General features: G+C 73.4%; 54 protein-coding genes, 1 tRNA gene and 1 pseudogene (1 of these 56 only partly in view). 20 read left to right on the top strand and 36 right to left on the bottom strand.

Features of this window, described 5'->3' with window-relative positions; translation table 11 throughout:
• From ugpB to hemN, 7 genes are all read left to right on the top strand, one after another.
• Positions 1-815, top strand: the 3' portion of a protein-coding gene (gene ugpB, locus ACK8OX_RS11875) for a sn-glycerol-3-phosphate ABC transporter substrate-binding protein UgpB (RefSeq protein ID WP_430664300.1). Its footprint begins 538 nt before the window's first position; only the last 815 of its 1,353 coding nucleotides appear in the window; its start codon lies beyond the left edge, outside the window; the stop codon is at positions 813-815.
• Between the two features lie 85 nt (positions 816-900).
• A complete protein-coding gene (gene ugpA / locus ACK8OX_RS11870; protein WP_430664299.1) occupies positions 901-1,782 on the top strand; it encodes a sn-glycerol-3-phosphate ABC transporter permease UgpA in 882 nt (293 codons plus the stop codon).
• A gap of 49 nt (positions 1,783-1,831) precedes the next feature.
• Entirely contained in the window at positions 1,832-2,737 is a 906-nt protein-coding gene (gene ugpE / locus ACK8OX_RS11865; protein ID WP_430664298.1) for a sn-glycerol-3-phosphate ABC transporter permease UgpE, read from the top strand.
• Complete coding sequence (gene ugpC / locus ACK8OX_RS11860; RefSeq protein ID WP_430664297.1) at positions 2,737-3,819, top strand: sn-glycerol-3-phosphate ABC transporter ATP-binding protein UgpC; 1,083 nt, start codon at positions 2,737-2,739, stop codon at positions 3,817-3,819. Before ugpE ends, ugpC begins: the two co-directional genes overlap by 1 nt.
• Positions 3,820-3,900: 81 nt before the next feature.
• Entirely contained in the window at positions 3,901-6,054 is a 2,154-nt protein-coding gene (locus ACK8OX_RS11855) for a glycosyltransferase (RefSeq protein WP_430664296.1), read from the top strand.
• A gap of 311 nt (positions 6,055-6,365) precedes the next feature.
• The gene (locus ACK8OX_RS11850; RefSeq protein WP_430664295.1) at positions 6,366-8,369 is read left to right on the top strand and encodes an ATP-binding protein; all 2,004 of its coding nucleotides are present in this window, start codon (positions 6,366-6,368) and stop codon (positions 8,367-8,369) included.
• A gap of 103 nt (positions 8,370-8,472) precedes the next feature.
• Entirely contained in the window at positions 8,473-9,819 is a 1,347-nt protein-coding gene (hemN, locus tag ACK8OX_RS11845; RefSeq protein WP_430664294.1) for an oxygen-independent coproporphyrinogen III oxidase, read from the top strand.
• 110 nt (positions 9,820-9,929) lie between these two features.
• Here the strand turns inward: hemN and ACK8OX_RS11840 are convergent, their stop codons facing one another.
• The 7 genes from ACK8OX_RS11840 to ACK8OX_RS11810 all read right to left on the bottom strand — a co-directional run bounded on the left by ACK8OX_RS11840 (position 9,930) and on the right by ACK8OX_RS11810 (position 16,879).
• Positions 9,930-10,283, bottom strand: coding sequence for a response regulator (locus tag ACK8OX_RS11840; RefSeq protein WP_430664292.1), 354 nt, complete (start codon positions 10,281-10,283; stop codon positions 9,930-9,932).
• Positions 10,284-10,407: 124 nt separating this feature from the next.
• The gene (locus tag ACK8OX_RS11835) at positions 10,408-10,767 is read right to left on the bottom strand and encodes a gamma-glutamylcyclotransferase family protein (RefSeq protein WP_430664291.1); all 360 of its coding nucleotides are present in this window, start codon (positions 10,765-10,767) and stop codon (positions 10,408-10,410) included.
• A complete protein-coding gene (gene pgmG, locus ACK8OX_RS11830) occupies positions 10,764-12,176 on the bottom strand; it encodes a phosphoglucomutase/phosphomannomutase PgmG (RefSeq protein WP_430664290.1) in 1,413 nt (470 codons plus the stop codon). Before pgmG ends, ACK8OX_RS11835 begins: the two co-directional genes overlap by 4 nt.
• 23 nt (positions 12,177-12,199) lie before the next feature.
• Entirely contained in the window at positions 12,200-13,069 is an 870-nt protein-coding gene (locus ACK8OX_RS11825; protein ID WP_430664289.1) for a UTP--glucose-1-phosphate uridylyltransferase, read from the bottom strand.
• 70 nt (positions 13,070-13,139) lie between these two features.
• Entirely contained in the window at positions 13,140-13,844 is a 705-nt protein-coding gene (locus tag ACK8OX_RS11820) for a hypothetical protein (protein ID WP_430664288.1), read from the bottom strand.
• Between the two features lie 3 nt (positions 13,845-13,847).
• Complete coding sequence (locus ACK8OX_RS11815; protein ID WP_430664287.1) at positions 13,848-14,552, bottom strand: VWA domain-containing protein; 705 nt, start codon at positions 14,550-14,552, stop codon at positions 13,848-13,850.
• A gap of 53 nt (positions 14,553-14,605) precedes the next feature.
• Complete coding sequence (locus ACK8OX_RS11810) at positions 14,606-16,879, bottom strand: NADP-dependent malic enzyme (RefSeq protein ID WP_430664286.1); 2,274 nt, start codon at positions 16,877-16,879, stop codon at positions 14,606-14,608.
• A 57-nt stretch (positions 16,880-16,936) separates the two neighbouring features.
• Here ACK8OX_RS11810 and ACK8OX_RS11805 point away from each other — a divergent pair, with 57 nt between their 5' ends.
• Entirely contained in the window at positions 16,937-17,488 is a 552-nt protein-coding gene (locus tag ACK8OX_RS11805) for an NUMOD4 motif-containing HNH endonuclease (RefSeq protein ID WP_430664285.1), read from the top strand.
• Between the two features lie 40 nt (positions 17,489-17,528).
• Here the strand turns inward: ACK8OX_RS11805 and ACK8OX_RS11800 are convergent.
• Positions 17,529-17,611: transfer RNA gene (locus ACK8OX_RS11800), tRNA-Leu, on the bottom strand.
• A gap of 29 nt (positions 17,612-17,640) precedes the next feature.
• On the opposite strand from ACK8OX_RS11800, the gene lipB reads away from it, so the two are divergent.
• Positions 17,641-18,303 carry a lipoyl(octanoyl) transferase LipB gene (gene lipB / locus ACK8OX_RS11795; RefSeq protein ID WP_430664284.1) on the top strand — a complete coding sequence of 221 codons (663 nt, stop codon included), beginning with the start codon at positions 17,641-17,643 and terminating at the stop codon, positions 18,301-18,303.
• Positions 18,304-18,393: 90 nt separating this feature from the next.
• Positions 18,394-19,695: a CAP domain-containing protein gene (locus tag ACK8OX_RS11790; RefSeq protein WP_430664283.1), complete on the top strand. Its 1,302-nt coding sequence runs from the start codon at positions 18,394-18,396 to the stop codon at positions 19,693-19,695.
• Between the two features lie 50 nt (positions 19,696-19,745).
• On the opposite strand, the gene ACK8OX_RS11785 is transcribed toward ACK8OX_RS11790, so the two are convergent.
• The 8 genes from ACK8OX_RS11785 to def form a co-directional block, all read right to left on the bottom strand.
• Positions 19,746-20,714 carry a Bug family tripartite tricarboxylate transporter substrate binding protein gene (locus ACK8OX_RS11785; protein ID WP_430664282.1) on the bottom strand — a complete coding sequence of 323 codons (969 nt, stop codon included), beginning with the start codon at positions 20,712-20,714 and terminating at the stop codon, positions 19,746-19,748.
• 208 nt (positions 20,715-20,922) lie between these two features.
• On the bottom strand, positions 20,923-21,105 hold the full coding sequence (locus ACK8OX_RS11780) for a hypothetical protein (protein ID WP_430664281.1): 183 nt from the start codon (positions 21,103-21,105) through the stop codon (positions 20,923-20,925).
• 59 nt (positions 21,106-21,164) lie between these two features.
• Entirely contained in the window at positions 21,165-22,616 is a 1,452-nt protein-coding gene (locus ACK8OX_RS11775; protein WP_430664280.1) for a DEAD/DEAH box helicase, read from the bottom strand.
• Between the two features lie 261 nt (positions 22,617-22,877).
• On the bottom strand, positions 22,878-23,153 hold the full coding sequence (locus ACK8OX_RS11770; RefSeq protein ID WP_430664279.1) for an acylphosphatase: 276 nt from the start codon (positions 23,151-23,153) through the stop codon (positions 22,878-22,880).
• A complete protein-coding gene (locus tag ACK8OX_RS11765) occupies positions 23,150-23,857 on the bottom strand; it encodes an ATP12 family chaperone protein (RefSeq protein WP_430664278.1) in 708 nt (235 codons plus the stop codon). The genes ACK8OX_RS11770 and ACK8OX_RS11765 overlap by 4 nt, the downstream gene beginning before the upstream one ends.
• Before the next feature lie 7 nt (positions 23,858-23,864).
• The gene (locus ACK8OX_RS11760; protein ID WP_430664277.1) at positions 23,865-24,410 is read right to left on the bottom strand and encodes a hypothetical protein; all 546 of its coding nucleotides are present in this window, start codon (positions 24,408-24,410) and stop codon (positions 23,865-23,867) included.
• Between the two features lie 240 nt (positions 24,411-24,650).
• Complete coding sequence (locus ACK8OX_RS11755) at positions 24,651-25,247, bottom strand: COQ9 family protein (RefSeq protein WP_430664276.1); 597 nt, start codon at positions 25,245-25,247, stop codon at positions 24,651-24,653.
• A complete protein-coding gene (gene def / locus ACK8OX_RS11750; protein ID WP_430664275.1) occupies positions 25,244-25,777 on the bottom strand; it encodes a peptide deformylase in 534 nt (177 codons plus the stop codon). The genes ACK8OX_RS11755 and def overlap by 4 nt, the downstream gene beginning before the upstream one ends.
• Positions 25,778-25,967: 190 nt before the next feature.
• Between def and rpsU the strand changes: the two genes are divergently transcribed.
• Entirely contained in the window at positions 25,968-26,171 is a 204-nt protein-coding gene (gene rpsU / locus ACK8OX_RS11745; RefSeq protein ID WP_007006360.1) for a 30S ribosomal protein S21, read from the top strand.
• Positions 26,172-26,476: 305 nt separating this feature from the next.
• Complete coding sequence (locus ACK8OX_RS11740; RefSeq protein ID WP_430664274.1) at positions 26,477-26,902, top strand: BLUF domain-containing protein; 426 nt, start codon at positions 26,477-26,479, stop codon at positions 26,900-26,902.
• Positions 26,903-27,190: 288 nt separating this feature from the next.
• Here ACK8OX_RS11740 and ACK8OX_RS11735 read toward each other — a convergent pair whose 3' ends face one another.
• Genes ACK8OX_RS11735 through ACK8OX_RS11725 form a run of 3 tightly spaced genes read right to left on the bottom strand, consistent with a single transcriptional unit; the run spans position 27,191 to position 30,141 of the window.
• Entirely contained in the window at positions 27,191-28,597 is a 1,407-nt protein-coding gene (locus ACK8OX_RS11735; RefSeq protein ID WP_430664273.1) for an NAD(P)(+) transhydrogenase (Re/Si-specific) subunit beta, read from the bottom strand.
• Between the two features lie 4 nt (positions 28,598-28,601).
• Complete coding sequence (locus ACK8OX_RS11730; protein WP_430664272.1) at positions 28,602-28,997, bottom strand: NAD(P) transhydrogenase subunit alpha; 396 nt, start codon at positions 28,995-28,997, stop codon at positions 28,602-28,604.
• Between the two features lie 13 nt (positions 28,998-29,010).
• On the bottom strand, positions 29,011-30,141 hold the full coding sequence (locus ACK8OX_RS11725) for a Re/Si-specific NAD(P)(+) transhydrogenase subunit alpha (RefSeq protein ID WP_430664271.1): 1,131 nt from the start codon (positions 30,139-30,141) through the stop codon (positions 29,011-29,013).
• A gap of 137 nt (positions 30,142-30,278) precedes the next feature.
• Between ACK8OX_RS11725 and ACK8OX_RS11720 the strand changes: the two genes are divergently transcribed.
• Positions 30,279-31,049, top strand: a complete 771-nt coding sequence (locus ACK8OX_RS11720; RefSeq protein ID WP_430664270.1) for a DUF3891 family protein — start codon at positions 30,279-30,281, stop codon at positions 31,047-31,049.
• Between the two features lie 7 nt (positions 31,050-31,056).
• On the opposite strand, the gene ACK8OX_RS11715 is transcribed toward ACK8OX_RS11720, so the two are convergent.
• Both ACK8OX_RS11715 and ACK8OX_RS11710 read right to left on the bottom strand, forming a co-directional pair.
• Positions 31,057-32,430 (bottom strand): ABC1 kinase family protein, encoded by a 1,374-nt coding sequence (locus ACK8OX_RS11715; RefSeq protein ID WP_430664269.1) that lies wholly within the window; start codon positions 32,428-32,430, stop codon positions 31,057-31,059.
• Between the two features lie 5 nt (positions 32,431-32,435).
• Positions 32,436-34,247 (bottom strand): M3 family oligoendopeptidase, encoded by a 1,812-nt coding sequence (locus tag ACK8OX_RS11710; protein WP_430664268.1) that lies wholly within the window; start codon positions 34,245-34,247, stop codon positions 32,436-32,438.
• A gap of 91 nt (positions 34,248-34,338) precedes the next feature.
• On the opposite strand from ACK8OX_RS11710, the gene ACK8OX_RS11705 reads away from it, so the two are divergent.
• Both ACK8OX_RS11705 and ACK8OX_RS11700 read left to right on the top strand, forming a co-directional pair.
• Positions 34,339-36,057: an AMP-dependent synthetase/ligase gene (locus ACK8OX_RS11705; protein ID WP_430664267.1), complete on the top strand. Its 1,719-nt coding sequence runs from the start codon at positions 34,339-34,341 to the stop codon at positions 36,055-36,057.
• Between the two features lie 106 nt (positions 36,058-36,163).
• Entirely contained in the window at positions 36,164-37,102 is a 939-nt protein-coding gene (locus tag ACK8OX_RS11700; protein WP_430664266.1) for a cation transporter, read from the top strand.
• Between the two features lie 15 nt (positions 37,103-37,117).
• Here ACK8OX_RS11700 and ACK8OX_RS11695 read toward each other — a convergent pair whose 3' ends face one another.
• The 4 genes from ACK8OX_RS11695 to ACK8OX_RS11680 form a co-directional block, all read right to left on the bottom strand.
• Positions 37,118-37,750, bottom strand: coding sequence for a flavin reductase family protein (locus tag ACK8OX_RS11695; RefSeq protein ID WP_430664265.1), 633 nt, complete (start codon positions 37,748-37,750; stop codon positions 37,118-37,120).
• A gap of 36 nt (positions 37,751-37,786) precedes the next feature.
• Complete coding sequence (locus ACK8OX_RS11690; RefSeq protein WP_430664264.1) at positions 37,787-38,257, bottom strand: DUF427 domain-containing protein; 471 nt, start codon at positions 38,255-38,257, stop codon at positions 37,787-37,789.
• Positions 38,254-38,541, bottom strand: a complete 288-nt coding sequence (locus tag ACK8OX_RS11685; RefSeq protein WP_430664372.1) for a DUF2312 domain-containing protein — start codon at positions 38,539-38,541, stop codon at positions 38,254-38,256. The genes ACK8OX_RS11690 and ACK8OX_RS11685 overlap by 4 nt, the downstream gene beginning before the upstream one ends.
• 68 nt (positions 38,542-38,609) lie before the next feature.
• A complete protein-coding gene (locus tag ACK8OX_RS11680) occupies positions 38,610-38,921 on the bottom strand; it encodes a DUF1244 domain-containing protein (RefSeq protein ID WP_430664263.1) in 312 nt (103 codons plus the stop codon).
• Positions 38,922-39,001: 80 nt separating this feature from the next.
• Here ACK8OX_RS11680 and ACK8OX_RS11675 point away from each other — a divergent pair, with 80 nt between their 5' ends.
• The 3 genes from ACK8OX_RS11675 to ACK8OX_RS11665 all read left to right on the top strand — a co-directional run bounded on the left by ACK8OX_RS11675 (position 39,002) and on the right by ACK8OX_RS11665 (position 42,488).
• Positions 39,002-40,285, top strand: a complete 1,284-nt coding sequence (locus tag ACK8OX_RS11675; protein WP_430664262.1) for a glycerate kinase type-2 family protein — start codon at positions 39,002-39,004, stop codon at positions 40,283-40,285.
• 284 nt (positions 40,286-40,569) lie between these two features.
• A complete protein-coding gene (pyk, locus tag ACK8OX_RS11670) occupies positions 40,570-42,006 on the top strand; it encodes a pyruvate kinase (RefSeq protein ID WP_430664371.1) in 1,437 nt (478 codons plus the stop codon).
• A 68-nt stretch (positions 42,007-42,074) separates the two neighbouring features.
• On the top strand, positions 42,075-42,488 hold the full coding sequence (locus ACK8OX_RS11665) for a hypothetical protein (RefSeq protein ID WP_430664261.1): 414 nt from the start codon (positions 42,075-42,077) through the stop codon (positions 42,486-42,488).
• On the opposite strand, the gene ada is transcribed toward ACK8OX_RS11665, so the two are convergent.
• The 3 genes from ada to ACK8OX_RS11650 form a co-directional block, all read right to left on the bottom strand.
• A complete protein-coding gene (ada, locus tag ACK8OX_RS11660; RefSeq protein ID WP_430664260.1) occupies positions 42,475-43,542 on the bottom strand; it encodes a bifunctional DNA-binding transcriptional regulator/O6-methylguanine-DNA methyltransferase Ada in 1,068 nt (355 codons plus the stop codon). The two genes, ACK8OX_RS11665 and ada, sit on opposite strands and share 14 nt — an antisense overlap.
• A gap of 85 nt (positions 43,543-43,627) precedes the next feature.
• Entirely contained in the window at positions 43,628-44,212 is a 585-nt protein-coding gene (locus tag ACK8OX_RS11655; RefSeq protein WP_430664259.1) for a hypothetical protein, read from the bottom strand.
• 87 nt (positions 44,213-44,299) lie between these two features.
• Positions 44,300-45,280 (bottom strand): Bug family tripartite tricarboxylate transporter substrate binding protein, encoded by a 981-nt coding sequence (locus ACK8OX_RS11650; RefSeq protein ID WP_430664258.1) that lies wholly within the window; start codon positions 45,278-45,280, stop codon positions 44,300-44,302.
• A 121-nt stretch (positions 45,281-45,401) separates the two neighbouring features.
• On the opposite strand from ACK8OX_RS11650, the gene ACK8OX_RS11645 reads away from it, so the two are divergent.
• Complete coding sequence (locus ACK8OX_RS11645; RefSeq protein WP_430664257.1) at positions 45,402-46,295, top strand: LOG family protein; 894 nt, start codon at positions 45,402-45,404, stop codon at positions 46,293-46,295.
• Between the two features lie 27 nt (positions 46,296-46,322).
• Here the strand turns inward: ACK8OX_RS11645 and glcF are convergent, their stop codons facing one another.
• Positions 46,323-47,651, bottom strand: coding sequence for a glycolate oxidase subunit GlcF (gene glcF, locus ACK8OX_RS11640; protein ID WP_430664256.1), 1,329 nt, complete (start codon positions 47,649-47,651; stop codon positions 46,323-46,325).
• Positions 47,652-47,848: 197 nt separating this feature from the next.
• Between glcF and ACK8OX_RS11635 the strand changes: the two genes are divergently transcribed.
• Positions 47,849-48,031: a hypothetical protein gene (locus ACK8OX_RS11635; protein ID WP_430664255.1), complete on the top strand. Its 183-nt coding sequence runs from the start codon at positions 47,849-47,851 to the stop codon at positions 48,029-48,031.
• A gap of 81 nt (positions 48,032-48,112) precedes the next feature.
• Here the strand turns inward: ACK8OX_RS11635 and glcE are convergent, their stop codons facing one another.
• The 7 genes and pseudogenes from glcE to ACK8OX_RS11600 form a co-directional block, all read right to left on the bottom strand.
• On the bottom strand, positions 48,113-49,297 hold the full coding sequence (glcE, locus tag ACK8OX_RS11630) for a glycolate oxidase subunit GlcE (RefSeq protein WP_430664254.1): 1,185 nt from the start codon (positions 49,295-49,297) through the stop codon (positions 48,113-48,115).
• Positions 49,297-50,727, bottom strand: coding sequence for an FAD-linked oxidase C-terminal domain-containing protein (locus tag ACK8OX_RS11625; protein WP_430664253.1), 1,431 nt, complete (start codon positions 50,725-50,727; stop codon positions 49,297-49,299). The genes glcE and ACK8OX_RS11625 overlap by 1 nt, the downstream gene beginning before the upstream one ends.
• A gap of 172 nt (positions 50,728-50,899) precedes the next feature.
• Entirely contained in the window at positions 50,900-51,025 is a 126-nt protein-coding gene (gene ykgO / locus ACK8OX_RS11620; RefSeq protein ID WP_109872693.1) for a type B 50S ribosomal protein L36, read from the bottom strand.
• Between the two features lie 49 nt (positions 51,026-51,074).
• Positions 51,075-52,160 (bottom strand): branched-chain amino acid aminotransferase, encoded by a 1,086-nt coding sequence (locus tag ACK8OX_RS11615; protein ID WP_430664251.1) that lies wholly within the window; start codon positions 52,158-52,160, stop codon positions 51,075-51,077.
• Between the two features lie 95 nt (positions 52,161-52,255).
• The gene (gene acdA, locus ACK8OX_RS11610; protein ID WP_430664250.1) at positions 52,256-53,491 is read right to left on the bottom strand and encodes a 3-sulfinopropanoyl-CoA desulfinase; all 1,236 of its coding nucleotides are present in this window, start codon (positions 53,489-53,491) and stop codon (positions 52,256-52,258) included.
• Positions 53,488-54,192: a DUF533 domain-containing protein gene (locus ACK8OX_RS11605; protein ID WP_430664249.1), complete on the bottom strand. Its 705-nt coding sequence runs from the start codon at positions 54,190-54,192 to the stop codon at positions 53,488-53,490. Before ACK8OX_RS11605 ends, acdA begins: the two co-directional genes overlap by 4 nt.
• 79 nt (positions 54,193-54,271) lie before the next feature.
• Positions 54,272-54,942 (bottom strand): annotated as a pseudogene (locus tag ACK8OX_RS11600) (hypothetical protein); the annotation flags it as partial.

Below are 54,942 nucleotides of genomic sequence, written 5' to 3'. Positions count from 1 at the left end.
CGCTGAAGGCCGCCGGCCACCAGTGCCCGATGACGACCGCCTGGCCGACCTGGCTGATGGTCGAGCAGTTCAGCGCCATCCACAACATCCCGCTTGCCACGCAGGACAACGGCTTCGGCGGGATGAACGCCGAGCTGGCGATCAACAACCCGGTCATGCTGCGCCACCTCACCAACCTGGTGAACTGGCAGCGCGAGGGGATCTTCCGCTACGGCGGGCGCGACACCGCCGGCGAATCGCTGTTCCCGAACGGCGAATGCGCCATCATCTTCACCTCGTCGGGCTACCGCGGCCGGGTCCAGCGGGAAGCGCAGTTCCAGTGGGGCGTCGGCATGCTGCCCTACTACGACAACGTCCAGGGCGCGCCGTTCAACTCCATCATCGGCGGCGCCAGCTTCTGGACCATGAACCGCGGCCCTAACGCCACCCGCCCGGCCGAGGAGCTGCGCGGCGTGGCGGAGTTCTTCCGCTTCATCGCCCAGCCGCAGGTGGCTGCGAAGTGGCATACCGACACCGGCTTCCTGCCGGTGACCCGCACCGCCTTCGAACAGGTGCGCGCCACGGGCTTCTACGCCCAGCCGAACAACGCCGGCGCCGACCTGCCGATCCAGCAGCTGCTGCGCGGCGGCGGGCAGATGACCGGCAACACCATGGGCATCCGCCTCGGCGGCTTCGTGGAGATCCGCAACATCATCCAGGAGGAGATGGAGCGGGCCTTCCAGGGCCAGCAGACCCCCGAACAGGCGCTGGCCAACGCGACCACCCGCGGCAACCAGGTGCTCCGCAACTTCGAGCGCCAGAACCGCGGCGGCTGACCGCCCCCTCGCCCCCCTTCCCCGCACTTGCGGGGAAGGCCCGGGGTGGGGGATACCGCCTCGCACCACGACGGAGGCCACGCCCTTGCGCAAGAAGGTCATCTTCAAGGGCATCGCGCTCCCCTGGCTGCTGCTGCTGCCGCAGCTCGTCATCACGGGGGTGTTCTTCTTCTGGCCCGCGGGCCAGGCGATCTACGGCTCCTTCCTGCGGGAGGACGCCTTCGGGCTGAACCGCGACTTCGTCGGCTTCGAGAACTTCGCCGACATCCTGGCCGACCCGAACTACCTGAACGCGGCCTGGAACACGGTGCTGTTCTCCTCCTCGGTCGCCTTCTCCGCGCTCGCCGTCGCGCTGTTCCTGGCGGTGCAGGCGGACAAGGCGCTGCGCGGCGCGGATGTCTACAAGACGCTGCTGATCTGGCCCTATGCGGTGGCGCCCGCGGTGGCGGCGGTGCTGTGGCTGTTCATGTTCCACCCGCAGATCGGCGTCTTCGGCCGGGCGCTGAACGGCGCGGGGGTCGCGTGGGACTACAAGCTGAACGGCGGGCAGGCGATGCTGCTGGTCATCGTGGCGGCCGCCTGGAAGCAGGTCAGCTACAACTTCATCTTCTTCCTCGCGGGGCTGCAATCCATCCCGCGCAGCGTGCTGGAGGCGGCCGCGATCGACGGCGCCCGCCCGGTGCGGCGCTTCTGGACCGTGATCTTCCCGCTGCTGGCGCCGACCAGCTTCTTCCTGCTGGTGGTGAACCTGGTCTACGCCTTCTTCGACACCTTCGGCATCATCCACGCGCTGACCAAGGGCGGCCCGGGCCAGTCCACCACGACGCTGATCTACAAGGTCTACGTGGACGGGGTGGAGAACCTGAACTTCGGCGCCTCCGCCGCGCAGAGCGTGGTGCTGATGGCGATCGTCATCGCGCTGACCGCGATCCAGTTCAGGTTCATCGAGCGGAAGGTGCATTACTGATGTGCCATCGGACGCCGGGCGGCGCGGCTTCGGGGCGGGACGGCCGCCCATGCTGATGCGCGACACCACGATGGAGGACATCGCGCTGGCCCGCGCCACGGCGCGGCGGCAGGCGCGGTCGCGGCTGTTCGGCCACCTGCTGCTCTCGCTCGGCGTGCTGGTCTTCGCCTTCCCGATCTGGCTCACCCTCGTCGGCTCCACGCATGACGTGAACACCATCGGCCGCGGCGACGTGCCGCTGTGGTTCGGGGGCGAGGCGGTGGTGAACTACGTCAGCGCCTGGCTGCGCGGCGGGTCGTCGCTGCGCACCACCGGGGCGGTGCCGGTCTGGCTGATGCTGTGGAACAGCCTCAACATGGCGGTGCTGATCGCGGTGGGGAAGATCGCGATCAGCCTGCTGTCGGCCTATGCGGTGGTGTTCTTCAGCTTCCCCGGCCGCATGGTCGCCTTCTGGCTGATCTTCATCACGCTCATGCTGCCGGTCGAGGTCCGCATCATCCCCACCTTCGAGGTGATGGTGAATCTCGGCCTCATCAACACCATGCCGGGGCTGGTCGTGCCGCTGATCGCCTCGGCCACCGCCACGCTGCTGTTCCGCCAGTTCTTCCTGACCATCCCCGACGAATACGTGGAGGCCGCGAAGATCGACGGCGCCGGCCCGCTGCGCTTCTTCAGGGACGTGGTGATGCCGCTGAGCGTGACGAACATCGCCGCGCTGTTCGTCATCCTCTTCATCTACGGCTGGAACCAGTATCTCTGGCCGCTGCTCATCGTCTCCGACAAGGACCTGGAGACGGTGGTGGTCGGCATGACCAAGATGATCGGCACCGGCGACCAGCAGAACGAGTGGAACATCATCATGGCGACCGCCGTGCTGGCCATGGTGCCGCCGGTGCTGGTGGTGATCCTGATGCAGCGCTGGTTCGTCAAGGGCCTGACGGAGACCGAGAAGTAATGGCCACCCTCACCCTCACCTCCGTCCGCAAGCAGTTCGGCGCCGTCCAGGTCCTGCACGGCATCGACCTCGACGTCGCCGATGGCGAGATGATCGTCGTCGTCGGCGCATCGGGCTGCGGCAAGTCCACCCTGCTGCGCATCGTCGCCGGCCTCGAATCCCCCACCTCCGGCAGCGTGCGGATCGACGGGCGGGACGTTACGCAGCTGGAGCCCGCCGACCGCGACATCGCGATGGTCTTCCAGAACTACGCGCTCTACCCCCACATGACCGTGTTCGAGAACATGGCCTACGGCCTGCGCATCCGCGGCATGAAGATGCCCGAGATCAGGAAGCGCGTGGCGGATGCGGCCGAGATGCTGGAGATCGGCCCCCTGCTGGACCGCAAGCCGCGCCAGCTTTCCGGCGGCCAGCGCCAGCGCGTCGCCATGGGCCGCGCGGTGGTGCGGGAGCCGAAGCTGTTCCTGTTCGACGAGCCGCTGTCGAACCTCGACGCCAAGCTGCGCGTGCAGATGCGCGCCGAGATCCGGCGCCTGCAGAAGCGGCTCGGCGTCACCAGCCTGTTCGTCACGCATGACCAGGTGGAGGCGATGACGCTGGGCGACCGCCTGGTCGTGATGCACCAGGGCCGCGCCGCGCAGGTGGCCTCCCCGATGGAGGTCTGGGGCGTGCCGGCGGACACCTATGTCGCGGGGTTCATCGGCTCCCCCGCCATGAACTTCCTCTCCGCCACGCTCGCGGGCGGGGGCGGCGCGGCGGCGCTGAAGGCGGGGCCCACCCTGCCCTTCGCCGACGGCCCGCGCGCGGGGGCGGATGGCACGCCTCTCACCATCGGCATCCGGCCGGAACATGTAACGCTCGGCGATGGCGGCGTGCCGCTGACGGTGGACCTGGTCGAGCCGCTGGGCAGCGAGACGGTGATCCATGGCCGACTGCCGGGCGGGGAGACGCTGGTGGTGCGCCTGCCGATCGCGGCCGGCGACATCGGCGCGGCGCTGCCGGTCAACCTGCCGCCGGCCGCCTGGCACGTCTTCGCCGCCGGCGGCGCCCGCCTGCCCGCGGCGCAGCGCGTGGCGGCATAGCCCTGCCGCCGCCCCTCCCTTCCCCGCTGTCGCGGGTGGGGCGGGGGTGGCAGCATCGCCCGCGCAACCCCGGGCCTCCCGATGCTCTCTTTCCCGCCCGCCACCGCCGAGTCCCCCGACACTCTCCTCGCCTCCGGCGATGCCGCGCGGGAAGCCCGCCGCTGGGCGGAGGCGGAGCGCGCCTATCGCGACTACCTCGCCCATCGGCCGCTGCACTGGCAGATCCATGTCCAGCTCGGCCACGCCGTGAAGGAAGGGGGCGATGTCGAGGCGGCGCTGGTGCATTACCGCCACGCCGCCCAGCTCGCCCCTGACGCGGCCGACCCGCAGCTGCAGCTCGGCCATGCGCTGCGCCTCGCCGGGCGCGGCGGGGAAGCCGCGGCCTGCATGGCCCGCGCCCTCGCCCTCGCGCCCGCCGACCCGCTGCTGCGGCGGGAAGCCGCGCTGTTCCGCCACCGGCTGGACCCCGTTCCGGACGGCCCCGCCCTGCCGCTGCCCGCCGCGCCGGACGGGCCGCCCACCGCACTCGCCTTCGACGTCACCGACCTGCTCGACTACGTGAAGGACGCCCGCACGCCCACCGGCATCCAGCGCGTCCAGATGGGGCTGCTCGGCGCCATCCTCGAAGCGCCCGGGCGGCCGGGTGTCACCCTCGTCGCCTACGATCCCTCCGTCTGGCGCTGGTGGCAGGTGGAGGAGGCGGCCTTCCGCCGCACCCTCGCCCTGGTCCGCGCCGGTGCGGCGGAGGACGACCCGCAATGGCGCGCCGCCGTCGCCGCGCTGGTCGCCGCCGATCTCCGCCCCGATGCGCCGCTCGCCCCGGGCACGACGCTCGCCTCGCTCGGCAATGCCTGGGGGGTGGAAGACTATTTCCGCGGCCTGCGCCTGCTGCGGCGGCAGGTGGCGCTGCGCTATGTCGCCTTCCTGCATGACTGCGTGCCGCTGGTGATGCCGGAACACTGCCTGGAGCTGACCTCCCGGCTCTATTCGCGCTGGTTCGCCGCGCTGTCGCTGGCAGCGGACGGGCTGCTGGCGAATTCGCGGGCGACCGCCGCCGATGTCGCCCGCTTCGCCGCGCCGCTCGGCCTTGGCCTGCCGGCCCGCGTCGTGCCGCTGGCCGCCGAGGCGCCGGCGACCGGCCCCGCGGCGGCGGCGGCGGCCGACCGCCTCGGCATCCTGCGCCCGGGCGAGCCCTGCGTGCTGTTCGTCGCGACGGTCGAGAGCCGCAAGAACCACCTGATGGTCTTCCGCGCCTGGCTCGACCTCATCCGCCGCCACGGCCCGGCCGCTGTGCCACGGCTGGTCTGCATCGGCCGGCCCGGCTGGCGGTCCGAGGCGGCGCTGGACCTGCTGGCCCGCGCGCCGGACCTGCGGCGCCGCGTCACCCTGGTCTCCGGCGTGTCTGACCTGGCGATGGCGGGGCTCACGGCGCGCTGCCTCTTCACCGTCTACAACTCCTTCCACGAGGGCTGGGGCCTGCCGGTGAGCGAGAGCCTCGCGGCCGGCCGGCTCTGCGTCGTGCCGGCGCATGGCGGCCTGCTGGAATCCGGCGCGCCGGGCGCGGTCTTCTTCCCCCCGGGCGACCTGCCGGCGCTGGTGGCCGTGCTGGAACGGCTGATCGCCGATCCCGCCCATCGCGCCGCGCTCGAAGCCCGGATCGACCGCGCCGCCGCCTGCCGGTCCTGGCCCGAGGCGGCGGCGGAGGTGCTCGCCGCGCTTTCCTCCCCCCCGCCGCCCGTGCCCCGCCCGACCTTCCCGGCGGGGCTCCGCATCCCGCTCGCCACCGGCGCCACCACGGCCACCCCTGCGCTTGCCTGGGGCGAAGCGGTGCGGGAGGGACGCGGCTGGTGGTGGGCCGAGGCATGGGGCTGCTGGACGCAGGACGGCGTCGCGACACTGCACCTTCCCGCCGCGGTCCCGCCGGGGACGCCGATGCGCGCCGTGCTGGACCTGCGCGCGCCGCCCGGCGGCCTCGCATTCCGGCTGCGCGCCCGCGGCGCCGCGGCGGAGCCCTGGCGGCGGCTGGACCTCGCGGGGGACGCGGCCTGCACCGCGGTGCTGCAGGCGCCCGCCGGTCCGTACGGCCTCGCGGTCGACTTCGACAGCGGCGACGGGGTGCGCCTGTCGGGGGATGAGGCGAAGCGCGTGGTCGGGGTGGGGGTGGTTGCGGTGATGGCCTGCCGCGAGGATGACCTGCCGGCCCGGCTCTCCGCGCTGGAGCACGCCGAGGGATAGCGGTTCGTTCTGTCGTTTTCGCGCCACAGCTTCGGACGCGCTGCGCGAAGATGCGTGGCGCAATGTATCCCGTCGCGATCTCCTCCCTTATGTTTCAATGCTGATCGCGGTGTTCCTGAGTCGATCCACGAGGATCGGCCGGCGCCGTCCATGACGTCACGCGCGCGAAGGGGGCAGGCGCCGATCCCACGCACCATGCCGGCCGAGCGACCCTTCCTGCCCGCGGCCGGCCATGCCGCCCCCGGGTTTCCGGCTTCCCGGCACGGCGTGCCGGGCGGTGCCTGCCGCCCCTTCCCGCGCGCGGCCGGCGCATGATCCCTTCCCCCGCCCTGCGCAAGGCGGCCTGGGCCACGGCCCTGCTCGTCTCGGGCTTGGCCTGGGGCGGGGCGGCGTGGCTCGGCGCCGAACGCGGCCGGGAAGGCGAAGCCGCGGCGCGCGCCACCGCGGCACGCGCCGCCGCAGCGGGCCGCGCCCTGCTGATGCCCGCGCTCGATTCCGCGGCCGAGGCGCTGGCCGCGGCGGAAGGGCGCAACGCCGCCCTGCTGCGCGGCGACCGCATCGCGCAATCCGCGGCCGAGCGGGGCGTGGCGGAGGCGCTGCGCCGCGACGGGCTGCAATTCGCCGCCGTGACCGACGCGGCCGGGCGCATCGCCTGGGCCACCCATGCGCCCCTGGTCGGCCAGTCCCTGGCGGAGCGCGAGGCCTTCGCGCAGCATCGCGGCGGCCGCGCCGAGCCGATGCTGGCCCCCGCCCTGCTCGACCTGCCCGGCGGCCCGCGCAGCCTGCTGCTGACCCGGCCGCTGACCGAGCCCCGCGGCGGCTTCGCCGGCATCGCGCTGGTGGCGATCGACCCCAGGCGGCTGGAGCGGCTGCTGGCCGACGCCGCGCTGCTGCCCGGATTGCGGATGGGGCTGCTGCGGGTGGACGGCACGCCTTTGGCAGCGGGCGGCGGCCCGACCCTTCCCTGGCCCCCGGCGGGAAACGACAGCGTGCAGGCCACCGTCCCGCTGCCGGGCGGCGACGTGCTGCTGCTGGCGGCCCTGGCCGGGGACGGGCGCGGCGCGGCGCGGGAATACGCGCTGCTGCTCCAGGCGCTCGCCGCCCTGGCCAGCCTCGTCGCGCTCGGCCTGCCGCTGCTGCTGCGGCGCCATCCCGCCCCCCGCGCGCCGGCCGCCCCCGCGCTGGACGAGGCCATCCCCGCCGTCGGCTATCGCGGCCTGGTCGAGCCGGGCGGCACGCTGCGCCTGGTGGAGATCGGCGCGGGGATCGAACGGCTCACGGGCTGGACGCCGGAAGCCGCGCTGCGGCCGGGCTGGCGCCAGCGCGGCATCGACGCCGCGACCCTGCCGCTCGGCGCCGACCTGCCCGACCTGCTGCGGCGCGAGGCGCAGGGCAGCACGGAATACCGCTTCCGCCGCGCCGATGGCGGCTGGATGTGGCTGCGAGAGACCGGCCGGGTGCTCGGCCGCGGCCCCGCCGGCACCGAGGTCGCCGGCGCGCTCGAGGACATCTCGGCCGAGCGCGAGCTGGCGTTGCAGGCGGCCGCGGCGGCGAAGTTCGCCACCCTCGGCGAGATGGCGGCCGGCCTCGCGCATGAGCTGAACCAGCCCATCGCCATCATGTCGCTCGCCGCGGAGAACGCGGCCGAGGCGCTGGAATCGGGCGAGGACGGGGTGGAGGACGCGCTCGCGCGGCTGCGGCGCATCATGGCCCAGGCCGACCGCGCCAAGGCCATCGTCACCCAGCTCCGCGCCTTCTCCCGCGTCGATGTCGCGACGCTGGAGGCGGTGGACCTCGGCGCCGCGGTGCAGGGGATGATGGTGCTGGCCGGCCAGGCGCTGCGCGATGCCGGCGTGCAGGCGCAGATCCGGCTGCCCGACCTCCTGCCCCCGGTGATCGGCCAGGCCGTGCTGGTCGAGCAGGTGCTGCTGAACATCGTGCTGAACGCGCGCGACGCGCTGGCCGAATCGGCGCCCGACCGCCGGCGCATCCGGCTCGACGCCGAGGCGGGGCCGGGGGCGGAGGAGGTCATCCTGCGCGTCCAGGACAGCGGCCCGGGCATCCCGGCCGAGGTGCTGGAAAGGCTGTTCGAGCCCTTCTACACCACCAAGCCGCCGGGGCTGGGCACCGGGCTCGGCCTGTCCATCTCGCGCACCATCATGCGCGGCATAGGCGGGCGGATCGAGGCCGCGAACCTGCCCGGGGGCGGCGCGGTCTTCACCCTGGTCTTCCGCCGCGCCGCGATGGCTCAGCCGCCCCCGGCCGGACAGGCCGCGGCACCCGGCCCGCGCTGGCCCGCCGCCACCGAGGGCTGACGCGCGGGACGGGCCGGACGAACCGATTTTCCCGTCCGGAATCGGCGCCGGACTTGATCCTGAGCAAGGAAGGCCCCCGCGCAGCCGGCGCAAGCTTCCCGCCATGGACGCCCTTCCCGACCACCGCCCCCGCCTCGAGGCCTATGCGCGGCAGAACCTGCCCCGCTACACCTCCTATCCCACCGCGCCGCATTTCACGGCGCTGGATGAGGCCACCTACCGCGCCTGGCTGCGCTCGGTCGGGCCATCCGACACGCTGTCGCTCTACCTGCACATCCCCTTCTGCAAGTCGCTCTGCTGGTATTGCGGCTGCCATACCGCGGTGACGCGGTCGGTGGCCCGCACCTCCCGCTACGGGGCGGGGCTGGAGCGGGAGGCGGGGCTGCTGGCCGCCGCGCTGCCGGTGCGCGCGCCGGTGGAGGCGCTGCATCTCGGCGGCGGCACGCCCTCCGCCCTCGGCGCCCCCGCGCTCGACAGGGTGATGGAGGCGCTGCGCGCCCGCTTCGATGTCACCCCCGATGCCGAATTCTCGGTCGAGATCGACCCACGCACGCTGGAGCCCGCCTTCGTGGACGTGCTGGCACGGCACGGCTTCCGCCGCGCCAGCCTCGGCGTGCAGGACATGTCGGAGCATGTGCAGAAGCTGATCGGGCGCATCCAGCCCGCCGCGATGGTGCGGGACGCGGTGGAGCGCCTGCGCGGCGCGGGCGTCACCTCGATCAACTTCGACCTGATGTACGGGATGCCCGGCCAGGGCACGGTGGAAGTGGCGGACAGCGCCCGCTTCGCGGTGGAGATGGGGGCGGACCGCGTCGCCGTCTTCGGCTACGCCCATGTCCCCTGGATGAAGCCGCACCAGAAGGCGATCCGCGAGGACCTGCTGCCCGATGCGCTGGCGCGCATGGAACAGGCCGAGACGGCGGAACGCGTGCTGCTGGCCGCGGGCTACCTTCCCGTCGGGCTCGACCATTTCGCGAAGCCCGGCGACGGCATGGCGCAGGCGCTGGCCGACGGACGGCTGCGGCGCAACTTCCAGGGCTACACCACCGACCGCGCGCCGGTGCTGCTCGGCCTCGGCGCCAGTTCGATCGGCGCGCTGCCGCAGGGCTACGCGCAGAACACCACGGACGAGCGCGCCTGGCTGTCCGCCGTGGAGGATGGCCGCCTGCCCGTGGCGCGCGGCCTGGCGCTGACGGAGGACGACCGCCAGCGCCGCGGCATCATCGAGGCGGTGATGTGCGACCTCTCGCTCGACCTCCGCGGCGTGCCGGGCGAGGTGTGGCGGAGCGCGGAGCCGCGGCTGGCGCCGCTGCTGCGCGACGGGCTGGCAGCGGTCGAGGATGGCAGGCTGGTGGTGACCGGGGCCGGGCGCCGCTTCGTGCGCCATGTCGCGGCCTGCTTCGACGCGCATCTCGGCGCGTCCGCCGCACGGCACAGCAAGGCGGTGTAGCGCCCCGCCCGCCCGGCGGCGTCATGCGATCGGTCGAATGCTTCGACCGATCGCATGTATTTCTTGTGCCCTCATGCGCCGGGCGCCGGCATCCGCCGGGGCGTGCCGGACTACGCCGCCTGGGCGCAGAGCCGGCCGAGCATCGTCGTCAGCTCGTTCGGGTCGTAGGGCTTGGCCAGCACCATCGCATGCTGGTGCCCGGCCGGCAGGCCGGAGGCGCCATAGCCGGTGGCGATCACATAGGGAATGCCCCGCGCCGCCAGCGCATCCGCCACCGGCGTCGACGTCTCCCCCGCCAGGTTCAGGTCCAGCACCACGGCATCCGGCTTCTCCCGCCCGAGCAGGGCGAGCGCCTCCTCCACCGTCGCGGCGGGACCGATGACGCCGAAGCCGGCATCGAGCAGCGCGTCCTCCACGAGCATGGCGACCAGCGCCTCATCCTCGACAACCAGCACCCTGCGCATGTCGCGCCCCATCCCCGGAACTCCCGTTGCCACCCTCACATCCTCGCGGGCTTACACCGATCTAACGCTTCGCGCGCGAAACGCGCCGCTCACATTCCCGCGTGCTGCATGCGGCGGGCGCAGATCACGCGGGCCAGCCCTGCGCGGGATCGGCCCGCCAGGGCGCCGCGGCCCAGGCCCGCGCCCGGCGCGGCCCGCGCGCCGTCAGCACGCGCACCGGCACCAGCCGGTAGGACGCCCCCTCATAGGCGGCAAGCCGCGCGAATGGCGCCGGCGGCAGCGTGACGAGGAGCCCGCCCACCTCCCCCGCCCCGCGCAGCAGCGTGGGATAGGGCGTGCCCCGCAGGGCGACGCGGCAATGGCCGGGCAGGCGGGCGGGCAGCGCGCCCCGCAGCGGCCGCAGCGCGCCCGCCATGCGGCGGAACACGCGCGGGTCGAGCAGCGTGCCGTAGAGGAAGACGCGCAGGGCGCGCGCCCCGGTCAATGCCCGGCGTTGGCGCCGCTGAAATCCGGCGCCGCCAGGCCGGACGCCTGAAGCTGCCGCGCGATGCCCGCCTTCAGCCGGTCCAGCCCCGCCTCGCTCGACGCCTCGGCCCGAGCGACCAGCACCGCCTGGGTGTTGGAGGCGCGCAGCAGCCACCACCCATCCTCGGTCAGCACCCGCACGCCGTCCACGTCCTGCACCTTCGCGCCCTCGGCGGCCAGGCGCCCCTTCACCTCGCGGATCACCTCGAACTTGCGGGTGTCGGCGCAGTCGAAGCGCAGTTCGGGCGTGTTGATGACCTGCGGCAGCGCGGCGCGCACCGAGGACAGCTTCCCCTGCATCCGCGCCACGATGCCGAGCAGGCGGACGGCGGAATAGGGTGCGTCGTCGAAGCCGTACCACTTGTCGGCGAAGAAGATGTGGCCCGACATCTCGCCGGCAAGTGGGCTGCCGGTCTCGGCCATCTTCGCCTTGATGAGCGAATGGCCCGTCTTCCACATCAGCGGCACCCCGCCGGCCTTCGCCACCTCGTCGAACAGCACCTGGGACGCCTTGACGTCGGCGATGATGGTGCCGCCCGGGTTCGCCTTCAGCACGTCGCGCGCGAGGACCACGAGGAGCTGGTCGCCGAACAGGATGTGGCCCTGGTCGTCCACCACGCCGATGCGGTCGCCGTCGCCGTCGAAGGCGATGCCGAGATCGGCGCCTTCGCGCGCGACCTCCGCGATCAGCTGTTCCAGGTTCTTCGGCACGGTCGGGTCGGGGTGGTGGGCGGGGAAGGTGCCGTCGATCGTCGCGTTCAGCAGGTAATGCGTGCCCGGCAGCTTCCGGGTGATCTTCTTCACCACCTCGGCCGAGGAGCCGTTGCCCGGGTCCCACACCACCTTCAGCGCGCGGTCGCCGCCGTCCCAGTCCTGCAGCACGCGGGCCACGTAGTCGTCCGAGATGTCGACCTGGTGGTCGGTGCCGACGGCGCCCGGCACCACGTCGCCTTCCGCCGCCATGCGCCCGATCTCCTGGATCTGCGCGCCGTAGAAGGGCTTCCTGCCGAGCATCATCTTGAAGCCGTTGTAGTCTGGCGGGTTGTGGCTGCCCGTCACCATGATCGCGCCGTCGGCCGACAGGGCATGGGCGGCGTAGTAGAGCATCGGCGTCGGCCCGCAGCCGATCCGCGCCACCTCCAGCCCGCAGCCGCGCAGGCCGGCCACCAACTGCGCCTCCATCTCCGGCGAGGAGAGGCGGCCGTCATAGCCGACCGCCACCTTCTTCCCGCCCCCGCGCGAGACGACCGAGCCGAAGCAGCGGCCGATCGCGAAGGCGTCCTCGGGGCGCAGCGTCTGCCCGACGATGCCGCGGATGTCGTATTCGCGCAGGCTGGTCGGGTCGAAGCGGTGGTTGAAGGCGGTCATCGGCTGGTCGGTCCCGTCCGGCGTCAGGAATACTTCTGGAGGATGCGGCGCATGGCGGGCGCCATGTCGTCGCGCGCCAGCGCGAAGGCGACCTGCGCCTCCAGGTAGCCGGCCTTGTCGCCGCAGTCGAAGCGCCGGCCCTCGTAGCGGACGCCGTGGAAGGGCTGGCTGCCGATCAGCTTCGCCATGCTGTCGGTCAGCTGGATCTCGCCGCCCGCGCCCTTCTCGAACTTCGACAGGTGGCCGATCACCTCCGGCATCAGCACGTAGCGGCCGATGACGGTGAGGTTGGAGGGCGCCTTCTCGACAGGCGGCTTCTCCACCAGGCCGGTCACCTCCACCAGGTTGCCCTTCGTCGCGCCCGGCGCGATGACGCCGTAGGAGGAGACGCGCTCCTTCGGCACCTCCTCGATCGCGACGACGTTGCCGCCCGTCGCCATGTAGGCGTCGGCCAGCTGCTTCGTGCAGGACACGTCGCACAGCATCAGGTCGTCGGGCAGCAGGATGGCGAAGGGGTCGTCGCCGATGAAGGCGCGCGCGCACCAGATGGCGTGGCCGAGACCGAGCGGCACCTGCTGGCGGGTCGAGATGATGGAGCCCGGCGGCAGCGCCTGCGCATGGAGCATGTCGAGCTCCTTCTGCTTGCCGCGCTCGGTCAGGGTGCGCTCCAGCTCGAAGGCGACGTCGAACTGGTCCACCAGCATCGTCTTGCCGCGGCCGGTGACGAAGCAGAACTCCTCGATCCCCGCGGCGCGCGCCTCCTCCACCGCGTAGTGGATCAGCGGCTTGTCCACGACGGGCAGCATTTCCTTGGCCATCTGCTTGGTGGCCGGCAGGAAGCGGGTGCCGAGACCGGCGACGGGCAGCACGGCCTTGCGGAGAGGCTTGGGCACGGGGCGGGGTGTTCCCTCTGGCGGTGGTTGCCGCGAGGAGTGCCACGCCGGGCGCCGGGCGTCCACATCCTCACGCCCCGAGCAGGGTATCCCGCGCCTCGTTCAACCGGGCGGCGAGCCAGTCGGACCCGCCCATGTCGGGGTGGGCGGCCATCATCAGCCGGCGATGGGCGCCGCGGATCTCGGCCTCCGTCGCGCCCTCGGCCAGGCCGAGCACGGCCAGCGCGTCCTGCCGCGTCATCCGCCCCGGCGCGGCGCCGGGCGGGTGCGCCTGCGCCGCGGCGTCGCGCCAGTCCGGGAAGGCGCGGTCCAGCCAGGCTTCCAGCAGGGGGGCGCTGTCCGGGTCCTCGGCCGCCAGCTCCGCCATCAGCTCCAGCAGCTGCGGCAGGTCGAGATCGGCCAGGTCCCGCCCCGCGAAGCGGCCGCGCTTCACCCGCCCCGTCATCCGCCCGCTGTCGTGGTCGAGCGCCATGGCGAGGGAGGCGGTCTCGACATCGCTCGCCCCGCCGGGGCTGGCCGCGCCGCCGCGCGCGAAGGTGCGGGCGGCGCGCATCCGCTGCCAGGACCGCCACGCCATCGGCCCGAGCAGCGCGAGCGCCCAGAAGGCCTGCGGCCCGCGCCCGCTGGCCAGCAGCAGCCCCACCAGCCCGACGCCCACCACCCCGCCGCCCCAGACGAGCGCCGAGCGCACCTGCGCCGGCTTCGCATCGGCGAAGACCCGCAACAGGCCGAGCACGAGGACCAGGGCCAGCAGGCCCAGCGCGATCCAGGCCAAGCGTCAGCCCCCCCGCGGCGCGGGAAGCTGGCCGGCGATGTGCCGCGCCGCGCCGCCGGTGAGCCGCAGCAGCGCCCGCCGCCCGCCCGCGGCGAAGGTCGCCACCGCGCGCAGCAGGTCCCGCAGGGCGGAGGCGCTGGACGCGTCGAAACCCGCATGCGCGCCGCCCGACAGCTTCGCCACCTGCGCGAAGGCGTTGGCCGCGACCGGGTGGCCGCCTTCCTGGAAGACGAAGACCGGCGTGCCGCGCAGGCCGAGCTCGCCCGCCACATGGCAGATCGGGTCCACATCCTCCTCCACCGCGTCGCCGATGAGGATGACGGCGTTCACCTTCTCCCGCCGGGTCTCGGCCAGCGCGTGCTGCAGCGTCCGCAGGATCTGCGTCTGCCCGCCGAGGCAGGTGACCCCCGTCATCCGCCGCGCCAGCTCCTCGGCCGAGGTCAGGAACGGCGTCGCCGCGAATTCCCCGAAGCCGCGGTAGTAGGCGAGGCTGACGGCCAGCCCGCCGATGTCGCGCACCGCCATGAACATCTCGCCCTGCAGCTGGCAGGCGCGGTCCCAGGTGGGCTGGCGCGAGGCGGTGGCGTCGACCGCGAAGATCAGCCGGCCCGGCCGGCCGGAGGCCGGCGTCACGGCGGGCATGGCCGCCACCTTCGTCAGGAAGGCGGCCACCGCGGCGGAGCCGGGCTTGTCCGGCAGGTTGGTCATGCAGCCAAGATGGGCATGCGGCGGGATGCGGGGAAGCCCCCGCCGCGCGCCCGCTACGCCTTAAGCCCGTTCGCCTGCGCCGCCGCCAGCGCCGTCATGTTGACGATGCCGCGCGCCGTCACGCTCGGCACCAGCACATGGATGGGTCGGGCCATGCCGAGCAGGATGGGGCCCACCTGCAGCCCCTCGCCCGCCGCCTTCAGCAGGTTGAAGGCGATGTTGGCGGCATCCAGCGTCGGCATCACCAGCAGGTTGGCGCTGTCGGTCAGCGTGCTGTCCGCCACCGTGCGGGCGCGGATGGCGGCGGACAGGGCCGCATCGGCGTGCATCTCCCCGTCCACCTCGAAATCCGGGTCCCGCGCGCGCAGCAGACGCAGCGCCGCGCGCATCTTCCGCGCCGAGGGCGCGCCCGACGCGCCGAAGCTGGAATGGGACAGCAGCGCGGCGCGGGGCGTGATGCCGAAGGCGCGGATCTGCTCGGCCGCCAGCAGCGTCATGTCCACGATCTGCTCGGCCGTCGGCTCCACCGTCAGGTGGGTGTCCACGAAGAACAGGTGGCCGTTCGGCACGATCAGCGCGGACAGGGCGTAGACCCGGTCCACCCGCGCATGCTTGCCGATCACGTCGAAGGCGTGGTGCCAGTGACGGAACCAGTCGCCCGTGCCGCCGCAGAGGCAGGCATCCGCCCGCCCCGCTTCCAGCAGCAGCGCCGCCGCGACGGTCGGGCGGTTGCCGACGCGCCGCGCCGCCGCGTCGGGCGGGATGCCGCGCCGGCCGACCTTCTTCTGGTAGAGCTTCACCAGCGGCGCGAATTCCGCCTCGTCCACCGCCGGGTCCAGCACGCGGACGGACTGGGAGAAGTCCATCCGCAGCCCCATCGCGCGGGCGCGCGCCGCGATCACGTCCCGCCGGCCGATCAGGATGGGCTCGGCCAGGCCGTCATCCAGCACGGTCTGCACGGCGCGCAGCGTGCGTTCGTCCTCGCCCTCGGCGAAGACCACGCGGGCGGCGTCGCGGCGCGCCACCTCGAAGACCGGGCGCATGAGGTTGCCGGAGCGGAAGACGAAGCGTTCCAGCTCGTGCCGGTATTTCCCGAGATCGGCGACCGGCCGCCGCGCCACCCCGGATTCGGCCGCCGCCCTGGCCACCGCCGGCGCGATCTCCAGGATCAGGCGGGGGTCGAAGGGCTTGGGGATGATGTAGTCCGGCCCGAAGACCGGCGCGTTGCCGCCATAGGCCGCGGCCACCACTTCCGACGCCTCCATCCGCGCCAGCGCGGCGATGGCGTCGGCCGCCGCGACCTTCATCGCCTCGTTGATCTGCTCGGCCCCGGCATCGAGCGCGCCGCGGAAGATGAAGGGGAAGCAGAGGACGTTGTTGACCTGGTTCGGGTAGTCGCTGCGCCCGGTCGCCACGATGGCGTCGGGGCGCGCAGCGCGCACCGCCTCGGGCAGGATCTCCGGCTCGGGGTTCGCGAGCGCGAGGACCAGCGGCTTCGGGGCGAGCTTCGACAGCCATTCCGCCTTCAGCACCCGCGGTGCCGAGAGGCCGAGGAAGATGTCCGCGCCCTCCAGCACCTCCTCCAGCGTGCGCGCCGCGGTGTCCTGCGCATAGGCGGCCTTGTACGGGTCCGTCCCCGGCCGGCCCTTCCAGACCACGCCGTCGATGTCGCAGATCGTCACGTTCTCCCGCCGCAGCCCCATGGCCACCAGCAGGTCGAGGCAGGCGATCGCCGCGGCGCCGCCGCCGGTGTTCACCACCCGCACATCCTCCAGCCGCTTGCCCTGCAGCACCAGGCCGTTGCGGACCGCGGCGGCGACGATGATGGCGGTGCCGTGCTGGTCGTCGTGGAAGACGGGGATCTTCATGCGGGCGCGCAGTTCGCGCTCCACCTCGAAGCACTCGGGGGCCTTGATGTCCTCCAGGTTGATCGCGCCGAAGGAGGGCTCGAGCGCGGCGACCACCTCGATCAGCCGCTTCGGGTCGCGTTCCTCGATCTCGATGTCGATGGAGTCGATGCCGGCGAACTTCTTGAAGAGGACGGCCTTGCCCTCCATCACCGGCTTGCCCGCCAGCGCGCCGATGGCGCCGAGGCCGAGCACGGCGGTGCCGTTCGAGATCACGGCCACCATGTTGCCGCGGGCCGTGTAGTCCCAGGCGGCATCCGGGTTCCGCGCGATCTCCTCGCAAGCCGCGGCGACGCCGGGGCTGTAGGCGAGCGAGAGGTCGCGCTGGGTGGCCATGCGCTTGGTCGGCTCGACCGAGAGTTTCCCCGGCCGCGGCAGGCGGTGGTAGTCGAGGGCGGATCTGCGGAAATCGTCGTCCATCGCCGGAGGATAGCGCCTAGCCGAGTCGCTCGGCTACTGACCGGGCGGGGGGTGAGCATGGACGGCGAGGAATGGCGGGAGATACCGGGCCTCGAGGGCCGCTACGAGGCGAGCAGCCTCGGGCGGATCAGGTCCTGCGACCGGGATGTCTGGACGGGCCGCGCCCTGGCCTGGCGACGCGTGAGAGGGCGGGTGCTGCGCCCGGGCCGGCGCGCCTCCGGGCATCTGGTGGTCATGGTGGGCCGGACGGAGCAGCGCTACGTGCATGAACTCGTGGCGCTGGCCTTCCATGGGCCGCGGCCCTGGAAGGGGGCGGAGATCCGCCACCTGAACGGCGATCCCGCCGACAACCGCGCCGGCAACCTCGACTATGGGAGCCGCAGCCGGAACACGCAGGACCGCAAGTGGCACGGGAGGATGCCGGGCCGGCTGACGCCGGAGCGCGTCTGCCGCATCAAGGCGGCGCTGCGGGACGGCGATGCGCCGCGTTATGTCGCGATCTGCTTCGGCGTCTCGGTCTCGACCGTGACAGCCATCCGGGACGGCAGGACGCACCGCGACGTGACGGACACGACCTGCCTCGAACAGTTCGGGATGATCACCTGGTAGCGGCGGCGGGGAACGGCGACCCGCGCCGGCAGGCGGAAAATGCGGTCGAGAAGATTCGAACTTCCACGGGGTTTCCCCCACCAGCACCTCAAGCTGGCGCGTCTACCATTCCGCCACGACCGCAAAGCCGGTAGAGGGCGCGCGTATAAGCCATGACAGCGCCCCCGACAACACCCCCGCCCGAATGGATCGTCCTGCCCGGCCGCACCCCCTATGAACCCGCGGTCGCGGCCATGGAGGCGCGGGTCGCCGCCATCCGCGCCGGCACGGAGGCCGAGGCGGTGTGGCTGGTGGAGCACGAGCCCACCTACACCGCCGGCACCTCCGCCCGGCCCGAGGACCTGCTGGAACACCGGTTCCCCGCGGTGAAGGCGGGGCGCGGCGGGCAGTGGACCTATCACGGGCCCGGCCAGCGCACCGGCTACGTCATGCTCGACCTGACGCGGGACCATGGCACGGTCCGCGCGCGGGACGTGCGCGCCTTCGTCCACGGGCTGGAGGAATGGCTGATCCGCGCGCTCGACCGCTTCGCCATCCGCGGCGAGCGGCGGGAGGGGCGGGTCGGCATCTGGGTGGTGGACCGCACGCGGGGGACCGAGGACAAGATCGGCGCGCTCGGCGTCCGCGTCACGCGCTGGGTGAGCTGGCACGGGGTGGCGCTGAACGTGGACCCCGACCTGGGGCATTTCGGCGGCATCGTCCCCTGCGGCGTGCAGGACCATGGCGTGACCAGCCTCCACCGGCTCGGCATCCCCGCGACGATGGAGGAAGCCGACAGCGCCCTGATGGCCGCCTGGTCCGAGGTGTTCGGGTGACGGAACACGACTCGACACGCCACCAAAGCGCGCGCTAGCCCTGATCTCTGCAACCATGGCGGGCATGTCCTGCCGTAGCGGAGACAGCGCATGGCCGAACCCACCGCCTTCGAACAGTACCTGCTGGAACTGGTGAACCGCGCCCGGCTGGACCCGGCGGGGGAAGCCGCGCGCTTCGGCATCGGGCTGAATGACGGGCTGGCGGCCGGCACCATCTCCGCCACCGCGAAGGCGCCGCTCGCCTTCAACCCGCTGCTGATCGACGCGGCGCGCGCCCACAGCGACTGGATCCTGGCGACCGACACCTTCTCCCACACCGGCGCGGGCGGCTCCTCGCCGGGCGACCGCATGGCGGCGGCGGGCTACGTGTTCAGCGGATCCTGGACCTGGGGCGAGAACATCGCGCTCCGCTCCGGCACCATCACCGCCGGCACGGTGGAACTGCTGCATGAGCAGCTGTTCGAAAGCGCCGGCCACCGCAAGAACATCCTGAACGCCAGCTTCCGGGAGACCGGGCTCGGCCTCGCCCAGGGCGAGTACAAGGGCGGGACGGTGACCGACGTGACGGAGGCCTTCGCCAAGTCCGGCAGCGCCGTCTTCCTCACCGGCGTCACCTTCGACGACCGCGACGGCGACCGCTTCTACGACCCCGGCGAGGGGCTGGGCGGGGTCGGCCTGTCTATCCGCAACACCGCCACCGGCGCCGTGACCACGGCCAGCAGCTGGTCCGCCGGCGGCTACCAGGTGGCGCTCGGCACCGGCAGCTACGAGGTCACCTTCTCCGGCGGCGGGCTCGCCTCCCCGGTGGTGAAGGCGGTCACCATCGGCAGCGCCAACGTCAAGCTCGACCTCGACGCCGATGCGGGCGCGCCACCGCCGCCCCCGCCCGCGAACCTCGTGCTGACCGGCACCTCGGCCAACAACGCGCTGGTGGGCGGCGCCGGCGCCGACCTGCTGAGCGGGCTGGCCGGGGCGGATACGCTGACCGGCGGCGGCGGCGCGGACACGCTGCTCGGCGGCAGCGGCCAGGACCGGCTGGATGGCGGCGCGGGTGACGACCGGCTGGTCGGCGGCGGCAGCGCCGACCGGGTGACGGGCGGCGCGGGCGCGGACCGCTTCGTCTTCGAGAATGTCGCCACGGACCGGGGCGACCGCATCACCGATTTCGACGCCGCCGCCGGCGACCGCGTGGACATCTCCGGCCTGCTCGCCGCGGGCGCGGGGGATGACTGGGCCGCGCTGTCGGCCAGCGGCCATGCGCGGCTCACGCAGTCCGCCGCCGGGGCCGTGCTGTGGGTGGACCCCGATGGCGGCGCCAATGGCTGGCTGCTCGTCGCGACCTTCGAGGGCAAGGCCGTGGCCGCGATCGGCGGCGATTTCCTGATCGGGTAGCGCCCGGATCGCGGCGGCGGCGCGGACCCCGACGCCGCGCCGCAGCCGCGCTATTCGATGCGGGCGCCGGAGATCCGCACCACCTCCCGCCCGCGTTCCAGGTCGGCCGCCAGGAAGTCCCGAAAGGCGGCGGGCCCGAGGCCGATGATGCTGGTCCCGTCGGCGGTGACGCGCGCGCGGAAGGCGGGGTCGGCCAGCGCATCGCGCACCGCGCCGTCCACCCGTTCCACCACCGCCGGCGGCAGGCGGGCGGGACCGCAGAGGCCCATCCAGCTGATGTAGTCGAAGCCCGGGATGGTCTCGGCCAGCGCCGGCACATCGGGCAGCGTCGGCGAGCGTTCGCGCGAGGTGACGGCCAGCGCGCGAAGCTGCCCCGCGCGGATCAGCGGCAGCGCGACCTGCAACTGCGGCATACCGAAGGCGACCGTGCCCGCGCGCACGGCATTGACGATGTCCGGCGCGCCGCGGAAGGGGATGTGCTCGGCCTCGGTCCCCGTGCGCGCCAGGAACAGCGCGACGGTCAGGTGCGCCGCGCTGCCGAAGCCGCCCGAGGCATAGGGAGTGCGCGGGTCGGCCCGCAGCCGCGCGACCAGGGCGCCGATGTCGGCCAGCGGGCTGTCGGCGCGGACGATCACCGCGTTGGACATGCCGAAGGCCAGGTTGATGTGGGTGAAGTCGGCCAGCGGGTCGAACTCCACGCGGGCATAGAGCGCGGCATTGACGCTGAGCGATCCGGTGGCCCAGAGCAGGGTGTGGCCGTCCGGCGCCACCTGCCGGGCGACATGGGCAAAGCCGATATTGCCGGCGGCGCCGGGGCGGTTCTCCACCACCAGCGGCTGGCCCAGGCGCTGGCCGAGCGCCTCGGCGATCTGCCGGGCGTTGATGTCGGGCGCGCTGCCCGGGATGAAGGGCACGACGAGGCGGATGGGCCGGCTCGGCCAAGCGTCCTGCGCGCCGGCCAGGCGCGGCGCGGCAAGCAGCGCGAGCGTGCCGGACAGCGCGCGTCGGGACAGGGTCATGGCCGCTTCCTCCTCGGGCTTCCGGCCATGGTGGAGGGGCGGCAGGGCGGCGGCAAGGCGGGCGTGGTGCACCGCCCCGGCGGTCCCGTCCCGGCGGGATTGGGGCGCAGCGCCCCATCCGCGGAGGCGAAATCGCCGGAGCGGTGGATCCGGCCGCCCGAACAAAGGACCGGAGCGTGACCCGCGCTTCCGTCGCGCGGGTCGCGCCTCAGGGCCCGTCCTCCTCCACTTCCCAGCCCTGGGCGAGATACCGCGCGAGCACCGCCTCGTGCCGGTCGGAGGGATGGGTCTCCACGACCTCCTCCTCGCCGTCCAGCACCTCGGTGCCGGCGGCGGTGGTGACGATGACGAGGGTGTCGGTCTCACCCTTCATCAGCACGGTCTCGCGCATGCGGGTCCTGTCCCCCTCCCCCGGTCACGGGGGAGGGTCGGCTTGGGGAGGGGGGCGGTTCAGCTCCGGCGGAGGAAGGCCGGGGCGTTGCCGCCATCGCGGAAATCCGCATCGCGCCAGGCACGGTCCTTCTGGCCACCGGCCGCGGCGGGGCGGCGCACCGGGGCGTCCCCGCCGCGCGGGGCGGAGGGAGCGGCGCCACGCGGGGCGGCGCCTGCCGGCCCGCGTTCGCGCGCCTGCTGCGGATGGCGCTGGCCCTCGCGGGCCGGGCCGGGCTGCGGGCGGCCGCGGTTCTGCTGCTGGCCGCGGCCGCCGCCGCGGGACGCGCCCTTGGCGGGCTTCACCGCATCCGGGCGGCCCGGGGTGCGGCGCATCGCGATGCCGACATCCTGGCGCTGGTCGTCCGACTTCAGCTCGGTGCGGATCAGCTTCTCCACCTGCCACAGCTTCTCCCGCTCATCCGGGGCGCAGAGGGCGATGGCGATGCCGCTGGCGCCGGCGCGCGCGGTGCGGCCGATGCGGTGGACATAGGCTTCCGGCGTGTCCGGCATGTCGTGCTGGATGACGTGGGAGACGCCGTCCACGTCGATGCCCCGCGCCGCGATGTCGGTGGCAACCAGCACCGGCGCGCGGCCGGTCTTGAAGTCCGCCAGGGCGCGTTCGCGCTGGCCCTGGCTCTTGTTGCCGTGGATCGCGTTGGCGGCGATGCCGTCGGCTTCCAGGTTCTTCACCACGCGGTCGGCGCCGTGCTTGGTGCGGGCGAAGACCAGCGCGCGCGTCACCGCGCCGTCCTTCAGCAGCCCCGCCAGCACGCCGCGCTTGCGGCCCTGCTCGACGAAGATCAGCTTCTGCTCCACGCGTTCCGCCGTGGTGGCCACCGGCGTCACCTCGACGCGGGCGGGGTCCACCAGGATCTCGCCGGCCAGCTTCGCGACCTCGGTCGGCATGGTGGCGGAGAAGAACATCGTGTGGCGCGGCTTCGGCAGCACCGGCAGGATGCGGCGGATCGCGGGCCAGAAGCCCTTGTCGAGCATCTGGTCGGCCTCATCCAGCACCAGCGTCTCCACGCGGTCGAGCCGCGCGGTGCCCTGGTCCAGGTGGTCCTGCAGGCGGCCGGGGGTGGCCACCAGGATGTCGATGCCGGCGGACAGCGCGCGGCGCTGCGGGCCGTGCGGCACGCCGCCGAACACCACCGCGACGCTGAGGCCGAGATGGCGGCCATAGGCCTTGAGGCTGTCGGCGATCTGGCTGGCCAGTTCGCGCGTGGGTGACAGGATCAGCGCGCGGCAGCCGCCGCGCGGCGGGCGGCCCTTGGCCTGCGCCAGGCGGTGCAGCAGCGGCAGGCCGAAGGCGGCGGTCTTGCCGGTGCCGGTCTGCGCGATGCCGAGCAGGTCGCGCCCCGACAGCGCATGCGGGATGGCCTGCGCCTGGATCGGCGTCGGGGCCTCGTAGCCCTCCTCCGTCAGCGACTGGAGGATGCGGGCGTCGAGGCCGAGGTCGTTGAACAGCATGAAGTTGGTTTGAATCCGGGGTAGCCGCCGCGCGGTCATGCGGGCGGAGGGTGGCGGGTGGCCCGCCCGCGTGCCGGGGCGAGGCCTGTGTTGTCCGCTGTAGGCGCCCTGGTCCGGACCGAGCCGCCTGTGTCGTGGGGCGAAGGGTCCGCTCACGCGGCCGGGCGCGGCGGGCCGTGTCGGTGCCCGCTGAACACCCGCAAGATAGGGCAGGAGTACTCACGAAACAAGCGGATTCCGCACCGGCGGCGGGATTCGCCCCTACCCGTTCGGCAGCTTCCGGAATCCGGGCTCGTCGGGCGGTTCGGCCAGCACCTCCTCGATGCGGTCGATGCGGGCCATCAGGGGGCCGCGGCGGCAGGCGGTCAGCATCGCCTGCACCGCCCCCTCCTCCCCGGCCACCAGCGCCTGCACGCTGCCATCCGCGCGGTTGCGCACCCAGCCCTGCAGACCCAGCCGCTCCGCCTCGTGCAGCATCCAGTCGCGGTAGCCGACGCCCTGCACCCGCCCCTCGATGCGGAGCAGACGCGCCCTCACGGCACGCGCGCCAGGGCGATGATGCGCGCCGCCAGCTCCACATCCGCAAGCGCCGCCGCGCGCCGCGCCTCGGATTCCGGATCGGTGCCCCAGAACTGCTCCTGGAAGCGTTCGTCGATGGTGGCCAGCGCATGCGCCCGTGCCGCATCCACCTCCCCCGCCGCCAGCGCCAGGCCGAGCACGACGCTGCCGAGCGCCGGCACCGCGACGCCGAGCGCGGCGAGTTCCAGCGGCGGATGCGCCGCCACCGCATGCGCCAGCGCACGCAGCGCCTGCGGGTCCTGCGCCACCGGCATCACGCCATGGGTGACGCGCAGCGGCGCATCCAGCGCCCGCGCCGCCCAGGCCAGCAGCGGGTCCCACCCTTCCGCCTGGCGGTCGGCAAGCCGCCGGTCCTCGGCGCGGTAGCACAGCAGGTCGGTTTCGGCGTAGCGCGCGATCGCGACGGCGGTCGCCGCCGGGTCGGGGGCGATCCGCTCCTCCGCCGTGCCGACCAGCCGCGTCAACGGCACCTGTTCGGGGCGCATCTCGCCGCCCCTGCCGCCGCCGGCGGTGTTCCATTCCGCCGCGATCGCCTCGGCGAGCGGGCGCGAGGCGACGCGCAACGCCCCCCCGCCCGGCAGGCGCACCGGGCGGCCGTCGAGCAGGATGGCGAAGCGCCCCTCGGCCTCGGCGGTCGCCGCCGTGTCCCAGAAACGCTTCATGCGGCGCTCAGCGCGTCGCGGCGGCCGAGCGGCTGGAAGCGGCGGGCCGGGCCGGCTGGCGGGACGCCGCGGCGGGCGCGGCGGCGCTGGCCGGACAGGCCGGCGTCGTCAGCGGGTTCAGCACGTTGCGGTCCGCCGTGAGGTCGGCGAGCGCCGCGGCGTTGCTCTGCGCCAGCGCCAGCTGGAACAGCGGGCCGACCGTGCCGCAGAACTGCGAGCCCTGCCGGATGCCGTCCTGCGACTGCGCGTTGGCAAGGGTGGTGATGAAGCCGTCCAGCTCGCGCTGCGCGCCGCCGCCGGCGGTGCGGCGGAAATGCGACTGGATGGTGCGGTACGACCCCGCCAGCTCGCCCTGGAACTTGCGGACGAAGGCGTTGTAGTCGCCGTCCCGCTGGCAGGCGAGCGCGGCCACCATCAGCTGGCTCTGCAGCGCGCGAACCTCGAACGCCGTGCGCTCGGCGCTCTGCACGCAGGACTGCGCGATGGCGGGGCCCGCGACGCCGGCGGCGAGGCCGGCGAGGAGGAGGCGGAAGGTGGTCGGGCGCATGGTCATGGCGCGGAGGATCTCCCCTGGATTCGCCCTGCCTGCCGCATCCGCCGCCGCCGCGCAACCTGCGTCGCGGCGGTCCGGTCGGGCGCGGCGGGGCCCCCCGGCCCCAGGACGAATGTGAATGGCGGCTTGTCTACAACATGCCCATCGCCCGCGCGACATGGGATCGCATCCCGATCCGATCCCGCCGGCCACCGCCGATCACAAGCCGCCGAGCCGGCCGGCGCCGACGAGGCGGACGGGTCAGGCCACCCGGTCCGCCGCAGGCCGCGGGCGTCGCCGCTGCATCCTGGCGAGGTCGGCCAGCCGCCGGTCCAGGAAGGCGCGCGTGCGCGGGAAGCCTGGCTCGTCATCCGCCAGCCAGAAGGCGAGCGTCGCGCCATAGATGCCCGCCAGCGTCGCCCGCCGCGTGTACCAGGAGAAATCGGCCGAGGTGTCGCCCGCCGCCGCCCAGATCGCATCCGCCGTCCGCGCCACCGTCCGCAACGCCGAAGGCACGTTCCAGGGCAGCGCCTGCCGGCCGAGCGCGAGGCGGATCGCCTCCCGGTGCGGTTCCTGCCCTTCCAGCCGCAGCGTCACGACGCGGCGGATGCGGTCGGGGATGCGCAGCGCGGTCACGTCCTCGGCCGCGGCGGCGGCCTCCATCTCGCGGTCGGCCAGGTCGCACCAGGCCTCGATCGCCTCGACCGGGCCGTCGGGGAACAGCCAGTCCTGCGCGGCCGGGTCCTGCCCGATGTCGCGCAGCCCGGCCGACAGCGCCGCGCGCGTCCAGCCCAGCGCGGGCACATGCGGCAGCGCCGCGCGCAGCGCCGCGTCGCGCTCCTCGCTGCGCTCGATCACGGCTTCGCCTCCCCGGCCTCGGCCGCGGCACGGGCCTGGGCGGCGGCGCGCGACAATTCCTCGGTGAAGCCGAGCAGCGTCAGGTCGGGCATGCGCATCGGGTAGAGCACGCCGTCGAGGTGGTCCATCTCATGCTGCATCACGCGGGCGGCCAGGCCGGCCGCCTCCCCATTCACGGGCCGGCCCTCGATATCGAAGCCGCGGAAGCGGATGCGGGTGGCGCGGGGCACGCAGCCGCGCAGGCCGGGAATGGACAGGCACCCTTCCCATCCATCCTCCGTCTCCTCGCCCACCGCCTCGATCTCGGGGTTGACGAGGGCGAGCACGTTGCCCGCCCCGCCGCGCCAGACGAACAGGCGCAGCCCGACATGCACCTGCGGCGCGGCGAGGCCGAGGCCCTGGGCATCCTCCATCGTCTCGGCCATGTCGGCGACCAGGCGGCGGATCTCCGGCGCGGCCGGGTCGGGCACCGGCTCGGCCGGGCGGATCAGGACGGGGTGGCCCATGCGGGCGATCTTCAGGATGGCCATGCGGAGGGGGTCCAACTGTCGCGTTGCGTAGGTAATGCGCCGCAGGGCCTACGGGAGGCCTTTCTTTCCGTGGCGAGGCCGTGCTAAGGCACCGCCTCGTGCATCGGGGGGGTCCCGGGTCCGGCCCGGAACCCCCTTCGGCGCGTCCGCTTCGCATCCCGTCCACCATCATCCCGAGAGGTTGAACCGCGTGCAGGTCGTCGTCCGCGACAACAACATCGACCAGGCTCTCAAGGCGCTGAAGAAGAAGCTGCAGCGCGAGGGCGTGTTCCGTGAGATGAAGCTCCGCCGTCATTACGAGAAGCCGTCCGAGCGCCGCGCGCGCGAGGCTGCGGAAGCCGTGCGGCGCGCCCGCAAGGTGGAGCGCAAGCGCCTGGAGCGCGAAGGCTTCTGACACCGCCGGTTCCCGCAGGCGGGGACCGACCCGGACAGGACGGTGGCCGGCACCGCGGCGCGGGGATGATCCGCAGGGCCGCGGTTTCGTGCTGTACGGCCACATCCCTCCGCCGGCTTGGCCCTGGGATGGCATGTTCCCCGCAGGGCCGCACGGCGCCCTGCGGCACCCCGCCACGGGCCGTGCCGCCGCCTCAACGCATGGCAGGATTGCTGCCCGGGGCCAGCATCACAAGACAGGGTTCACCTTTGGCGTGAAGGATGACGGGCGCGACTGCCCCGTCCACCGCCCGAGGAGCCCGCCCCTTGCCGAGCCTGCCGCCGAACCTTCGCCGCGTCGTCTATGTCAGCCGCCTGGAGCGCGCCGCACCCGGCCAGGCGGACGAGGAGATCGTGGCCGCCATCCTCGCCACCTCCCGGCGCAACAACCCGCCGCGTGGCCTCACCGGGGCGCTGCTGCACGGCGCGGGCGGCTTCGTGCAGGTGCTCGAAGGCCCGCCCGACAACGTCGCCGAACGGCTCGACGTCATCGGCCGGGACCCGCGGCACAGCGGCATGCGCATCATCGAATCCGCCGATGCGTCGGAGCGCGTCTTCGCGAACTGGAGCATGGCCTATCTCCAGGACCTCGACTTCATCCCCCCCGAACTCGCCGAGCGGAATGCCAGCATGATGCTGCTGATGCGGCTGCGCGCGATGCTGCAGGACGGCCGGCTCGACGGCGCCGCCTGACGCGGCCGGCACGAAAAAGGGGCGCCGCATGGCCCGCGGCGCCCCACCTGTACTGGCCGGCGTGAATGCCGACGCATTCACGCCCCTTCAAACGCCGGTCGGCATCATACTGACCGGCGTGAATGCTGACACATTCACGCCCCTCAGACGCCGGGCGGGCCGCATCCGCGTCCCCCGGCTTCGCCGCAGATGCGGCGGCCGCCATCCGGCGGCTCGGCGGGCTTCGCCCGCCGCCATCGGATCACCTTCAACGCCGGCCGGCATCACACCCTGCGCGGGCCGGCGCTGCTACCTCTGCAGCGCCTGCACGATCTCCTGCGTGACCTTCTTCGCATCGCCGAACAGCATCATGGTGTTCGGGCGGAAGAACAGCTCGTTCTCGACGCCGGCATAGCCCGAGGACATGCCGCGCTTGATGAAGAACACCGTCTTCGCGCGCTCCACGTCGAGGATCGGCATCCCGTAGATCGCGCTGGACTTGTCGGTCTTGGCGGCCGGGTTGGTCACGTCGTTGGCGCCGATCACGAAGGCCACGTCGGCCTCGGCGAATTCGGGGTTGATCTCCTCGAGCTCGTGGACCTCGTCATAGGGGACGTTGGCCTCGGCCAGCAGCACGTTCATGTGGCCGGGCATGCGGCCCGCGACGGGGTGGATCGCGTAGGAGATCTCGGCCCCTTCCTTCTTCAGCAGGTCCGCCATCTCCCGCAGGACCTGCTGCGCCTGCGCCACCGCCATGCCGTAGCCCGGCACGATGATGATCTTCTGGGCGTTCTTCATCATGTAGGCCGCATCCTCGGGACTGCCGGCCTTGACCGGCGCGCGGTCCGCGTTGCCGCCCCCCGCCGCGGCCGCCCCGCCCTCGCTGCCGAAGCCGCCGAGCAGGACGTTGACGATGGAGCGGTTCATGCCCTTGCACATGATGTAGGACAGGATCGCGCCCGAGGCGCCGACCAGCGCGCCGGTGACCACCAGCAGCAGGTTGCCGATGGTGAAGCCGATGCCCGCCGCCGCCCAGCCGGAATAGCTGTTCAGCATCGAGACGACGACCGGCATGTCCGCGCCGCCGATCGGGATGATCAGCAGGAAGCCCAGCGCGAAGGACAGCAGCGCGATCAGCCAGAACAGCACCTGGCTGCCGGTGGCGACGAAGGCGATCACCAGCACCAGCAGCAGCGCGCCGAGCGCCGCGTTCAGCATGTGCTGGCCCTTGAAGACGATGGGCGCGCCGGACATGCGGCCATCGAGCTTCAGGAAGGCGATGACCGAGCCGGAGAAGGTGATGGCGCCGATCGCGAGGCCGAGCGACATCTCGATCAGCGAGGCGGCCTTGATGTGGCCGGGGGTGCCGATGCCGAAGCTTTCCGGCGCGTAGAAGGCGGCCGCCGCCACGAAGACCGCGGCCATGCCGACCAGGCTGTGGAAGGCCGCGACGAGCTGGGGCAGCGCCGTCATCTGGATGCGCTGCGCGACCACGGTGCCGATGGTGCCGCCGATGGCGAGCCCGGCGACGACCAGCACGATGCCGCCCGCCCCCATCCCCGGCTTCAGCAGCGTCGCCGCCACCGCGATGCCCATGCCGACCATGCCGAACAGGTTGCCCTTGCGGCTGGTCTCGGGGTGCGACAGGCCGCGCAGCGCCAGGATGAACAGGACCGACGCGACGAGGTAGGCCAGCGTCGAGAGCGTGGTGGCCATGGCCTCAGCCCCCCTTCTTCTTGAACATGGAGAGCATCCGGCGCGTCACCATGAAGCCGCCGAAGATGTTCACGGCGGCAAGCGTGACGGCGAGGAAGCCGAACACCTTCGCGGCGACGCTGTCCGACATGCCCGCCGCCAGGATCGCGCCCACCACGATGACCGAGGAGATGGCGTTGGTGACGCCCATCAGCGGCGAATGCAGCGCCGGCGTCACGTTCCAGACCACGTAGTAGCCGACGAAGCAGGCCATCAGGAAGATCGTCAGCAGGTAGAGGAAGGGGGACGCGGCCTCGGCCATGGGCTGCACGGCTTCGGCCATGCGGCGCGCCTGCTCGGCCAGGGTCAGGGCCTCCTGCGCGCGCGCCGAGGCCTGGTTGGCCAGTTCCGTTGCGTTCATCGGGGCATGCTCCTCAGGCGGAGGCGAGGGAGGGGTGGACCACGGCGCCCGCGCGGGTCAGCGCGACGCCCTTCACGATGTCGTCGCCCTCCGGCAGCTTCGGCGCCTTCGCGTCCTTGTCCCAGAAGGTGGTCAGGAAGGTCAGCAGGTTCCGGGCGTAGAGCGCGGAGGCGGCGGCGGCGATGCGCCCGGGCCAGTTGGAATGGCCGAGGATCTTCACGCCCCCCGGCGTGGTCACCGCCTCGCCCGGCCTGGTCAGCGCCACGTTGCCGCCGGCGTCGGCGGCGATGTCCACGATGACGCTGCCCGGCTTCATGGACGCCACCATCGCCTCCGTCACCAGCGTCGGCGCCTTGCGGCCCTGCACCAGCGCGGTGGTGACGACGATGTCCTGCTTGGCGATGTGGGCGGCCACCACCTCGGCCTGCTTCGCGTAGAATGCGGCGGAAAGCTGCCGCGCGTAGCCGCCCGCGGTCTGGGCCGCCTTGCTCTCCTCGTCCTCATGGCCGACGAAGCTGGCGCCGAGCGACTTGATCTCCTCCTTCGCCGCGGGCCGGACATCGGTGGCGCTGACGCGGCCGCCGAGGCGCCGCGCGGTGGCGATGGCCTGCAGCCCCGCGACGCCCGCACCCATGACGAAGACATTCGCGGCGGGGATCGTGCCGGCCGCCGTCATCAGCATCGGGAAGCCGCGGTCGAATTCCGCCGCAGCCTCGATCACCGCGCGGTACCCCGCAAGGTTCGCCTGGGAGGACAGGACGTCCATCGACTGCGCGCGGGTGATGCGCGGGAGCAGTTCCATCGAGCAGGCATCGATCCCGGCTGCCGCATAGGCCTTCGCGGCCGCGGCATCGGCGCCGAGCGTGCCGATCAGCAGCGCGCCGCGGGGGATGAGGGCGAGTTCCGCATCCTCCGGCGCGCGGACCGCGAGCACGATGCCGGCGCCCGCGAGCGCGGTGGCGGGGTCGGCCGCGATCTCGGCCCCGGCGTCGCGGAAGGCCGCATCGGGGATGCCGGCGGAAAGGCCGGCTCCGGCCTCCACCGCGACGGTGCAGCCGAGGCCGCCCAGCTTCTTCACCGTCTCCGGCGTCGCGGCCACCCGCGTCTCCGCCGCGCGCCGTTCGCGCAGGACCGCAACCCGCATCAACCCGTACCCCCGTCGTCGCCGAAGCCGCGGCCATATGACCCTGCCATCCCGGTCTGGCAAGGACGCAGGCGGCCGGCGGGGTGGCGCGAGGCGCGCGGGCCGGCCATGCTCCCCCCTCCGCGGAGGACGGCCCCATGCTGTTCAGGGACTTGCCGGACGGAAGCTGGCTGGCGGTGAGCCAGCCGATGCACGCCCTGGTGTCGGGCCAGATGCTGCGCGCCTGGGGCGCCGATGGCTTCGCCCGGCCTGACCCCTTCGAGGATGTGGCGACCGCCTGCGCCCAGCACGACCTCGCCTGGATGGGGTGGGAAGCCGCGCCGACGCTGGATGCCGCGACCGGCCGCCCGCATGCCTTCCGCACCGTCGGCGCCCGGTCCCATGCGCCCATGTGGGCCGAGGGCGTGAGGCGCGCCACCGCCGCCTGGGGCCCCTGGGTCGGGCTGCTGGTCAGCCGCCATGGCAGCCGCATCTACGGCGCCTATGCCGACCGCCACCGGATGGACCCGCGCGACGTGGCGGCGGCCGAAGCCTACCTCCGGGAACAGGCGGGCATCCGCGCGGGGCTGATGGCGCTGGTCGGCGCCACCGACCGCCAGGTGGAGGAGGCCGCGGCGCTGGTGGCGGCGACGGATGCGCTGAGCCTCGCGGCCTGCGGCGGCATCGCCACGCTGGGCTGGGCCGTCATGGCGCCGCTGGCCGGCGGCCGGGAGGTGCCGCTGACGCTGGCGGAAGGGGACGGCGTGATGACCGTCTCCCCCTGGCCCTTCGCGGCGGGGGAGGTCCCGCTGGCCTGGACCGCGCGCCGCTTCGCCCCCGGCACCCGCTGGCGGGAGGAGGGCGCGATGCGCGCGGCGTTCGAGGCGGCACCGGTCGAACGCATCGCCCTGCGCCTGGTGCCGGGATGAGCGGCGTTCAGGCGCCCGCCGGCACCCCCGCTTCCGCGATCGCCGCCGCCTGGCGGGCCGCAATGGCGTGCTCGTCGAAGTCGTGGACCAGTTCCATGAACATGCGGTGCCAGTTGGCCTTGGCCTGCAGGCGGTAGAACACGGAACCGAGCCCGATCGCCGCGCGGTCCATCAGCGGGAATTCCTTCGGGATGCGCACGCCGCCCGTGCGCTTCAGCCCGGCATGGACCTGCATGGCGATGCGCCGCCCGTACATCGGGTCGTCGAGCGGGGTGATGGTGCGGACCCGGTCCTCCACCAGCGGCTCGTAGAGGAAGCGCGCCCAGACGGTCAGCACCTCCATCTGTTCCTTCGTCAGGTTGCGGAAGCCCCATATGCGGTAGGCCTCGGCCGCCTTCTCTGTGTCGTCGTCGCGCACCGCCTCGTAGAGCAGGATGACGCCGGTGACGAAGCTCGGCGGGAAGATGCGGATGACGCCGAAATCCAGCAGGTTGACGCCGAAGCGCACCTCGGGGTCCGCATCCTGGCGCACCTGGTAGTTGCCGAGATGCGGGTCCCCATGGATCACGCCGTAGCGGTAGAAGGGCACGTACCAGGCGCGGAACAGCGCCTTGGCATAGGCCACGCGCTCCTCCTCGGGCGGGTCCTCCTCCAGCCGGCGCAGGATCGGGCGGCCCTGCAGCCAGGTCATGGTCAGCAGCCGGGTGGTGGTCAGCTCCTCCACCGGGCTCGGCACCGCGACGCCGGGCGTGCCGCGCAGCATGAGGCCATAGAGGCGCATGTGCGACGCTTCCCGCCGGTAGTCCAGCTCCTCCCGCAGGCGCGCCGCAAGCTCGCCATAGGCTTCCTCGTTGTCGAGGGTGTTGTCCATCCGGCGATAGACGGACATGGCGAGCTTGAGCTGGCGGAGATCGGCTTCCACCACGGAGGGCATGTCCGGGTATTGCAGCTTGCAGGCCACGTCGCGCCCGTCGGGCAGCGTCGCGCGATGGACCTGGCCGAGGGAGGCGGCGGCCGAGGCTTCCTGCCCGAACTGCGCGAAGCGGGCTTGCCAGGCGGGGCCGAGTTCGGACTGCATGCGGCGGCGCACGAAGGCCCAGCCCATCGGCGGCGCGTTCGATTGCAGCGTGGCCAGTTCCTGCGCGTATTCCTCAGGCAGCGCCTCCGGCACGGTCGCCAGGAACTGCGCCACCTTCATCAGCGGGCCCTTCAACCCGCCGAGAAGCTGCTTCAGGTCCTCCGCATGCGCGTTCTTGTCGGTCTTGAGGCCGAGGAAACGCTGCCCCGCCACCCGCGCCGCGATGCCGCCGACCGCGCCGGAGGTGCGCACCATGCGGCGCACCTCGCCGAACAGCGTGGGGCCGCCCTTGTCCTCGGCCATGCGCGTCAGGCCGCCTGCTCGAGTTCGTCGATGAAGCCCGAGATGACGTCGAGCCCCTTGCGCCAGAAGGCGGGGTCGGAGGCATCGAGGCCGAAGGGCGCGAGCAGTTCCTTGTGGCGCCGCGTGCCGCCGGCCTTCAGCATGTCGAGGTATTTCTCCTGGAAGCGCGGATGGCCCTCGCGGAACACGCCGTAGAGCGCGTTCACCAGGCAGTCCCCGAAGGCATAGGCGTACACGTAGAAGGGCGTGTGCACGAAATGGGGGATGTAGGCCCAGTAGACGGCATAGTCCGGCGTGAAATCGAAGGCGGGGCCCAGGCTCTCGACCTGCACCTGCATCCAGATCTCGCCGATCCGCTCCTGCGCGACCTCCCCCTTCTTCCGCTCCTCGTGCAGCAGCGTCTCGAAGCGGTAGAAGGCGATCTGGCGGACCACCGTGTTCAGCATGTCCTCCACCTTGGAGGCCAGCAGCGCGCGCCGGCGCCTCGGGTCCGTCTCCGCGTCGAGAAGGGCGCGGAAGGTCAGCATCTCGCCGAAGACGCTCGCCGTCTCGGCCAGCGTCAGGGGCGTGGAGGACATGAGGTAGCCCTGCTCCCCCGCCAGGATCTGGTGGACGCCGTGGCCAAGCTCATGCGCGAGCGTCATCACGTCGCGCGTCTTGCCGTGGTAGTTCACCAGCAGGTACGGATGCGCGGACGGCACGGTCGGATGCGCGAAGGCGCCCGATGCCTTGCCGGGCCGCAGCGCCGCGTCCACCCAGGGCCTGTCGAAGAAGCGCCGGCCGAGCGAGGCAAGCTCGGGGCTGAAGGCCGCGTAGCTGTCCAGCACGCGCTGCGTCGCGTCCTTCCAGGGGATCACCGCGTCGTCCTGGTCCGGCAGCGGCGCGTTGCGGTCCCAGTGCATCAGCTTAGGCAGGCCGAGCCACTTCGCCTTCATCGCGTAGTAGCGGTGCGACAGGCGCGGGAAGCTTTCGCGCACGGCGGCAACGAGGGCGTCCACCACCTCGTCCTCCACCATGTTGCCGCGGTTGCGGGCGGAGGTCGGGCGCGGGTAGTTGCGCCAGCCGTCGATGATCTCCTTGTCCTTCGCCAGCACGTTGGTGATGAGGCTGAACAGCCGCACGCGGTCCCCGAAGGCGGCGGAGACGCCCTTGGCCGCGGCGGCGCGGACATCGCGGTCGCGGTCGGACAGCTTGTTCAGCGCGGCGGAGACGGTCAGCTCCTCCCCCGCCACGGTCACGCGCATCCCCGCCACCGTCTCGTCGAACAGGCGGTTCCAGGCGGACCGGCCGGTAACCTCCTTCTCGTGCAGCAGCTTCTCCAGCTCGTCCGAGAGCTGGTGCGGGCGGAAGACGCGCAGGTCCCGCAGCCAGGGCTGCCAACGCGCGAGCGCGGCGGAGGCGGCGACCTTCTGGTCGAGCGCGGCATCCTCCAGCCGGTTCAGCTCCAGCGTCAGGAACAGCAGGTGGCTGCTGATGGTGGTCACCCGCTCCTGCACGGTCTGGTAGAAACGGCCATTCGCGGCGTCCTGGGCATCGCCCGAGAAGACGAGCTGCGCATAGGACATGGCGCGGCCCAGCACTTCCTCGATCGCCTCGTAGCGGGCGATGGCGGCGGCCAGCGCATCGCCCGACATGCCGGCGAGCCGGCCGGCGTGGGCGGCGTTGAAGGCCTGCGCCTCGGCCTCGGCCCGGTCGAGGTCGGCGGCCAGCTTCGGGTCCTGCGGCGAGGCGTAGAGGTCCGACAGGTCCCAGGACGGCAGGGCCTCGGCAACGCGGGCACCGCCGGCGCGGGCCTTGGAATCTTGGGGAATCGTCACGGTGTCCCTTGCGTGCGGATCGTCGTCTTCCTGGATATAGAGGCTGCGCGGGCCGGGCCAAGCCGTCCGCCTTGAATGGGGGCGACCAGGAATGCAGCCGGGACGGCGCGTGGGATGGACCAGCCTGCCGCAGATGATGCTGGAACTGGCGCGGCACCGGCATGACCGGCCGATGCTGCGCCACTGGCGGGACGGCGCCTGGCAGCGGATGACCTGGGGCGACTTCGCCCTCGCCGTCGCCTCGGTCGCGGCGGGGCTGCGCGCCGCCGGCGTCTCCCCGGGCGACCGGGTGCTGCTGGTCAGCGAGAACCGGCCGGAATTCCCCATCGCCGACACCGCGCTGATGGCAATCGGCGCCGTGACGGTGCCGACCTACACCACCAACGCGCCCGCCGACCACGCCCATATCCTGCGCGATTCCGGCGCGCGGGCGGCCATCGTCTCCGGCACGGCGCTGGCCGCGCGCGTGCTGGAGGGGGCGGCGCAGGCGGGGGGCCTCGACCTGCTGGTCACGCTGGAGCCCCCGCCCCCCGCCGCGGCCGGGATGCGGACCCTGCCCTGGTCGGACCTGCTGGCGACGCCGGGCGACCCCGCCATGACCCTGGCCGAGGCCGAGCTGATCCCGCCCGGGCGGCTCGCCTGCCTCGTCTACACCTCCGGCACCGGCGGGGCGCCGAAGGGGGTGATGCTGCCGCACCGGGCCATGCTGTCGAACCGCGCGGGCGTCGCGGCGCTGGCGGACCGGCTGCACCTCGACGGCGAATGCTACCTGTCCTTCCTGCCGCTGTCGCACAGCTACGAACACACGGTGGGCGGCTTCCTGCTGCCCTCGCTTGGCATCGAGGTGGTCTATTCCCGCGGCGCCGACCGGCTTGCGGCGGAGTTCCAGGAGGTGAAGCCCGCCATCATCACCGCCGTCCCCCGCCTGTTCGAGGTGCTGCGCGGACGCCTGCTGGCCGGGGTGGAGAAGGAGGGCGGGCTGAAGGAGAGGCTGTTCCACCGGGCCGTCGCGCTCGGCCTTCGCCAGATGGACGGGCCGCCGCTCGGCCCGCTCGAATGGGTGCAGGACCGCGTGCTGGAACGCCTGGTGCGCGACAAGGTGCGCCAGCGTTTCGGCGGGCGGCTGCAGGCCATGGTCTCGGGCGGCGCGCGGCTCGACCCCGACCTGTCGGGCTTCTTCCTCGCCCTCGGCCTGCCGGTCATCCAGGGCTATGGCCAGACCGAGGCCGGGCCCGTCATCAGCGTGAACCTGCCCTGGGACATCCGGCGCGAGACGGTGGGCCCGCCCCTGCCGGGGGTCGAGGCGCGCCTGGCCGAGGACGGCGAACTCTGCGTGCGGGGCGAGCTGGTGATGGACGGATACTGGAACGACCCCGACAGCACGGCGAAGGCCATCCGGGACGGCTGGCTGCACACCGGCGACGTGGCGGAAATGGCAGGGGGCCGCATCCGCATCACCGACCGCAAGCGCGACTTCATCAAGACGCTCGGTGGCGACATGGTGAGCCCGGCCAAGCTTGAGAGCCTGCTGATGGCCGAGCCCGAGATCGCGCAGGCGGTCGTCGCCGGCGAAGGCCGGCCTGCCATCGTGGCCCTGGTGGTGCCGGCCGAGGGCATGGCGGGGAAGGTGGCGGAGGCGGTCGGGCGCGTGAACGCGAAGCTCTCCTCCATCGAACGCATCCGCCGCACCGCGACCGTGCCCCCCTTCACGGTCGAGAACGGGATGCTGACCCCAACCATGAAGGTGAAGCGCCGCATCGTGCTGGACGCCCATGCGGAGAAGGTGGAGGCGCTGCACGGCCGCGGCTGAGGCCGGGCGCCGTCGTCGCACCCGTTTCGGTTGCATTATCCGGCGTGCAGCGTTGCACTGCTGGCAGGACCATTGACGTCATCAACCATGGCGCGAGAATCACGCCATGCAGCACCGCCCCGCCGCCCCCGTTCCCCCCGCCCGGCAGGAAGCCGCGCTGCTCTCCGCCTGCCTGCTGGACGGCGCGATCCTGGTGGCCATGCTGGCGGTCGCGCTCTGGTCCAACTCGCTCTCGCTGCTGGCGGACCTGATGCGGGGCGTGCCGATGCTGGCGGTGGAGGTGGTGCTGCTGCTGCTGATGCGGCGCATCCACCGCGGGCGGATGACGGAATACGACTACGGCACCAGCAAGCTGGAGCAGTTCGCCAACATGCTGGCGGGCGCGGTGCTGCTGCTTGCCGCGGTCTGGCTGCTGGCGAAGCTGGCGGGGCGCGTCGGCGTGCCGCAGGCGCAGCCGGCGGTCGGCCTCGCCGCCGCGGCGGCGATCGCGGCGGTGAACCTGGCGCTGAACGCGGCCCTGCTGCTGGCGCTGTGGCGGGCGGCCCGCGGCGGGGGTTCGCTGATCCTGAACGGGCAGGTGGTGACGCGGCTGTCGAAGACGCTCGCCTCGGGCTGCGTCACCGCCGCCATCGCGGTGAACGCCGCCTTCGGGCCGGAGGGGATCGGCGCCTGGGCCGACATCGCGGGCACCGTCGTCGTCATCCTGGTGATGGTCGCCTTCGGGGCGCGCATGGTGCAGGACACCCTGCCCCACCTGCTGGACCGCGCGCTGGGCGAGCAGCAGCAGGCGCTGGTGAACCGCGCGCTCGCCGCCCGCTTCGACGCCTATGACGAGCTGGTGGCCGTGCGCACCCGCACCGAGGGGCGCCACGCCTGGATCGAGATCGAGCTCGGCTTCGCCCCGCAGCGCCGCGTGGCCGAAGCCGCGGACGCCGCGGAACACATCGCGCAGGACCTGCGGGCGCTGGTGCCCGGCGCGCGGGTGCTGGTGGTGATCCGCGCCGCCCGCGCCGCCGCCCTGCCGCGGATGGCCGCCGCGGACTGACGGCGCGGCGGCGGCCTACAGGTCCCGCTGCCCCGGCTTCCAGGCGCCGCCATCGGTCGGGCGGAGCGCGGAGAACAGCGCGGTCACCTGCGTGTAGTCGCGGTAGCCGCAGCGCGCGACGGTGCCGGCCGCCACCATGTCGAAGGCACCGTCCACCAGCGCGTGGTCGGCGACATGCACGCCGATGATCTGGCCGATGACGAAGTGGCCGCCCGTCGCGCGGCCGTCCACGTCGATCAGCTCGCCATGCTGCAGCACGCGGCATTCCAGCTGCGCCGGGCTTCGCGCCACGCGCGGCGGCTTCACCAGGCGCGACGGCGCGGCCTCGATCCCCGCCGCCTCGAACTCGCTCTCGCCGTCCGGCGTCGCGGCGGAGGAGGCGTTCATCGCCTCGAACAGGTCACGGGTCACCAGGTTGAAGACGAATTCGCCGGTGGCGATGGCGTTCGCCGCGGTGTGCTTCAGGCCGTCGCTGCCGAACATGCAGATGGGCGGGCGCGTCTGGATCATGTTGAAGAAGCTGTAGGGCGCGAGGTTCGTGCGCCCCTGCGCATCCACCGTGGAGATCCAGCCGATCGGGCGCGGCGCGATGATCGCCTTGATCGGGTCATGCGGCAGGCCGTGGCCCTTCGCGGGTTCGTAGAACATCGGTGTCTCCGGGTGGCAGGTCGGGCGGTCGCGGTCTCACCAGCCCTCGGTGCCGGGGGCGCCCTTGAAGGGCCCCTCGACATCGGGGGTGATCCAGCCGCCATAGAACCCGCCGGGCTGCGGCACCACCCGGTCGCCGTCGATGAAGCAGGCATCGACACGCCCGGCATACAGCGCGACATGCCCGGCGATGGGCGCGAAGGCCGGCGCCGGCGCGGGATAGGACCAGGCCGCGCGCGCCGCCACGAGCCCGCCGCCGAGGAGGTCGTGGTAGCGCGCCTCCCCCTTCCATTCGCAGAGGCTCCGCCCCGCGGCGGGGCGCAGCGTGCCGGGGGCGAAGGCGGCCGCGGGGATGTACCAGGATGGCGGGTGCCAGGTCTCCAGCACCCGCCAGGCCTGCGTCGTCTCCACGATGGTCTGCCCGCCGAGCACCACGCGCAGGCGCCGCGCGCTCGGCTCCAGGCGCGGCGGGCGCGGGTAGTCCGGCGCGCGTTCCCGCGCCGTCACATGCCGAGCGCGCGCATGTAGAGGTCGAGCAGCGACTGCTGCTCCTCCACCTCGGCGGGCTCCTTCTTGCGGATGGAGATGATCTGGCGGATCACCTTCACGTCGAAGCCGGCCGACTTCGCCTCGGCGAAGATGTCCTTGATGTCGCCGGCGAGCGCCTTGCGCTCCTCCTCCAGCCGCTCCACCCGTTCGATGATCGAGCGCAGGCGGTCGGCCGCGATGCCGCCGACCTCGCTCTCGGGGTCGGCCGCCTGGCGGTCCCGGCTGGCCTTGGCCTCCTGCACGTCGGTCTCGCTCACCCGCTGGTCTCCAATACGAAGGGCGCGGGTGGTGCCACGCTTTGCCATCCCGCTCAATGCCCGGGATTGGCGGCGGCGAACTTCGCCTTCTGCTCGGGCGTGGCTTCCTTCTGGTGCAGCGCCTGCCAGTCCTTGTAGGGCATGCCGTAGACGATCTCCCGCGCGTCGGGGTCGGACAGCGCGACGCCCCGCTCCTCGGCCGCGGCGCGGTACCACTTGGACAGGCAGTTGCGGCAGAACCCCGCCAGGTTCATCAGGTCGATGTTCTGCACGTCGGACCGCTCGCGCAGGTGCTGCACGAGGCGGCGGAAGGCGGCGGCCTCCAGCTCGGTGCGCGTCGCGTCGTCCATCTCGGGTGCGGGCATGGGTGGTCCTCCTCGCGGCCCTAGATGGCCCATCCGGCCGGCCTTCGCCATAGTGCGCCCGGAGCCGGGAGGGGGGGCGCATGGCCTGGACGGATGCCGAGGCACGCCGCGCGTTGCGCGCCATCTTCGACGCGGCGGTGGCGAGCGCCGATCCGCGCGTGGTGCTGGCCCACCACTTGCCGGACCCGCCGATACGGGGCCGGGTGGTCGTGGTCGGCTGCGGCAAGTCGGCGGCGGTGATGGCCGCGGCGGTGGAAGCCGCTTGGCCGGGCATCGACCTCTCCGGCGTCGTCGTCACGCGCTACGGCCACGGCCATCCGACGCGGCGGGTCGAGGTGCTGGAAGCCGCCCATCCCGTGCCGGACGAGGCGGGGGCGGAAGGCGCGCGGCGCGTGCTGGCGGCGGTGCGCGGGCTCTCGGCCGACGACCTGGTGCTTTTCCTCGTCTCCGGCGGCGGCTCCGCGCTGACCACCCTGCCCGCGCCGGGGCTGACGCTGGAGGAGCTGCGCGCCACCAACCGCGCGCTGCTGGCCTCGGGCGCCTACATCGGCGCGATGAACTGCATCCGCCGCCACCTCTCGGCCTTCTCGGGCGGCAGGCTTGCGGTCGCGGCGCATCCGGCGCGCGTCGTCACCCTCGCCATCTCCGACGTGCCGGGCGACGACCCGGCGGTGATCGCCTCCGGCCCCACCGTGCCGGACCCCTCCACCTTCGAGGAGGCACGCGCGCTGGTGGCGCATCACCGCATGGACCTGCCGCCCCGCGTCGCCGCCCATCTCGCCGCCGCGGCGGAGGAGACGCCGAAGCCCGGCGACCCGCGGCTCGGCACCGTGGACTACCGCTTCATCGCGACGCCGATGATGGCGCTGCGCGCGGCGGCGGAGGCGGCGCGCGGCCTCGGCCTCGCCCCCCTGATCCTCGGCGATGCGCTGGAGGGGGAGGCGCGCGGCCTCGGCCAGGCGCTGGCCGGCATCGCGCTGTCGGCGCGGGCGCATGGCCACCCCCTGCCCGCCCCTTGCGTCCTGCTGTCGGGCGGCGAGACGACGGTGACCATCGGGCCGGAAGGCCATGGCCGCGGCGGCCGCAACGCGGAGGCGCTGCTGGGCTGCGCCGTCGCGCTCGGCGGCGCGCCGGGTATCTGGGCGCTGATGGGCGACACGGACGGGATCGACGGCTCGGAGGCCAATGCCGGGGCGTTCTGCGGACCGGACACCCTGGCCCGCGCCCGCGCCACCGGGCTCGACCCGCGCGGGATGCTGGCGCGTCACGACAGCTTCGGCCTGTTCGCCGCGACCGGTGACCTGCTGGAGACGGGGCCAACCCTGACCAACGTGAACGATCTGCGGGCCATTCTCGTGTCTTAACAATATTAAGCCACAACTGCAGCGTGGACAGATTCGCTTACGACCCCTAACTTCGCCCCATGCGCGACCCTGCCCTCGAAGCCCTGCTGTCCCAGCGCGGCGCGGTCACCCGCATCGCCACCGCCCTCGGCATTTCCACCGCCGCCGTCTCCCAGTGGAAGCGCGTGCCCGACGACCGCGTCGCGGAGGTGGCGCGGGCGCTGGGCGTGCCGCCCGCCGCCGTGCGCCCCGACCTGTCGGAGCCGCCGCCGGAAGCCCCTCGTCGCGAAGGACCCCTCATCCGCATGGCCGCCAACCGCATCCCGCTGCGCCGCCGGCGCCGGACCAAGGTGATCGCCACCCTCGGCCCGGCCTCCTCCACGCCGGAGGTGATCGAGCGGCTGTTCCGCGCGGGCGCGGACGTGTTCCGCCTGAACTTCTCGCACGGGTCGCATGCCGACCATGCCGCGCGCATCGCCATCATCCGCGAGCTGGAGCGCAAGGTGGACCGGCCGATCGGCATCCTCGCCGACGTGCAGGGGCCGAAGCTGCGCGTCGGCCGGTTCCAGGCTGGGCGCGTTCAGTTGCAGACCGGGCAGAACTTCCGCCTCGACCTCAGCCCCACGCCGGGCGACGTACGCCGCGTGCAGCTGCCCCATCCCGAGATCATCGGGGCCGCCGGCATCGGCACCACCCTGCTGCTCGACGACGGGAAGCTGCGGCTTCGCGTCATCCGCCAGCGCGACGACCACCTGGAGACGGAGGTGGTGGTCGGCGGCCCGCTGTCGGACCGCAAGGGCGTCAACGTCCCCGACGTGGTGCTGCCGATCCCCGCCCTGACGGAGAAGGACCGCGAGGACCTGGCCTTCCTGCTCGACCAGGGGGTCGAGTATATCGGCCTCAGCTTCGTGCAGCGGCCCGAGGACGTGGTGGAGTGCAAGGCCATCGCCGCGGGCCGCGCCTGGGTGATGGTGAAGATGGAGAAGCCGCAGGCGGTGGAGAACCTCGACGCCATCATCGCGCTGGCGGACTGCGTGATGGTGGCGCGCGGCGACCTCGGCGTCGAATGCCCGCCGGAGGAGGTGCCGCTGATCCAGAAGCGCATCGTCCGCGCCGCGCGCGCCGCCGGCAAGCCGGTGGTGGTCGCGACCCAGATGCTGGAGAGCATGATCAGCGCCCCCGCCCCGACGCGCGCCGAGGCGTCGGACGTCGCGACCGCCGTCTTCGACGGGGCGGATGCGGTGATGCTGAGCGCCGAGACGGCGGCCGGCCAGTTCCCCTACGAAGCGGTGAACATGATGGACCGCATCGTGGCGCGCGTGGAATCCGACCCGGACTGGCGCACCATGACCGATGCCAGCCGCCCGCCGCCGCAGAAATCCTCGGCCGACGCCATCGCCGCCGCCGCCCGCCAGGTGGCCCACACGATCGAGGCGGAGGCGATCGCGACCTTCACCTCCACCGGCTCCACCACGCTGCGCGTCGCGCGCGAACGCCCGGACTGCCCGATCATCGGCCTGACCGCCAGCATGCAGACCGCGCGGCGCATGGCCGTGGTCTGGGGCGTCCACCCGCTGACGACGGTCGAGCTGCACTCGATGACCGACATGGTCGCCAAGGCGATCCGCGCCGCCGCGCAGGAAGGCTTCGCGAAATCCGGCGACGAGGTGGTGGTGACCGCGGGCGTCCCCTTCGGCACGCCGGGCACCACCAACGCGCTGCGGGTGGCGATCGTCAAATAGGCCGGGCACCCTCCGGTTGACGCCGCCGCCACGCGCGCCTTCTCTGCGCCGCTCCAGGGAGTAGCCCCATGCGCCGCCTCGTCCTCGCCGCCGGCCTCGCCGCCACCCTCGCCATGCCCGCCGCGGCGCAGCGCGCGGGCGTCTACGACGTGACGGGCACCAACCTCGACGGCACGGCCTATACCGGGATCGCGCAGATCCGCCCGGCCGGCCTCTCCTCCTTCCTCATCGTCTGGCGGATGGGCAACCAGCTGGTGGAAGGGGTGGGCTTCGCCTCCGGCCGCACCATCGCGGTGGCGTACGGGCTGGCGCAGCGCCCGGGCATCGGCATCTATACGCTGAACCCGGATGGCAGCATGGACGGCGAATGGACCATCGTCGGCGCGCCGGGCAATGCCCGCGAACGCCTGGTGCCACGGCCGGAGGCCGCGCCCGCCACGCCGCCCGCCGCCGAGCCCGCCGCGCCCGCTACTCCGCGATAGGCGCCTTCGCCCGCCTCTCCCCCGCCAGCAGCGCCGCCTTGCGCGGCACGCCCCAGCGATAGCCCGTCAGGTCGCCGCCCGCCCCCACCACCCGGTGGCAGGGCACGGCGAGGGAGACGGGGTTGCGCGCGCAGGCCCGCGCCACCGCGCGGGTCGCGGCGGGCTGGCCCATCTCGGCCGCCAGGCCGGAATAGGTGCGGGTCTCGCCGAGGGGGATGCGCGTCAGCGCCTCCCACACGCGCCGCTGGAAGGCGGTGCCGCGCAGGTCGAGCGGCAGGGCGAGCGCGGCCGCGGGCTCCGCGAGGAAGGCCGCGACCTGGCGCACCCAGGCGGCGAGATCCTCCCCCGCCGGCTCGATCCAAGCCTTCGGGAAACGCGCGCGCAGGTCGCCCTCCAGCGCCTCCGGCGGTTCGGCGAAGCCGATGAAGCAGATGCCGCGCGCCGTCGCGCCGACCAGCAGCGGGCCCATGGCGCTGCCGGCATGGGCGATGCGGATCACCTCCCCCTGCCCGCCGCGCCGGGCCGCGCCGGGCGTCATGCCGAGATGCCGGCCGGTGTCCTCATAGACCCGCGATTCGCTGCCGAAGCCGGCGCCGGCCACCGCCTCGGCCACGCGCTCCCCCGCCGCCAGCGCCGCCTGGAGCCGCCGCGCCCGCACCCCTTCGGCATAGCTGCGCGGGGTGACGCCGGTGATGTCGCGGAACAGGCGCAGGAAATGGTGGCGCGCATAGCCCGCACGGGCCGCGAGCGCCGCGAGGGAGGGCATCGCCTCCTCCGTCTCGATCAGGTCGCAGGCGGCGCGCACCGCCGCGGCATGGATCGCCGAACGTTCCCCCTTGGGATCGCAGCGGAGGCAGGCGCGGAAGCCCGCCGCCTCCGCCCCGGCCGCATCGGCGTAGAAGCGGACATTGCGCCGCAGCGGCGGGCGGGACGGGCAGCCGCTGCGGCAGAACACGCCCTGCGTCGTCACGGCATAGAGGAAGGGGCCGCAGCCCGGCGCCGCATCCCGCGCCAGCAGCGCCTGCCAGCGCAGCTCGTCCATGTCCTGGGGCATCGGGGCTTCGGGCATCGCCTTCACCGGTCGGATGTGTCGGGCGGCATCTGGCGCCGGGTGCGGGCCGCGCGCCATCCGCGCGTTGCTACAGCGCGTCGCCCTCCGCCCGGCGGGCAAGCTCGCGGCGGCGTTCCTCGCCGCCCGCCATCCGCGGATGCAGCGCGAGCGCGGCGTCGAGGCTGCGCAGCGCACCCTGCAGGTCCCCCGCTTCCTCCTGCAGCTCCGACAGCGCGAGCAGCGCGCCGAAATGCCGCGGCTCCAGCCGCAGCGCCTCCTGCAGGTCGCGCGCCGCCTGCGCGCCTTCGCCGAGCCGCGACAGGGCGCGCGCGCGCAGCAGCCAGGGCTCGGCCGCGCCTGGCTCCAGCACCAGCGCAGCGTCGAAATCCTCCAGCGCCTCGCCCGGCTCGTTGCCCTGGAGGTTGCGGATGCCGCGGCGGATCAGCAGCCCCGCGGCGGGCGAGACCGCCTGCCCCCAGACCGCGCGGATGCGGGTCTCGACAAGCTGCGCGCCCGCGGTGTCGGGGGCGGTCCTCAGCGCCTCGAACAGGCGGTCGAGCTCTGCGCGCCGCGCCTCGGCCGGGCTGCGCGTGGCGGTGTTCGGCACCTGCGCCGCGAGCGGCGCGGGCGGCAGCAGCAGCAGCAGCAGGGCGAGGAACAGGGCGCGGACCATGCGGAGGAGCCTCCCGCAGGGAAGATGGGATGCGCAAGGGCCGCGGAAGGGATGGCCGGCGGTGACGAGGGCGTGCGCCCCCGCGCCCTAACGCCCGAGCGCGATCCCCGCCGCCTGCACGATGCCGCGGAACTTCGCGAGTTCCGCGACCAGGAAGGCGCGCGCCTCCTCGGGCGCGTTGCGGTCCGCCGCGTCGACCCCGGCGGCGGCCATGCGCTCGCGCACCGCGGGCTCGGCCAGGACGGCGTTCGCCGCCTCGTTGAGCCGGGCGAGCAGCGGCGCGGGCAGGTTCTTCGGCGCGAGCAGCAGGTTCCAGGTGGTCACGTCCACATCCGCGACCCCGACCTCGGCGAGGGAGGGGATCTCCGGCATCAGCGGATGGCGGCGCGGCACCGTCACCGCCAGCCCGCGGGAGGTGCCGTCGCGCAGATGCGGCGCGGCGGAGGCCAGCACCTCGCAGGACCAGTCCACCTCCCCCGCCGCCATCGCCGCCAGGACCTGCGCGCCGCCGCGATAGGGGATGTGCTCGGCCCGCAGCCCGCCGGCCCGCGCCATCACGTATTCGCCCGTCAGGTGGCCGATGCCGCCCGCGCCGGAGGTGGCGAAGGACAGCGCCCCCGGCCGCGCCCGCATCGCCGCCAGCAGGTCCTGCATGGTGCGGTGCGGGGACCGTCCGGGCACCACCACCACCAGCGGCCCGCCGCCCACGATCGCGACCGCGGTGAAGTCCTCCACCGGGTCATAGGGCGTGGTCTGCGGCAGCGCCGCCGGGTTGGTCCCGTGGGAGGAGGCGGTCGCCATCAGCAGCGTGTGCCCGTCCGGCGCCTGCCGCCGCGCGAAGTCGGCGCCGAGCGAACCGCCCGCGCCGGCCCGGTTCTCCACGATGATCCGCGCCCCCGCGCCGAGCCGCGCCGCCATCCGCTCCGCCAGGATGCGGGCGGCAATGTCGGTGGAGCCGCCGGCGGTGAAGGGCACCACCAGGGAGATCGGCCGGTCCGGCCAGGGCGCCTGGGCAAGGGCGGGGGCCGGCAGCGCGGCGGCGAGGAGGAGAAGGGCGCGTCGGTTCATGCGCGCAACCTGCGCAACCGGCCGCCTCCTGTCCAGCGCCGCCCGCTTCCCGGCCGGGCGGCCGGGCGGCACCATGCGGCCGCCGCGGCGTTTCCCGCCCGCCCTGCCAGGAGCCGCCCGCATGACGCCTGCCACCCCGCCGGACGCCTCGGCGCAGAGGAACAGCCGCAGCTACCTGCTGCCGGTCGAGGACCGCGACTTCCTGCTGCGCGACGAGATGCGGGCCGCGCGCTTCGGCATGGAATACCTGAAGGCGGAACTGGCGCTGCGCGACTGGGGCGTGCGGTCCACCGTCGTCGTCTTCGGCAGCGCCCGCGTGGCCGACCGGGAGGGCGCGGCCCGTGCGCTGCGCGCCGCCCGCGGTGCCGAGGCGAAGCGGCTGGCGGAACGGCGGCTCGCCTTCTCGGCCCATTACGAGACGGCGCGCGCCTTCGCCCGCCTGGTCAGCCTGCGCGGCGGCGCGCTGGCGAATGATGGCGGGCTGCGCGACAACGTCATCGCCACCGGCGGCGGCCCGGGCATCATGGAAGCGGCCAATCGCGGGGCGTCGGAAGCGGGCGCGCCTTCCATCGGCTTCAACATCACCTTGCCGCACGAACAGGCGCCGAACGCCTTCTCCACCCCCGCGCTGACCTTCCGCTTCCACTATTTCGCGATGCGGAAGATGCACCTGGCGATGCGCGCCAATGCGCTGGCGGTCTTCCCCGGCGGCTTCGGCACCTTCGACGAGCTGTTCGAGATCCTGACCCTGGTGCAGTCGGCGAAGGCGCGACCGGTCCCGATCGTCCTGTTCGGCCGGGACTGGTGGCGGGAGGCGGTGAACTTCGAGGCGCTGGCCCGCGACGGCATGATCGCGGAAGCCGACCTGCGGCTGTTCGAGATGGTGGACACGCCGGAGGAGGGATGGGAGTCGCTCGTCCGCCGCGGTCTCAAGGCCCACACGCCGCCCGCCGAGGCCCCGCGCGCGCCGGCGCGGCGCGCACGGAAGGCGCCTTCCGGGGTGACGCTGCGCTGAAGGCCGGGTGGCGCGGGGGCCGGCGGGCTACGCCGCCTGCGCCCGGCGCGCCCCGGCAACCTGCGGCGGCTCCGGCCCGCCCGCCATCCAGTCCAGCAGCTCCACCGTGTGGACCGTGGGCATCGCGCCGCCCGACAGCTGCGTCAGGCAGCCGATATTGCCCGCCGCGATCAGGTCCGCCCGCGTGCGGCCGAGATTGCCGAGCTTGCGGTCGCGGAGCTGCCCCGCGATCTCCGGCTGGAGCAGGTTGTAGGTGCCGGCGGAGCCGCAGCAGAGATGGCCTTCCGACGGTTCCTTCACGGCGAAGCCCGCGCGCTTCAGCAGGTCCTTCGGCGCCGCGGTGACCCGCTGCCCGTGCTGGAGCGAGCAGGCGGCGTGGTAGGCCACCGTCAGCCCCGGCGCGGGGCGCGTCGGCGCATAGCCGAACTTCTGCAGCACCTCGCTGACATCCATCGCGAGGGCGCCGACCTTCGCGGCGCGCTCCGGCCAGTCCCCGGGCTCGGTGCGGAACATGTGGCCATAGTCCTTCACCGTCGTGCCGCAGCCCGAGGTGTTGACGACGATGGCGTCCAGCCCCTCGCCCGCCATCTCCTCCGACCAGGCGGCGACATTGGCGCGGGCCAGCCGCATCGCCGGGTCGTGGTGGCCCATGTGGTGGTCGAGCGCGCCGCAGCAGCCCTGGTCCTTCGTCACCACGACATCGAGGCCCATGCGCGTCAGCAGCCGCACCGTCGCCTCGTTGATGGAGGGCGCGAGCACCTGCTGCGCGCAGCCCGTCAGCAGCGCGACGCGGCCGCGGCGCGTGCCCTCGGCGCGGTGCAGGCCGGGCCTTTCCACCGGGCTCGGCCGGGGGACGGACCGCGGCGCCAGCTTCAGCATGGCGCGCAGGCGCTGCGCCGTGACCGACCCGCCCGGGATCAGCCGCGCGAAGGGCCGCGCCAGCCTGCCGCCCGCCAGCGCCAGGCGCAGCCGCCGGGGATAGGGCAGCAGGGTGGACAGCAGGCGGCGCAGCGCACGTTCCGACCTCGGCCGGTCGTAGGTCTCCTCGATGTGGCGGCGGGCATGGTCCACCAGGTGCATGTAGTGGACGCCCGAGGGGCAGGTGGTCATGCAGGACAGGCAGGAGAGGCAGCGGTCCACATGCTTCACCACCTCCTCCGTCGCCGGGCGGTCGTTCTCCAGCATGTCCTTGATGAGGTAGATGCGCCCGCGCGGGCTGTCCAACTCGTCCCCGAGCAGGACGAAGGTGGGGCAGGTGGCGGTGCACATGCCGCAATGGACGCATGTCCGCAGGATCCTGTTGCTCTCCGCCGTATCGGGGTCGCGGAGCTGCGCGTCGGTGAAGCTGGTCTGCATCTGGGGCTCCCTGCCGGGCATAGATGGCCCTTCCGTGGCGCCGGGGGAAGCCGCGGCGCGGGCCGGTCCGCAGCGGCACGCTCGTTGCAAACCCGCCACCGCCCGCCCAACGGCCTTGCAGGTTGCGATGCCGGCTGCGGGACGGGGCCGGGATTTCCCCCTTCGCGTTCACCACGGATCAAGAAAGGTGCTGCAAGATGCGGATCGACACCTCCCCGACCCCGCCGCGGGGTTCCGCCGAAGCCCTGACGCGCCACCGCGCCTGGATCGGCGAACGGGAACATGCGCGGCAGATGGCGCTGCTGCGCGTCCGGGCCGCGCCGAATCCGGCGGAACGGCGCGGCGCCGACCGCCGCCAGGCCGAACGCCGGCAGGCCTGATCCGGTTACCCCGTCGCGCCGCCCGCGCGACGGGACATGGCACCGGCCCGGGGCAGCGATGCCCCGGGCCGGGCCATCCGGTCAGACGCCCGCGCGCATCCTGCCGGGGTTGAACACCCCTTCGGGGTCCAGCGCCGCCTTCACCCGCGCCGCGATGCCGGCCAGCGCGGGCGCTTCCTCCGGCACCACCGCGACCATGGCGCGCAGCGGCTCCGGCGCACGGAACAGGGTGAAGCTGCCCCGCGCCGCCGCGGCCGCGCGCATCACCTCCGCATGGGCGGCCTCAGTCGCCGGGCCGGCCACCCAGACCAGACCGCCGCCCCAGTCCAGCATCACCCGCGCGCCGAAGGCGGCCACCAGCGCCGCCGCCACGCGCGGCCCCGCGCTCGGCCGGACGGAGACGCGCCACACCGCATCGCCCTCCGCCGCCCGCAGCGGCTCGGCATCCCGCACCGCGCGCCACAGCGCGGCCGAGGCGTCGTCGGCCACCAGCGACACCTCGCCGAAGGGGGCCAGATCCTCCCGCAGGCGCCCGCCGCGATAATCGACGGAGGCGCGGAACTCCTCGAGCCGCAGCAGCGCGACCGGCCCCGCCAGCCCCGCGCCGCCATCCGGCAGCAGCGCCGCGCCGGTGACGCCGAAGGGGCTGCACAGCCCGGCGCTGAGCGCCCGCACGCCCGCGGCAAGGTCGGCGACCCGCACCGCCAGCGTCGCCTGCGCCTCGGGCCGCGGCAGCACCTTCAGCGTCACCTCGGTGATGACGCCGAGCGTGCCGTGGCTGCCGGCGAGGAGCTTGCAGAGATCGAGCCCGGTGACGTTCTTCAGCACCCGCCCGCCGCTGCGCACCACTTCCCCAGCGCCGTTGACGAAGCGGATGCCGAGGAGGTGGTCGCGGATCGCCCCCGCCGTGATGCGCCGCGGGCCGGAGAGGTTGGCCGCGACCACGCCGCCAAGCGTGGCGGGCCGGTCCGTGCCGAACAGCGCGCGCGTGTCGGGCGGTTCGGGCGCGATCATCTGGCCCCGCTCCGCCACCGCGGCCTCGATCTCCGGCAGCGGCGTGCCGGCGCGGGCGGAGATCACCAGCTCCGTCGGCCGGTACAGCGTGATGCCGGCGAGGTTGCGGGTGGACAGCGTGCGCGCCGCCTGCACGGGGCGCAGCAGGGCGCGCTTCGACCCGTTGCCCTCGATCGCCAGCGGTTCCCGCGCCGCCGTGGCGGCGGCGACGGCGGCGGCGAGTTCGGCTTCGTCCAGCGGGGCGAACAGCATCAGGACAGCGCGGGCGACAGGGGGAAGACCTTGTGCGGGTTCAGCAGCCAGGCCGGGTCGAAGGCGGACTTGATGCGGCGCTGCTGGTCCAGCTCATGCGGCCGGAACTGGTAGGGCATCAGGTCGCGCTTCTCCACGCCCACGCCGTGCTCCCCGGTCAGGCAGCCGCCGACCTCGACGCAGAGCTTCAGGATCTCGGCCCCGAAGGCCTCGGCCTTGCGGAAGCTCTCGGCGTCGTTGGCGTCGAACATGATCAGCGGGTGCAGGTTGCCGTCGCCCGCATGGAACACGTTGGCGACGCCGAGGCCGTATTGCGCGCTCATCTCTCCGATCCGCTTCAGCACATGCGGCAGTTCCCCGGTCGGGATGGTGCCGTCCATGCAGAGGTAGTCGGGGCTGATGCGGCCGACCGCGCCGAAGGCGCCCTTGCGGCCCTTCCAGATGGCGATGCTCTCCTCCGCCGTCTGGGCCACCCGCAGACTGATCGGGTCGAATCGGGCGCAGATCGCGTGGATGCGGTCCAGCAGCTCATCCTGCTCCCGCTCGCTGCCCTCCACCTCGATGATGAGCATGGCTTCCGCATCCAGCGGGTAGCCAGCATGGGCGAAGGCCTCGCAGGCATGGATGCAGGGCCGGTCCATGAATTCCAGGGCGACGGGGATGATGCCCGACCCGATGATGGCATCCACCGCCGCGCCCGCGACCTCGGTGCCGCGGAAGGCGGCGAGCATGGCGCGCGCGCCCTCGGGCCCGCGCAGGATGCGGACCGTGACCTCCGTGACGATGCCGAGCATCCCCTCGCTGCCGGTCACCAGGCCGAGCCAGTCATAGCCCGCGGAATCGAGGTGGTCGCCGCCGATCTCCACGATCTCGCCCGTCGGCGTCACCATCTTCAGGCCGAGCAGGTTGTTCGCGGTGACGCCGTATTTCAGGCAATGCGCCCCGCCCGAATTCATGCCGACATTGCCGCCGATCATGCAGGCGAGCTGGCTCGACGGGTCGGGCGCGTAGAAGAACCCCTCATGCTCCACCGCCCTGGTGATGCCGAGATTGGTGACCCCCGCCTCCACCACCGCGAGCCGGTCGTCGAAGTCGATCTCGAGGATGCGGTTCATCCGCATCAGCCCGATCACCACCGCATCGGCCAGCGGCAGCGCCCCGCCCGACAGGCTGGTGCCCGCGCCGCGCGGCACCACGCGGATGCCATTGGCGTGGCAGTGGCGCATCACCGCCGCCACCTGCTCCGTCGTCTGCGGCAGCACCACCGCGAGCGGCACCTGGCGATAGGCCGACAGGCCGTCCGTCTCGTAGGGCTTGAGGCGGAGCGCCTCGCTGATCGTGCCCTCGCCGGGGACGATGGCGCGCAGCGCGGCCACGATCTCCTCCCGGCGGGCGACGATCTCGGCATTGGGTGGGGGCAGCGCGATCATGGAACCTCCCGGGGCAGCGGGAAGATGGTCCGTGGCCCCGGGACGGGCAAGACGGTCCGGCACCGGGCGCGGCTGCCGCGCCGAGGCCCGCGCATGACGAAGGGCCGCGCCGGACGACCCGGCGCGGCCCCTGCATCCGATCGAAGGGCCGGGCGCGCCCGGCCGGCCGGCTTCAGCCCTGGCGGGCCTTCAGCCGGGGGTTCTTCTTGTTCAGCACGTAGACGCGGCCGCGGCGGCGAACCAGGAAGCAGTTCTTGTCGCGGGTCTTCGCGGTCTTCAGCGAGTTGCGGATCTTCATCGTCGTGGTCCTGTGAGGCCGCGCCGGATAGCGGCGGGGCGGGGTGATGTCAACCGGCGGCGGGCGGAACCTCGGTGGTCCAGCCATGCGCGTCGTTGGTGCGGCCGTACTGGATGCCGACGATGGCGTCGTAGAGCCGGCTGGTCAGCTCGCCCGTCTCGCCGCCGTTGATCACCAGGTCCCGGCCCTTGTAGCCGAGCGTGCCCACCGGGGACACGACGGCGGCCGTGCCCGTGCCCCACATCTCCCGCAGGGTGCCGGCGGCGCCGGCGGCCATCACCTCGTCGATCGAGACCGGGCGCTCGGTCACCGTCAGCCCCCAGTCGCGCAGGAGCTGGAGGACGGAGTTGCGCGTCACGCCATCGAGGATGGTGCCGGCGAGCGGGGGGGTGATCACCTCGTCGCCGATGCGGACCATGATGTTCATCGTGCCGACCTCGTCCAGGTATTTCCGCTCCACCGCGTCGAGGTAGAGCACCTGCGTGTAGCCCGCCGCCGCGGCGTCCTGCTGGCCGGCGAGGCTGGCCGCGTAGTTCGCCGCCGTCTTCGCCTCCCCCGTGCCGCCCTTCACGGCGCGCACATGCCGGTCCGAGGCGAGGATCCGCACCGGCTTCACGCCTTCCTTGTAGTAGCTGCCGACCGGCGAGAGGATGAGGAAATACAGGTAGCTGTGCGCCGGATGGACGCCGAGCATCACATCCGTCGCGATCACAGTCGGGCGGAGGTAGAGCGAGGTGCCGGGCTTGCGCGGCACCCAGTCATGGTCGACGCCGACCAGGGCGTCGAAGCTCCGCCGCACGATGTCCACCGGCATCTCCGGCATGCACATGATCCGCGCGGAGCGGTTCAGCCGTTCGGCGTGGCGACCGGCGCGGAACAGCCGCACCCGGCCATCGGCGCCGCGGAAGGCCTTCAGCCCGTCGAAGATCGCCTGACCGTAGTGCAGCACGCTCGTCGCCGGGTCGAGGGAGAGCGGGCCATAGGGCTCGATCCGCGGGGAATGCCAGCCCTTCCCCTCGTCGTAGTTCATCAGGAACATGTGGTCCGTCAGGACCTTGCCGAAGGCGAGGCTGTCGTCCGACGGCTTCGCCTTGGGCGCGGTGGTGCGGGTGACGGGGAAGGGGCCGTTGCTCATGGCGCCGCCTCTGCCTTTGCTGCCGGGTTCGCGGGTTCTTGCGTGACTGGTCCGGACCCTATAGCGCGTTCCGCCGCTGTGGCAGAGTCCCTGACCTACTCCGCCGCGATTTTTCCCGCCGCCCCCTCCTCCGCGATCAGCTTCAGCCAGCCGTCGCGGGTCTGGGGCAGCTTGCGGCCCAGGATCTGCTCCGCCACCTGCGTCCGCAGCACCTGCGCGGTGCCGCCGGCGATGGCGAACATCCGCGCATCCCGCAGGTAGCGCTCCATCGGGTTGTCCCGCGAATAGCCCGCGGCGCCCCAGACCTGCAGGGCGCCGTTGGTGACGCGGATCGCCATCTCGGAGGCGAAGACCTTGGCCTGGGCGGCAGCCAGGCGGTCCGGGAAGCCGGCCGGGCCGGCGCTGCGGGCCGCGCGGCGGACCAGGGCGCGGGCGGCCTCCACCTCGATCGACATGTCGGCGAGCATCCAGCCGAGGCCCTGGAATTCCGCGATGGGCCGGCCGAACTGGCGGCGCGTTCCGGCGCGGGCGAGGGCGTGGTCCAGCGCCCCGGCCGCGAGGCCGAGCGCGACGGTCGCCGCGCCGACGCGCTGGCCGTTATAGGCATCGATCAGCCGCGCGAAGCCGCGCCCCCAGCCGCCGGGCGCGCGCAGCACCATCGCATCCGGCACCACCAGGTCGTGGAATTCCAGCTCCGCCTCCGGCATCCCGCAGAGGCCGAGCGAGGGGATGCGGCGGGCGACCACCAGGCCGGGCGGGTCCCCTTCCCCGCCGCGCACCACCAGGAAGCCGCCGATGCCGCGGAAGGCGCCGTCCTCCACCACGCGGGCGAAGATCAGGTGCAGGCGGGACACGCCGCCGCCGGTGATCCAGGTCTTGCGGCCGTTGATCACCCAGTCGCCGCCGCGGCGTTCGGCGGTCGTCGTCATCTCGGTCGCGGCGGACCCGGCCTCGGGCTCGGTGATGCAGATGGCGGGCTTGTCACCGGCGAGGACGAGCCCGGCCGCCAGGCGCTTCTGCGCCTCCGTCCCATAGGCCATCACGGCGCCGACCGCGCCCATGTTGGCCTCCACCGCGATGCGGCCGCAGACGGCGCAAGCCTTCGAGAATTCCTCGACCACCAGCACGGCGTCCATCACGGACCCGCCCGGCCCGCCCCACTCGCGCGGGATGGTCAGGCCGGTGAAGCCGGCTTCCGCCATGCGGCGGACCATCGGCCAGGGGTATTCGCCGCTGCGGTCGGTCGCCGCGGCGCCGGCGGCGGCGTCCTGCGCCATCTCCCGCGCGCGGTCGCGCAGGCGGGCCTGGTCGGGGGTGAGGTCGTCGGTCATGCGGAAAGCCGTTCCTCGATAGCGGCGGCGGCGGCCTTGTCCAGCTTCAGCGCGCGCGCGAGGCGGTCGAGCCAGGCGCGCTCGGCCTCCGTCACCTCGCCCGCGCCGGCGAAGGCGGCGGCGTAGAGCCGGGCGCGCAGCATCGGGTCGGTCGCCTCTGCGGCCAGGGACTCGGGCGTCATCGGCCGGTCGAAATCGGCGAGCACGAAGTCGCGCTCCTCCGCGCTCAGTCCCGCGGCGTCGAGCTGGGCGGCGATGGCCTTGCGCTCGGCGGCGTCCACCGCGCCATCGGCCTTGGCGGCGGCGATCATGGCGCGCATCAGCAGCAGCGATTCGGCTTCCTCGGCGGCGGGGGCCTCGGGTTCGGGCGGCGGCGCGGCGGGCCGGGACCAGGGGGAGCCCCCGGCCTGCGGGGTGCGGGGCGAAGGGGCGGGCGTGGAAACGGGACGGATGTCGCCGCCCCAGGGCCGCCCGGCCGGGCGCGGGGCCGGGGCAGGCGCGGGTGCAGGCGCGGGGGTTGCTGCCTGGCCGCCGCGCATCATCGCCTCGATCGCCGCGCCCGCGACGGTGCCGAGCGCGCGGGCCAGCGCCGCATTGCCGCCGCGCCCGCCGAGCAGCGAGGGCGTCGCGTTCCGCCGCCGCCGCCGCGGCGGCTGCGCCGCGCCGCCGAGCAGCGCACCCAGCACACGGTTCAGGTCCATGCCTGTCCTCCCTGGCGGGCAGGGACGACACCTCCCCAACCCTCCCCGGTGGTACCCGAGCGCGCGGCCCACGGGAAGGTCAGCGGCGCAGCAGCCCCCGCAACAGGTCGCCAGCCGCACCGGGAAGGCCGGGGATGGCGGGCTGCGGCGCCTGCGGCGCGGGCGCGGCCTGCGCCGGGGCGGGGCGGGCGGCGGGCACCCGCCCTTCCCGCCCGCCGCGCGCGGCGGCCAGGGCCGGGCCGCATTCCGGCAACGGCTCCAGCCGGGACTGGCGCCCCTGCGCGAGCGCGCCGAGCAGCGCGCCGGCATCGCCGCCGACGCGCCCGGCCAGCCCGCCCAGCGCCGCTTCCAGCCCGCCCACGATATCCACCCCGCCATAGCGCGGCGCGGCCAGCGTGCCGCCGAGGTCGGCCGCGACGCGCAGCGCCTGCCCGGCCGCGCGGATGTCGTGCTGCAGCCGCAGTGCGAGCGTCTCGTCCCGCAGGTTCACCGTGCCGCCGCCCGCGACCTTCGCCGCGGGCGCATCCAGCAGCAGGGTGCCGACCCGCGCCAGCCCATCCGCCGCATCGGCGCGCAACGCGACGCAATCCACCGGCAGGCGCTGCGGGATCTGCGGCAGCACCGGCAGCCTTTCGCGCAGCGCCGCCTGCACCGGGCCGGTCAGCGCCGGCTCCAGGCTGCCCTCCAGCACCGCGAGGCCGAGATGCCCGCCGAGCGTCGCCGCCACCGCCCGCAGGTCGTTGCCGCGCC

It is taken from the genome of Falsiroseomonas sp. CW058 (assembly GCF_050563535.1).
Lineage (GTDB): Bacteria > Pseudomonadota > Alphaproteobacteria > Acetobacterales > Acetobacteraceae > Falsiroseomonas.
The sequence above is the reverse complement of the archived record's forward strand: the minus strand, read 5'-3'. Positions and strand labels throughout refer to the sequence as shown.

Coding starts and splice junctions, on each gene's coding strand:
- glcF (WP_430664256.1), bottom strand. CDS start 47,651: ATGCAGACCAGCTTCACCGACGCGCAGCTCCGCGACCCCGATACGGCG.
- ACK8OX_RS11855 (WP_430664296.1), top strand. CDS start 3,901: ATGCTCTCTTTCCCGCCCGCCACCGCCGAGTCCCCCGACACTCTCCTC.
- ACK8OX_RS11655 (WP_430664259.1), bottom strand. CDS start 44,212: ATGGTCCGCGCCCTGTTCCTCGCCCTGCTGCTGCTGCTGCTGCCGCCC.
- ACK8OX_RS11805 (WP_430664285.1), top strand. CDS start 16,937: ATGGACGGCGAGGAATGGCGGGAGATACCGGGCCTCGAGGGCCGCTAC.
- ykgO (WP_109872693.1), bottom strand. CDS start 51,025: ATGAAGATCCGCAACTCGCTGAAGACCGCGAAGACCCGCGACAAGAAC.
- ACK8OX_RS11700 (WP_430664266.1), top strand. CDS start 36,164: ATGCAGCACCGCCCCGCCGCCCCCGTTCCCCCCGCCCGGCAGGAAGCC.
- hemN (WP_430664294.1), top strand. CDS start 8,473: ATGGACGCCCTTCCCGACCACCGCCCCCGCCTCGAGGCCTATGCGCGG.
- ACK8OX_RS11695 (WP_430664265.1), bottom strand. CDS start 37,750: ATGTTCTACGAACCCGCGAAGGGCCACGGCCTGCCGCATGACCCGATC.
- ACK8OX_RS11680 (WP_430664263.1), bottom strand. CDS start 38,921: ATGCCCGCACCCGAGATGGACGACGCGACGCGCACCGAGCTGGAGGCC.
- ACK8OX_RS11815 (WP_430664287.1), bottom strand. CDS start 14,552: ATGACCAACCTGCCGGACAAGCCCGGCTCCGCCGCGGTGGCCGCCTTC.
- ACK8OX_RS11730 (WP_430664272.1), bottom strand. CDS start 28,997: ATGAACGCAACGGAACTGGCCAACCAGGCCTCGGCGCGCGCGCAGGAG.
- ACK8OX_RS11760 (WP_430664277.1), bottom strand. CDS start 24,410: ATGACCATGCGCCCGACCACCTTCCGCCTCCTCCTCGCCGGCCTCGCC.
- ACK8OX_RS11650 (WP_430664258.1), bottom strand. CDS start 45,280: ATGAACCGACGCGCCCTTCTCCTCCTCGCCGCCGCGCTGCCGGCCCCC.
- ACK8OX_RS11635 (WP_430664255.1), top strand. CDS start 47,849: ATGCGGATCGACACCTCCCCGACCCCGCCGCGGGGTTCCGCCGAAGCC.
- ACK8OX_RS11840 (WP_430664292.1), bottom strand. CDS start 10,283: ATGCGCAGGGTGCTGGTTGTCGAGGATGAGGCGCTGGTCGCCATGCTC.
- ACK8OX_RS11665 (WP_430664261.1), top strand. CDS start 42,075: ATGCGCCGCCTCGTCCTCGCCGCCGGCCTCGCCGCCACCCTCGCCATG.
- ACK8OX_RS11790 (WP_430664283.1), top strand. CDS start 18,394: ATGGCCGAACCCACCGCCTTCGAACAGTACCTGCTGGAACTGGTGAAC.
- ugpC (WP_430664297.1), top strand. CDS start 2,737: ATGGCCACCCTCACCCTCACCTCCGTCCGCAAGCAGTTCGGCGCCGTC.
- ACK8OX_RS11850 (WP_430664295.1), top strand. CDS start 6,366: ATGATCCCTTCCCCCGCCCTGCGCAAGGCGGCCTGGGCCACGGCCCTG.
- pyk (WP_430664371.1), top strand. CDS start 40,570: ATGGCCGCCAACCGCATCCCGCTGCGCCGCCGGCGCCGGACCAAGGTG.
- def (WP_430664275.1), bottom strand. CDS start 25,777: ATGGCCATCCTGAAGATCGCCCGCATGGGCCACCCCGTCCTGATCCGC.
- ACK8OX_RS11625 (WP_430664253.1), bottom strand. CDS start 50,727: ATGATCGCGCTGCCCCCACCCAATGCCGAGATCGTCGCCCGCCGGGAG.
- ACK8OX_RS11780 (WP_430664281.1), bottom strand. CDS start 21,105: ATGCGCGAGACCGTGCTGATGAAGGGTGAGACCGACACCCTCGTCATC.
- ACK8OX_RS11765 (WP_430664278.1), bottom strand. CDS start 23,857: ATGAAGCGTTTCTGGGACACGGCGGCGACCGCCGAGGCCGAGGGGCGC.
- ACK8OX_RS11735 (WP_430664273.1), bottom strand. CDS start 28,597: ATGGCCACCACGCTCTCGACGCTGGCCTACCTCGTCGCGTCGGTCCTG.
- lipB (WP_430664284.1), top strand. CDS start 17,641: ATGACAGCGCCCCCGACAACACCCCCGCCCGAATGGATCGTCCTGCCC.
- ACK8OX_RS11605 (WP_430664249.1), bottom strand. CDS start 54,192: ATGGACCTGAACCGTGTGCTGGGTGCGCTGCTCGGCGGCGCGGCGCAG.
- ACK8OX_RS11705 (WP_430664267.1), top strand. CDS start 34,339: ATGCAGCCGGGACGGCGCGTGGGATGGACCAGCCTGCCGCAGATGATG.
- acdA (WP_430664250.1), bottom strand. CDS start 53,491: ATGACCGACGACCTCACCCCCGACCAGGCCCGCCTGCGCGACCGCGCG.
- ACK8OX_RS11675 (WP_430664262.1), top strand. CDS start 39,002: ATGGCCTGGACGGATGCCGAGGCACGCCGCGCGTTGCGCGCCATCTTC.
- ACK8OX_RS11645 (WP_430664257.1), top strand. CDS start 45,402: ATGACGCCTGCCACCCCGCCGGACGCCTCGGCGCAGAGGAACAGCCGC.
- ACK8OX_RS11720 (WP_430664270.1), top strand. CDS start 30,279: ATGCTGTTCAGGGACTTGCCGGACGGAAGCTGGCTGGCGGTGAGCCAG.
- ACK8OX_RS11810 (WP_430664286.1), bottom strand. CDS start 16,879: ATGGACGACGATTTCCGCAGATCCGCCCTCGACTACCACCGCCTGCCG.
- ACK8OX_RS11715 (WP_430664269.1), bottom strand. CDS start 32,430: ATGGCCGAGGACAAGGGCGGCCCCACGCTGTTCGGCGAGGTGCGCCGC.
- ugpE (WP_430664298.1), top strand. CDS start 1,832: ATGCTGATGCGCGACACCACGATGGAGGACATCGCGCTGGCCCGCGCC.
- ada (WP_430664260.1), bottom strand. CDS start 43,542: ATGCCCCAGGACATGGACGAGCTGCGCTGGCAGGCGCTGCTGGCGCGG.
- ACK8OX_RS11785 (WP_430664282.1), bottom strand. CDS start 20,714: ATGACCCTGTCCCGACGCGCGCTGTCCGGCACGCTCGCGCTGCTTGCC.
- ACK8OX_RS11725 (WP_430664271.1), bottom strand. CDS start 30,141: ATGCGGGTTGCGGTCCTGCGCGAACGGCGCGCGGCGGAGACGCGGGTG.
- ACK8OX_RS11615 (WP_430664251.1), bottom strand. CDS start 52,160: ATGAGCAACGGCCCCTTCCCCGTCACCCGCACCACCGCGCCCAAGGCG.
- pgmG (WP_430664290.1), bottom strand. CDS start 12,176: ATGACCGCCTTCAACCACCGCTTCGACCCGACCAGCCTGCGCGAATAC.
- glcE (WP_430664254.1), bottom strand. CDS start 49,297: ATGCTGTTCGCCCCGCTGGACGAAGCCGAACTCGCCGCCGCCGTCGCC.
- ACK8OX_RS11775 (WP_430664280.1), bottom strand. CDS start 22,616: ATGCTGTTCAACGACCTCGGCCTCGACGCCCGCATCCTCCAGTCGCTG.